At 33.4% G+C, this 46,523-nt stretch carries 35 protein-coding genes and 2 tRNA genes; 23 read left to right on the top strand and 14 right to left on the bottom strand.

Annotated elements, in window-relative coordinates:
- Together C0512_RS07220 and C0512_RS07215 are read right to left on the bottom strand one after the other, a co-directional pair.
- A partial coding sequence (locus tag C0512_RS07220) for a CotH kinase family protein (protein ID WP_290860090.1) occupies positions 1 to 3,642 on the bottom strand: 3,642 nt, incomplete at its 3' end.
- 159 nt (positions 3,643 to 3,801) lie between these two features.
- Positions 3,802 to 7,167, bottom strand: a complete 3,366-nt coding sequence (locus tag C0512_RS07215; protein ID WP_290860089.1) for a CotH kinase family protein — start codon at positions 7,165 to 7,167, stop codon at positions 3,802 to 3,804.
- A 280-nt stretch (positions 7,168 to 7,447) separates the two neighbouring features.
- On the opposite strand from C0512_RS07215, the gene gcvP reads away from it, so the two are divergent.
- The 7 genes from gcvP (at position 7,448) to C0512_RS07180 (ending at position 14,987) form a co-directional block, all read left to right on the top strand.
- Positions 7,448 to 10,291, top strand: a complete 2,844-nt coding sequence (gene gcvP / locus C0512_RS07210) for an aminomethyl-transferring glycine dehydrogenase (protein ID WP_290860088.1) — start codon at positions 7,448 to 7,450, stop codon at positions 10,289 to 10,291.
- A gap of 112 nt (positions 10,292 to 10,403) precedes the next feature.
- The gene (locus C0512_RS07205; RefSeq protein WP_290860087.1) at positions 10,404 to 10,790 is read left to right on the top strand and encodes a group III truncated hemoglobin; all 387 of its coding nucleotides are present in this window, start codon (positions 10,404 to 10,406) and stop codon (positions 10,788 to 10,790) included.
- A 120-nt stretch (positions 10,791 to 10,910) separates the two neighbouring features.
- Positions 10,911 to 11,969: a 3-oxoacyl-ACP synthase III family protein gene (locus C0512_RS07200; RefSeq protein WP_290860086.1), complete on the top strand. Its 1,059-nt coding sequence runs from the start codon at positions 10,911 to 10,913 to the stop codon at positions 11,967 to 11,969.
- A gap of 52 nt (positions 11,970 to 12,021) precedes the next feature.
- Positions 12,022 to 12,546 carry a methyltransferase gene (locus C0512_RS07195; RefSeq protein ID WP_290860085.1) on the top strand — a complete coding sequence of 175 codons (525 nt, stop codon included), beginning with the start codon at positions 12,022 to 12,024 and terminating at the stop codon, positions 12,544 to 12,546.
- Positions 12,546 to 13,394, top strand: coding sequence for a glycosyltransferase family 2 protein (locus C0512_RS07190; protein WP_290860084.1), 849 nt, complete (start codon positions 12,546 to 12,548; stop codon positions 13,392 to 13,394). The genes C0512_RS07195 and C0512_RS07190 overlap by 1 nt, the downstream gene beginning before the upstream one ends.
- Positions 13,395 to 13,479: 85 nt before the next feature.
- Entirely contained in the window at positions 13,480 to 14,223 is a 744-nt protein-coding gene (locus tag C0512_RS07185; protein WP_290860083.1) for an ABC transporter permease, read from the top strand.
- A complete protein-coding gene (locus C0512_RS07180; protein ID WP_290860082.1) occupies positions 14,220 to 14,987 on the top strand; it encodes an ABC transporter ATP-binding protein in 768 nt (255 codons plus the stop codon). Before C0512_RS07185 ends, C0512_RS07180 begins: the two co-directional genes overlap by 4 nt.
- A 1-nt stretch (position 14,988) precedes the next feature.
- Here the strand turns inward: C0512_RS07180 and C0512_RS07175 are convergent, their stop codons facing one another.
- From C0512_RS07175 to C0512_RS07135, 9 genes are all read right to left on the bottom strand, one after another.
- Complete coding sequence (locus C0512_RS07175; RefSeq protein ID WP_290860081.1) at positions 14,989 to 17,355, bottom strand: cation:proton antiporter; 2,367 nt, start codon at positions 17,353 to 17,355, stop codon at positions 14,989 to 14,991.
- A 22-nt stretch (positions 17,356 to 17,377) separates the two neighbouring features.
- Entirely contained in the window at positions 17,378 to 18,436 is a 1,059-nt protein-coding gene (locus tag C0512_RS07170; protein ID WP_290860080.1) for a mannose-1-phosphate guanylyltransferase, read from the bottom strand.
- Positions 18,437 to 18,499: 63 nt separating this feature from the next.
- Positions 18,500 to 19,102: a SprT-like domain-containing protein gene (locus C0512_RS07165; protein ID WP_290860079.1), complete on the bottom strand. Its 603-nt coding sequence runs from the start codon at positions 19,100 to 19,102 to the stop codon at positions 18,500 to 18,502.
- Between the two features lie 14 nt (positions 19,103 to 19,116).
- Positions 19,117 to 19,794 carry an SDR family oxidoreductase gene (locus tag C0512_RS07160; protein ID WP_290860078.1) on the bottom strand — a complete coding sequence of 226 codons (678 nt, stop codon included), beginning with the start codon at positions 19,792 to 19,794 and terminating at the stop codon, positions 19,117 to 19,119.
- Between the two features lie 46 nt (positions 19,795 to 19,840).
- Positions 19,841 to 20,479 carry a hypothetical protein gene (locus tag C0512_RS07155; RefSeq protein WP_290860077.1) on the bottom strand — a complete coding sequence of 213 codons (639 nt, stop codon included), beginning with the start codon at positions 20,477 to 20,479 and terminating at the stop codon, positions 19,841 to 19,843.
- Positions 20,479 to 21,513: a D-alanine--D-alanine ligase gene (locus C0512_RS07150; protein ID WP_290860076.1), complete on the bottom strand. Its 1,035-nt coding sequence runs from the start codon at positions 21,511 to 21,513 to the stop codon at positions 20,479 to 20,481. Before C0512_RS07150 ends, C0512_RS07155 begins: the two co-directional genes overlap by 1 nt.
- 1 nt (position 21,514) lies before the next feature.
- On the bottom strand, positions 21,515 to 22,225 hold the full coding sequence (locus C0512_RS07145) for an NRDE family protein (RefSeq protein ID WP_290860075.1): 711 nt from the start codon (positions 22,223 to 22,225) through the stop codon (positions 21,515 to 21,517).
- Positions 22,213 to 22,701: a DinB family protein gene (locus tag C0512_RS07140; RefSeq protein WP_290860074.1), complete on the bottom strand. Its 489-nt coding sequence runs from the start codon at positions 22,699 to 22,701 to the stop codon at positions 22,213 to 22,215. Before C0512_RS07140 ends, C0512_RS07145 begins: the two co-directional genes overlap by 13 nt.
- Positions 22,702 to 22,784: 83 nt before the next feature.
- Positions 22,785 to 23,924 carry an acyl-CoA dehydrogenase family protein gene (locus C0512_RS07135; RefSeq protein WP_290860073.1) on the bottom strand — a complete coding sequence of 380 codons (1,140 nt, stop codon included), beginning with the start codon at positions 23,922 to 23,924 and terminating at the stop codon, positions 22,785 to 22,787.
- A gap of 92 nt (positions 23,925 to 24,016) precedes the next feature.
- Here C0512_RS07135 and C0512_RS07130 point away from each other — a divergent pair, with 92 nt between their 5' ends.
- From C0512_RS07130 to C0512_RS07085, 10 genes are all read left to right on the top strand, one after another.
- The gene (locus C0512_RS07130) at positions 24,017 to 25,081 is read left to right on the top strand and encodes an anhydro-N-acetylmuramic acid kinase (RefSeq protein WP_290860072.1); all 1,065 of its coding nucleotides are present in this window, start codon (positions 24,017 to 24,019) and stop codon (positions 25,079 to 25,081) included.
- A gap of 121 nt (positions 25,082 to 25,202) precedes the next feature.
- Positions 25,203 to 26,462: a cellulase family glycosylhydrolase gene (locus C0512_RS07125; protein ID WP_290860071.1), complete on the top strand. Its 1,260-nt coding sequence runs from the start codon at positions 25,203 to 25,205 to the stop codon at positions 26,460 to 26,462.
- Between the two features lie 176 nt (positions 26,463 to 26,638).
- Entirely contained in the window at positions 26,639 to 27,865 is a 1,227-nt protein-coding gene (locus C0512_RS07120) for a Glu/Leu/Phe/Val dehydrogenase dimerization domain-containing protein (protein ID WP_290860069.1), read from the top strand.
- 10 nt (positions 27,866 to 27,875) lie between these two features.
- Entirely contained in the window at positions 27,876 to 29,249 is a 1,374-nt protein-coding gene (gene nhaD, locus C0512_RS07115; RefSeq protein WP_290860067.1) for a sodium:proton antiporter NhaD, read from the top strand.
- A gap of 47 nt (positions 29,250 to 29,296) precedes the next feature.
- A complete protein-coding gene (locus C0512_RS07110) occupies positions 29,297 to 29,992 on the top strand; it encodes a MotA/TolQ/ExbB proton channel family protein (protein ID WP_290860065.1) in 696 nt (231 codons plus the stop codon).
- Position 29,993: 1 nt separating this feature from the next.
- Complete coding sequence (locus C0512_RS07105; protein ID WP_290860063.1) at positions 29,994 to 30,386, top strand: biopolymer transporter ExbD; 393 nt, start codon at positions 29,994 to 29,996, stop codon at positions 30,384 to 30,386.
- 8 nt (positions 30,387 to 30,394) lie between these two features.
- Complete coding sequence (locus C0512_RS07100; RefSeq protein ID WP_290860061.1) at positions 30,395 to 31,231, top strand: energy transducer TonB; 837 nt, start codon at positions 30,395 to 30,397, stop codon at positions 31,229 to 31,231.
- A gap of 59 nt (positions 31,232 to 31,290) precedes the next feature.
- A complete protein-coding gene (locus C0512_RS07095; protein ID WP_290860059.1) occupies positions 31,291 to 32,511 on the top strand; it encodes a folylpolyglutamate synthase/dihydrofolate synthase family protein in 1,221 nt (406 codons plus the stop codon).
- Between the two features lie 69 nt (positions 32,512 to 32,580).
- A tRNA-Val gene (locus tag C0512_RS07090) sits at positions 32,581 to 32,655 on the top strand.
- Between the two features lie 40 nt (positions 32,656 to 32,695).
- Positions 32,696 to 32,770 (top strand) — tRNA-Val (locus C0512_RS07085).
- A gap of 5 nt (positions 32,771 to 32,775) precedes the next feature.
- On the opposite strand, the gene murF is transcribed toward C0512_RS07085, so the two are convergent.
- Both murF and gldJ read right to left on the bottom strand, forming a co-directional pair.
- Positions 32,776 to 34,059 (bottom strand): UDP-N-acetylmuramoyl-tripeptide--D-alanyl-D-alanine ligase, encoded by a 1,284-nt coding sequence (gene murF, locus C0512_RS07080; RefSeq protein WP_290860057.1) that lies wholly within the window; start codon positions 34,057 to 34,059, stop codon positions 32,776 to 32,778.
- A gap of 65 nt (positions 34,060 to 34,124) precedes the next feature.
- Complete coding sequence (gene gldJ / locus C0512_RS07075) at positions 34,125 to 35,837, bottom strand: gliding motility lipoprotein GldJ (protein WP_290860055.1); 1,713 nt, start codon at positions 35,835 to 35,837, stop codon at positions 34,125 to 34,127.
- Positions 35,838 to 36,042: 205 nt separating this feature from the next.
- Between gldJ and porU the strand changes: the two genes are divergently transcribed.
- From porU to C0512_RS07050, 5 genes are all read left to right on the top strand, one after another.
- Positions 36,043 to 39,882 (top strand): type IX secretion system sortase PorU, encoded by a 3,840-nt coding sequence (gene porU, locus C0512_RS07070; RefSeq protein ID WP_290860053.1) that lies wholly within the window; start codon positions 36,043 to 36,045, stop codon positions 39,880 to 39,882.
- A 39-nt stretch (positions 39,883 to 39,921) separates the two neighbouring features.
- Positions 39,922 to 41,094, top strand: a complete 1,173-nt coding sequence (gene porV / locus C0512_RS07065) for a type IX secretion system outer membrane channel protein PorV (RefSeq protein WP_290860052.1) — start codon at positions 39,922 to 39,924, stop codon at positions 41,092 to 41,094.
- A gap of 70 nt (positions 41,095 to 41,164) precedes the next feature.
- Positions 41,165 to 41,647 carry a cytidine deaminase gene (cdd, locus tag C0512_RS07060; protein WP_290860050.1) on the top strand — a complete coding sequence of 161 codons (483 nt, stop codon included), beginning with the start codon at positions 41,165 to 41,167 and terminating at the stop codon, positions 41,645 to 41,647.
- A gap of 175 nt (positions 41,648 to 41,822) precedes the next feature.
- Complete coding sequence (gene pdhA, locus C0512_RS07055; protein WP_290860048.1) at positions 41,823 to 42,821, top strand: pyruvate dehydrogenase (acetyl-transferring) E1 component subunit alpha; 999 nt, start codon at positions 41,823 to 41,825, stop codon at positions 42,819 to 42,821.
- A 5-nt stretch (positions 42,822 to 42,826) separates the two neighbouring features.
- Positions 42,827 to 44,446, top strand: a complete 1,620-nt coding sequence (locus C0512_RS07050; protein WP_290860046.1) for a pyruvate dehydrogenase complex dihydrolipoamide acetyltransferase — start codon at positions 42,827 to 42,829, stop codon at positions 44,444 to 44,446.
- A gap of 49 nt (positions 44,447 to 44,495) precedes the next feature.
- On the opposite strand, the gene C0512_RS07045 is transcribed toward C0512_RS07050, so the two are convergent.
- The gene (locus C0512_RS07045; RefSeq protein WP_290860044.1) at positions 44,496 to 45,716 is read right to left on the bottom strand and encodes a glycosyltransferase family 4 protein; all 1,221 of its coding nucleotides are present in this window, start codon (positions 45,714 to 45,716) and stop codon (positions 44,496 to 44,498) included.
- Between the two features lie 75 nt (positions 45,717 to 45,791).
- On the opposite strand from C0512_RS07045, the gene C0512_RS07040 reads away from it, so the two are divergent.
- On the top strand, positions 45,792 to 46,373 hold the full coding sequence (locus tag C0512_RS07040; protein ID WP_290860042.1) for a tRNA-(ms[2]io[6]A)-hydroxylase: 582 nt from the start codon (positions 45,792 to 45,794) through the stop codon (positions 46,371 to 46,373).
- The last annotated feature ends 150 nt before the right edge of the window (positions 46,374 to 46,523 follow it).

The raw sequence follows: 46,523 nt of genomic DNA, 5'->3' as shown, positions 1-46,523 counted from the left end.
TCGCGGAGTCGAATACGTTAAACTCATTGGAGCTTGGTCTATCACTGCAATCGACAACACAAAACTTGTGCTTCCACCGGAATTACTTGCCGTTACTGTGTAATTCGTGGCCGCTGATAATTCTGTCGGTGTGCCGGAGATAATTCCCGATGCGGTGTTGAAACTTAATCCGTTTGGTAAACTCGGTTCGATGGAATAATCCAAAACTGCTCCGCCGGAAATCGTTGGAATCAAATCCGTAATGGCCTCATCAATTGTGAAGATATTCGGAGTCGAATACGTTAAACTCATTGGAGCTTGGTCTATCACTGCAATCGATAGTACAAAACTTGTGCTTCCACCAGTATTACTTGCCGTTACTGTGTAATTCGTGGCCGCTGATAATTCTGTCGGTGTTCCGGAGATAATTCCCGATGCGGTGTTGAAACTTAATCCGTTTGGTAAACTCGGTTCGATGGAATAACTATCTGCTACAGATGTAACGGTAGGAATTAAAGGTAAAATTTCTGTCCCAATTGTGAATACATTCGGAGTAGGATATTGCAATGGCAACTGAACACCTTTGGCAGAAAAATTATTAAAAGTGACCCTATCACCATTATCAATTGTCATATTAGGTCCTGTAAATCGTAATCTAACTTTGAAATTAGGATTATTTGCTGCTCCCGAAATGGCTGAAAAATCAATTTCAAACAGTTGAAAATTGGATGTTAGTGCAAGAGATGTTTCAGTTAAATCGGTTGATATCCAAACCGGATTTCCTTCTGTAATCGAATAATCAACTACAATTGCATCGGCTGCATTTTCATCTTTAGCTGCAAATCCAAAAATAATATCTTTATATCCTAAGGTTGAAAAAGTAAAAATCATAGTATTTTCTAAACCCTGATATTGAAAAGGTTGCTTAATTTGTAATCCTCGCATATTTGCTGAAGCAAAAGGTATATTGTTGTTAGCTTCAGGGATATAATTAATCGTCGTTGGACTATTTCTTCTCTCCATCGATGCTTTTCTCCAGTTTGGATGAGCATTGGTAAACGGATAACCTTCTAAACAAGATTGAAAAGTAAGAACACCATCATTTAAAACCTCAAAAGTTGAATTAATTGAAACAATTGGGGTATCATTTGGCAAAGAAGAATTCATTAACCAAAAATAAATTGGTTCAACCGATTCAACTGCAAATCCTTCTGGGACAAAAATGGCCGTTACTGAAAAATTAATGGCTGAATCAACTATAATTTCTTCCTCTGTACTTGTAGAAATTCCCTCCCAATGACTAAAAACATAGCCTTCTTTTGCAATAGCTTTTAATTTTACAGGAATATTCGAAAAATAAATTCCCACCCAAGGATATGGATTTGAATTAATTCCAGGAGTTGTAGAAAGAACATCAATTGTGTTTATTTTTACAAATCCATGGTCTTGATTAGAAACATCAATAGTAACCTCAATATTTGTAGCAATACCAAATTTATCGCGGATGTGAGTTCTTTGAAATCCGGATCTTTGATTAGCAAAATCAATTTCTCTATTTAAAAAATAATTCCAATCACCAAAATCTTGAGGAGCTTTCCAACGGTCAAATTGTTTTGGCATTTCAGGTTCTAAAACGGTTTTCATTGAATTAATTTTTTCAACAATCCTATCCGAATGAAAATAAGTATTCATTAAATCCGCAAAACGATTGATAAAATCATTTTTAAAAGAATTATTTTCCAATAGCTTTCTTAATATCAACGTTGACCATTCCGGATTTGGCCATTCCGGACCATTTTCTGCAGTTGCATTTGCTAATGAATTTAGAGAAATACTTCCTCCACTAATTCCAAATGTTGAATCCATATCATGAATTGCCCAACGCCATCTTCCGTCTAATCCATAAGGAGCAGTTGGTTCATATTGAGCCGTTTTTTTTCTCCAATAAATAATATTATTCCCCGGCCAATCTACATTTTGAAAAAAAATATTAGAAATAAAATAATCCTGAAAATTTTCAGTATCCATTTGGGTTTTGATATAATTGTAGTGATTTGTAGGTGCCAAGGAATGACTTTCAAAATATTCAATCATTTCAAGATAATGTTCATTATCACCTTCCTCTTCGATGGCATTATTTTCTAAAACATCTAATTGGTCACTTTCAATTCCGTATTCTCTTTTAAAGTATTTATCATCATACTTTTCTCGTAAACTTAATATACCATAATATTCCCCATTTATGAATGTTATTGTTGGTTGATATGCTTCGGTTTCTACCCTCAAGCCTTTAATTAATTCATGATTCAAAGGGTCACGAAACATTGTGTGATAAAAATCACCACTTGAATTTTTTAAAGAAAGTCGGGTGTAACTATTATCCGTTTGGTCAGAAAAGAAAGTATAATCCAAATCCTCATCACCATATTCTGTTTTAGCATAGAAATTGAATGATTTACTTGGATAAATTCTGGAATAATTTCCACGAATTCGAATTCCAATATTTTGATTTATTACTTCTAAACCATTCACGAAATAACTAAAATTAGAGATTCTTTCAGAAGTTGCGCCTTTTCGAGCAAAATTTCCAATTTCATAATCTGCCACATCGGTTGGATTATTGATACGCCAAGTATCAAAATCTAATCCTGCAACATAAATACCATTGTTATAATCAAATAATTTATTTTCATCAATACTTAATGACACAATTGGAAGTGTAAATTCATTATTTGCTAGAGGCGAAATAAAATAATTTTTAGTTACAATAGGACTAGCTAAAGCACCTGCCTTTATAACTTTTGCCCGGACAACTGTTGATTTGAAAATTGGATTATTGGGTAAATAAGGTGGTATAAAATCATACGTAGATGAAATCATTGAAACTTTATTTGGTAACGGTGACCGATCAACAATTGGTATTGGCAAAGAATAAGCAAGGGTTTGAAAAGAGTTATATAAAAACGTGCCAAATGCCTGACCCGGAAGTTTTGGATATTGATTTTTATAACTATAAGTCGTTCCAGATAAATTATTTTCATCTGGTTCAGAGCCATCCAACGTGTAAAGTATTGTAACACCCTCATCTACAGAAGAGAGCATCAAATTAAAACCTGAAGTAAAAAAACCTGAATTTTGAGAAAATTGAGGTGGGCTAAGTGTTTCGTTATATCCAATTCCTGTGTTTTCAGCATTGGGTGTTGGAATTTGAAAATAAACAAATTCCCCAACACCATTGGGCGATCTTCCATAAGAAATATTTGCTAACATTGGAGCTGCTGGGGCAGAATTCACGACCGTTCCTAAAGGCTCTGTTAAAGATATTGTTTCCCCATCTCCACTAATTTTAAAATTAGAATGTAGCGGATTAGCGGGATCAGTTCTGTTTTTGTCTGATGCCCAAATTAAAAGATAACTCCCCGGATTAATTGTTACATTAGGGAAAACCCATTTAAATAATAGGGTTGAGTCGTCTGTCAAACCATATCCTTGTAAGTTTATGGGTGACAAACCTGTATTATACAATTCTATCCAATCCTGATAACTGGCATCTTCATCCATGTTTGTGGAAGTATTAGATGCTAAAACTTCATTAATCACAATATTTTGGCTAATAGCCGGAAAGGTATAGGCAATAGAAATCACAGCGGCGATTAGCAGCATTTTATTCATATTCAAAAATATTAGGTGGATGGAATTGTTTTTATAAAAGTAGTTTAATTAAAAACCTACTCTATCATTTTATCGATTAAAACCACATATTATCGATAAAACGAAAAGGAGGCTAATATGCCTCCTTTTTTATAAAATTATTTAAATGATTTATCTTTTGATTATTTTCTTCATATCAGATTTACCTTCTGCATTAAGTTGTAACAAATAAATTCCACTTTGAAGGCCACCAATATTAATTTGTGAAGTTTCTAATTCTCCAGATTTTATTAGTTTTCCATCTATTGTATAAAGATTATAATCCACTTTTGTATAATTGTGAGCGATATTCAACAGTTCTGTTGTTGGGTTTGGAAATACTTTGAAAACGAGTGCTGTGTTTTCTTCAACTCCAAGATTAAGTGATACTCCTCTAACACTAAAATTGTTGAAAGTAACTCTATTCCCTAAATCCTCTGCTAAATTAGCTCCGGAAAATCGAACTCTTATTTTTAAATTCTGATTATTATCAGAAAGAGGAACATTCACAAAATCAATATTAAATAATTGGTAAGCATCTGTTAATGGCAATGCAGATGAGCTCAAGCCTGTTAAAATCCAGTTTGGTGTTCCTGAAACAGTTGAGTAATCAAATATAAGTCCTTCAGCTGCTAATTCATTTTTGGCTGCAAATGCAAATTTTAAATCTCTATACCCTAAAGAGGAAACATTAAAAATTAAAGCATTTTGTTGACCATTATTTGTAAATGGTTGTTTAATTTGAATTCCTCTCATATTTGAAGTAGCAAAAGGAATATTATTATTTGCTTCCGGAATATAATTGATATCCGTTGGACTATTTCTTCTTTCCATTGATGCTTTTCTCCAATTTGGACTAGTTGCATCAAAAGGATAACCGGTTAAACAGGATTGATATTGTAAAACACCTTCCGAAGGAACTTCAAAAGTTGAATTCAAACTTGTAAGCGGTGTATCATTAGCAATTGTAGTATCTAAATTCCAAAAATAAATTGGCACTTCTGATCCAGGGCCACCTGATAGAACGAAATGAGCGGTCACACTGAAATTGTTTGCTGTAGTAATAGTAATTTCTGCATTTGTGCTCGTAGAAGCACCCGTCCAGTGACTAAAAATATATCCCGGTAATGGAATTGCTTTTAATGTAACCGGAATGTTTTGAAAATAAATTCCTGTCCAAGGATAAGGGTCTTCAGACACACCAGGTGTAGTGGATTTTATTTCAATTGTATTAATTTTAATAAAACCGTGAGTTATATCGTCTACATCTAGTGTAGCATTAATATCTCCTGTAATTCCAAATTTATTTCTAATATGTTGTCTTTGATATGTTGGTCTTGTATTCGCAAAATTAATCATTTGTTGAATACTATAATCATCCCAAACTTCGACAGTTTCCGGAGATTCCCAACGATCAATATGTTCTTGAATTTCCGGTTGAATTCTGGCTTTGAACAAGTTAATATTACTAACTACTCTAGATGGTAGAAAATAGGTGTTCAACATGTCGGCAAATCGATTAATAAAATCTAATTTAAAACCATTATTCTCTAATAATTTTCGTAAAATTAGTGTTGACCATTCCGGATTTGGGTAATCAAATATTCCGGTTGCTGTAGCAAATTCTAAAGTATTGTGACCACTTCCACTTGGATAATTTCCAAAACCATCATCTAAATCATTCATTCCGGCTCTCCATCGTCCATCTTGACCATAGGGTGCATTTGGTTCGTATGCTACAGTTCTTTTTCTCCAAAAAACAGTATTCCAACCAGGCCAATCCGTGTTTTGAGCATATATATTAGTGATGTTATAATCTCTGAAGTTTTCCGGATCTAATTGAGTTGTAATATAATTGTAATTTGCCTGATTAGCCAAAGAATTGGCTTCCATGTAGTCAGTCATCGCAAAATAGTGATCATTATCACCAGTATCCGGAGTTAAATCATCTTTCAAATAGTCTAAGTCAATTTCATCAATTCCGTAAACTCTTTTGAAATATTTATCATCATATCGTTCCCTAAGATTTAAAATACCCCAATATTCACCATTGACAAAAACAATACTTGGCTGATAAGCTTTTGTGTCCAATTTTAAGGTTTTAACTAAATCCTGTGTAAAAGCATCTCTGAATAAAGTGCTGTAAAAATCTTGTCCAGAATTTCTAAGTACTAATCTTTTATAACTGTTATAATTTTCATCTGAGAAAAAAGGATAATTAAAAGCATCTGAGCCATATTCAGAACGAGCGTACAGCCTTAGTGCTTTACTTTGAATATTTCTGGAATTTCCACCATTAATTCTAATTCCTAAATTTTGGTTTAAGACTTCATTTCCACCCACAAAATAGCTAATATTTCCTACTTGCTCGGTTAAATCTCCTGAACGCACATAATTTGCATTTGCATTGATATCATTAACTGTATTATTATCAGCGACTTCTGTTGGATTTAAAGCTCTCCAATCATCAAAATCTTTTCCGGCTACGAATATTCCATCTTCATAATCGAAAAATTTAGTTTCTGTTAAGCTAAGTGAAACGACCGGTAATGTAAATCTTGAAGTTCCTTGGGGAGATACAAAATAGGTTTTAGTTATTATCGGACTTGGTAATGCTCCAGCCTTAAACGCTCTAACTCGAACTACAGTACCTTTAAAAATATTAAAAGTGGGAACGTAAGAAGCAACATTATGATAAGTAGAAGACATTTTGGCCAAGTCATTTGGCTGAGAAGATCTATCTGTAATTGTAATTGGAGCTGAATAACTAAATGATCGGTAACTGTTTTGAAGAAGTGGACCACTTGTTTGTCCGGGTATTTCTACATAACTGTTTTTATAATTGTAATTTGTTCCGGAAACATTTGTTAATTCAGGGTCAGAACCATCTAAGGTGTAAACAATAGTTACGGTAGGATCGGGATGAGATACCGTCAAGGGAAAATTACTTGTAAAAAAACCACTGGCTGCAGAGACAGAAGGAGCAACTAAAACCTGACTGTACCCTTGTGTTGTATTGCTTTCCCAAGGTGTTGGCTGTGCAAAATAAACTAAGGTTGCAGCACCATCAGTTTGTCTACCGTAGGATATATTATTGCCAATAACAACAGCCGGATAGGTATCAGCAACTGAACCATCTGGTTTGGTTAAAGTAATTATTTCACCCCCTGAACCTATTTTAAAATTTGTGTGTAAATCGTTATTTATGTCTGTTCTATTTTTATCTGAACACCACAGTACTAAATGATCTCCCGGTTCAATCCAATATTCTGGGAAAACCCATTTGTAAGGTAAGGTTACATCATCTGAAATTCCATAACCTTCTAGATTGAAAGCAATAGCTCCGTTATAATAAATTTCAATCCAATCTTGGTATTCACCATCATCATCTGTTATGACTGCTGTATTAGTAGACATAATTTCATTTATAACCAATGTCTGACTATGTAATGTATTGATTCCTAAAAGGAAAAATACAAAAAGAGTAATTTTTTTCATCAAAGTAGGTTTTAAAATATTTATCAAAATTATGCAACATTTTACAATCTATTAATTTTTTGATAACATAATCGTTAAATAGTAATTTTATGACGACCAAATGTTAAAAAAATATTGGACTTATAAATTTTAGTCTATTAATAATTTATTATTTTGTTGATAAAATCATCATTTAGTTGAAAAATTCAAAAAATATTAGCCCTTGTTTAACGAAAAAATACATCCTTAATAATTACTTTTGTGAGCATAAAACAACACAAATTTTACCACATCAAATTAAATGAAAACAGATGCCTTTGCTTTACGCCATTTAGGTCCACGTGAGAACGACTTAAATCACATGTTCAAAACCATAGGAGTTGAAAGTTTTGACCAACTTATATTTGAAACGATTCCGGATGATATCCGACTTAAAAAAGACTTAGAATTAGACCCCGCCATGACCGAATATGAATATTTGAATCATATTCAGGAACTAGGCAACAAAAATAAAGTTTATAAATCTTACATAGGTTTAGGTTATAATCCTGCAATTGTACCAGCAGTAATTCAACGAAATATTTTTGAAAATCCAGGTTGGTATACCGCCTACACCCCTTATCAGGCAGAAATTGCACAAGGCCGTTTAGAAGCTATTTTAAATTTTCAAACCACTGTAATTGAATTAACAGGAATGGAAATTGCCAATGCTTCTCTTCTTGACGAAGGAACTGCAGCTGCTGAAGCAATGGCTCTTTTATTTGATGTTAGAACAAGAGATCAGAAGAAAAATAATTGCAACAAATTTTTTGTTTCTGAAGAAATTTTACCACAAACTCTATCGGTTTTACAAACACGTTCAACTCCGAAAGGGATTGAATTAGTAGTAGGAAATCACGAAAATTTTGACTTTTCATCCGATTTCTTTGGTGCAATTTTACAATATCCAGGAAAATTTGGTCAAGTGAATGATTATGCTAAATTCATTTCTAAAGCAAAAGAAAAAGAAATCAAAGTGACCGTAGCAGCTGATATTTTATCTTTAGTAAAATTAACTCCTCCGGGCGAATTTGGAGCTGATGTTGTTGTTGGAACCACGCAACGTTTTGGTATTCCGATGGGTTATGGCGGACCACATGCTGCCTATTTTGCCACTAAAGAAGAATACAAACGTTCAATGCCGGGAAGAATCATTGGTGTAACTATCGATGCTAACGGAAATCGTGCTTTGAGAATGGCTTTAGGAACACGCGAGCAACATATCAAACGAGAAAAAGCAACTTCTAACATTTGTACCGCTCAAGTTTTATTGGCTGTTATGGCCGGAATGTATGCTGTTTTTCACGGCCCAAAAGGGTTGGAATATATAGCCAATAAAGTTCATTCCTCTTCAGTAACGCTTGCAAATGCATTAAATAAATTAGGTGTTTATCAAACAAATTCCTCTTTTTTTGATACACTTTTAGTAAAAGCAAACGCTCAAAAAGTAAAATCAATTGCAGAAAAACATGAAGTTAATTTCTTTTATGTTGATAGTGAAACCATTTCTATTTCATTAAATGAAACAACTTCCATTAATGATATCAATCAAATCATTTCTATTTTCGCTGAAGCTACTGGAAAAGAAAGTTCATCTATAAGTCAATTAGTTAATGAATCAATGATTCCGGAAAATCTGGTTAGAAAATCTGCTTTTCTAACACATGACGTTTTTAATAACCATCATTCTGAAAGTCAATTGATGCGTTATATCAAAAAACTTGAACGCAAAGATTTATCCCTAAATCATTCCATGATTTCTCTTGGGTCGTGCACAATGAAATTAAATGCCGCAGCCGAAATGCTTCCTTTGAGCATGGCTAACTGGAACAACATACACCCTTTTGCCCCAATTGATCAAGCAGAAGGTTATCAAATCATGCTAAAAAAACTAGAGCAACAATTAAATGTAGTAACTGGTTTTGCCGGTACTACTTTACAACCAAATTCTGGTGCTCAAGGAGAATATGCCGGTTTGATGACCATTCGTGCTTATCATTTATCTCGTGGTGATAAACACCGAAATGTTTGTTTGATTCCTGCTTCTGCACACGGAACTAATCCTGCTTCAGCGGCAATGGCCGGCATGGAAATTATCGTTACAAAAACTACTGAAAATGGAAATATCGATGTAGAAGATGTAAGAGCAAAAGCTATTGAGCATGCTGCTAATTTATCTTGTTTAATGGTGACCTACCCCTCTACTCACGGTGTTTTTGAAAGTGCAATTCGTGAAATTACACAAATAATTCATGATAATGGAGGATTGGTTTACATGGATGGAGCCAATATGAATGCTCAAGTTGGATTAACAAATCCTGCTACAATTGGTGCTGATGTTTGTCATTTAAATTTGCATAAAACGTTTGCCATTCCTCATGGTGGTGGCGGTCCTGGTGTTGGTCCAATATGTGTTAATGAAAAATTAGTGCCTTTTTTACCTTCAAATCCAATTATCAGTATTGGTGGAGATCAGGCGATTACAGCAATTTCTGCAGCACCTTATGGATCTGCTTTAGTTTGTTTAATTTCCTATGGATATATTTCTATGCTTGGTGCTGAAGGATTGAAAAAAGCAACAGAATATGCTATTTTGAATGCAAATTATATGAAAGCTCGTTTAGAAGAACACTATCCCATTTTGTATTCCGGAGAATGTGGAAGAGCGGCTCACGAGATGATTTTAGATTGTCGTGCTTTCAAACAACAAGGTGTGGAAGTAACCGATATTGCTAAACGATTGATGGATTATGGATTCCACGCACCAACTGTTTCTTTCCCGGTAGCCGGAACGTTAATGATTGAACCAACTGAATCAGAAGATTTGGGAGAATTAGACCGTTTTTGTGACGCGATGATTTCTATTCGTAAAGAAATAAAAGAGGCAACCGCCGACAATCATTCAACTGTTTTACACAATGCTCCACATACATTGGCTATGCTGACTGCAGACAACTGGGATTTTCCTTATACCAGAGAACAAGCGGCATTTCCATTAGATTATATTTCAGAAAACAAATTCTGGCCAAGTGTTCGCCGAGTTGACGATGCTTATGGCGATAGAAATTTAGTTTGCAGTTGTGCTCCTATTGAAGCCTACATGTAAATTTTATTTAAAATAGTTCAAGGTTCAAAAAAGTTTAAAGTTGTTTCGTTACTTCTTTAAACTTTTTTTACTTTTACCATTTACCCATAATCATTTCCCATTTCACAATAAAATGTCCGATATACAAACCCAAGAAGATTTATATTTATTGGTTGATGAATTTTACAAAAAACTGCTGGCTGATAAAACAATCAGCTACATTTTTACCGATGTTGTTAAAATTAAATTGGAAGAGCACCTTCCCATATTAGTTACCTTTTGGTCTCAAGGGATTTTAGGAACGGGAGGTTATTCAAAAAATTTGACACAAATTCATTTAGACGTGAATGAAAAAGAATATTTATCACCGGAATTATTTAGCATTTGGTTGAATCATTTTTATAATTCAGTAGATGAAAATTTTAAAGGTGAAAAAGCAGAACGCATAAAAACACAAGCTTTAAGCATTGCTACCGTTATGCAGATAAAAATTTTGAACCAAAAAAAAGAGGAAATATGACATTCTTAATTTAAAGTCTAATTAATGATTTTTTCATAAAAACAAAAAGTTATTGAACGATTTCGAAACGTAAAACGATTATAATTAATAATTTTGTACCTTAACTGATTATATAAAGTTATGAATATAAAAATAACAGGTTCCGGATGTTACATTCCAACTGAAAAAATATCAAATTTAGATTTTGCTAAACATACGTTTTTAAATGATGATGGTACGCCATTTCCATACCCAAACGATATTGTTACGGAAAAATTTAAAGAAATAACAGGAATTGAAGAGCGAAGATATGTTACTGATGATTTATTGACCTCTGATATCGCTTTTTTTGCTGCACAAAAAGCAATTGAGAATGCTGCTATTGATCCGGAAACACTAGACTACATTATCTTTGCTCACAATTTCGGAAACGTTAAAAAAGGAACTATTCAAACTGATTTATTACCTAGTTTATCTTCAAGAGTTAAACACAATTTGAAGATAAAAAACCCAAATTGTGTAGCCTATGACATCCTATTTGGTTGTCCCGGATGGATTGAAGGCGTTATTCAAGCTTATGCATTTATTAAAGCCGGAATGGCAAAAAAATGTTTAGTGATTGGGGCGGAAACATTATCCAGAGTTGTTGATATGCACGACAGAGATTCCATGATTTATTCTGACGGTGCCGGAGCAACAATAATTGAAGCTACAGAGGAAGATGGCGGAATTCTAAGCCATTCTACTGCTACTTTTACGTATGACGAAGCTTATTATTTATTTTTTGGAAGTTCTTTTAATAAAACTCACAATCCGGATGTTCGCTACATTAAAATGCAAGGCAGAAAAATATATGAATTTGCCTTAAGTCAAGTTCCAAAAGCGATGGCTGCTTGTTTAGACAAAAGTGGTATTGCTATTTCTCAGGTTAAAAAAATCCTTATTCATCAAGCAAATGAGAAAATGGATGAAGCCATTATTCAACGATTTTACCGAATTTATAAACAAACTCCTCCTGAAGGTGTAATGCCAATGAGTATTCATGAATTAGGGAATTCAAGCGTTGCCACAGTCCCAACCTTATATGATTTAATGGCTCGAGGTAAATTAAAAAATCAAGAATTAAACAAAGGGGATGTTATACTTTTTGCTTCCGTAGGTTCAGGAATGAATATTAATGCAATTGTATATCAAATGTAATTTTAAAAAATGAATTCTATCAATTGCTTTCATCTTTTAATTAAAATTTAAAATGTACGAAAAAACATTTCCGAATAAACGATTCAAAATCACGCTTGCGTTTTTACAAAAAAACATTTCCACATCCGAAAAAATTTTGGATTTAGGAGTTGAAAATCCTTTCTCAAAAATAATGTCTGAAAATGGATATAACGTTATCAACACAAAAGGAGAAGACTTAGATGAAAATCAAAGTTCACTCATCAACGAGCATTATTCCGTAGTTACTGCTTTTGAAATTTTTGAACATTTATTAAACCCATATACTGTTTTACAAAATTGCAATGCTGATAAAATTCTTATTTCTATCCCGTTACGCCTTTGGTTTTCATCTGCCTATCGTAGTAAAACAGAAAAATGGGATCGACATTATCATGAATTTGAAGATTGGCAATTGGATTGGTTACTTGAAAAAACCGGTTGGAAAATTATTGATAAAATTAAATTCACACATCCGGTTAAAAAATTAGGTTTTCGCCCATTATTAAGATACTTCACCAATAGGTATTATTTGGTTTATGCTGAAAAAGCTACATGATGAATTACTATATTATCATTCCGGCACACAACGAAGAAGCATTTGTTGGCTTAACGCTTGAATCAATTGCCAAACAAACCCATTTACCAAAAAAAATGGTGATTGTAAATGATAATTCTACCGATAATACAGAAACAATTATTCGAGAATTTGCTAATCAACATCCTTGGGTTTCATGGACTACTATATCTTCAGATGCCTCACATCTACCGGGAAGTAAAGTAATTCAAGCATTTCAAAAAGGATTAGCATTGCTCGATAATGAATATGATTTTATTGTAAAGGCCGATGCTGATTTAATTTTTCCAATCAATTATTTTGAAACAATTCAAACGCATTTTCAAACAGATAAACGAATTGGAATGGTTGGAGGTTTTGCCTATATTGAAAAAAAAGGAGAATGGATTTTAGAAAATCTAACGGACAAAGACCATATACGAGGAGCTTTTAAAGCCTATCGGAAAGAAACTTTCAAACAAATTGGCGAACTAAAACCAGCAATGGGTTGGGATACGGTTGACGAATTACTTTGCAAATTTTATAATTGGAGAGTGGTAACAGATGCAACACTGAAAGTCAAACACTTAAAACCTACCGGAGTAAATTACAACAAAAATGCACGTTTTAAGCAAGGTGAAGCATTCTATTCTTTAGGATATGGTTTTTGGATTACTGCTATTGCTTCAGCCAAATTAGCTATTCTTAAACGAAAACCATTACTTTTTTTTGATTATATGCAAGGTTTTTGGAAAGCTAAAATGGCTAAAAACCCACTTTTAGTAACCCAAGAGCAAGCTGAATTTATTAAAAAGTATCGATGGAAAACCATGAAAGAAAAATTATTTTAGGGTTTAAAAAGAGGAAAATGTTAATTCGTTTACAAATAAAAAAAACTGCCAAACAGTAACCAAAACTTTTTGTTATTTTTGCTTTATGCTAAAAATTCTTACCCACATAGGGAAATATTTCTTAATGTTAAAAGAAGTCTTCAACAAACCACTTAAATGGAGTGCGATGAAGGTCTTGATTTTTAAAGAAATTGACGATTTAATCATTGGATCATTGGGCATCGTGGGGTTCATTTCCTTTTTTGTTGGCGGCGTGGTTTCCATTCAAACAGCACTTAATCTAACAAACCCTTTAATTCCCAGAGATTTAATTGGTTTTGCCACACGACAATCAGTTATCCTTGAATTTGCTCCTACTTTTATTTCCGTTATTATGGCAGGTAAAGTAGGTTCATTTATCACTTCCAGCATAGGAACCATGAGAGTAACAGAGCAAATAGATGCTTTAGAAGTTATGGGTGTTAATTCATTAAACTATTTAGTATTTCCCAAAATTATTGCCATGTTATTTTATCCTTTTTTAATTGGGCTGAGTATGTTTTTAGGAATTCTAGGTGGCTGGATGGCTGGAGTTTATGGCGGTTTTTCAAATAGTGAAGATTTTATTCGAGGGATACAAACCAATTTCATTCCGTTTCATATTACCTATGCATTTATCAAAACTCTTGTTTTTGCATTTCTGTTAGCCACTATTCCTTCCTACCATGGTTTTTATATGAAAGGTGGAGCGTTAGAAGTTGGAAAAGCAAGTACGGTATCATTTGTTTGGACTTCCGTTGCTATTATTCTGTTTAATTATATTTTAACTCAATTATTATTAAGCAAATGATAGAAATTAAAAATATTGAAAAATCATTTGGTGATACTCAAGTTTTAAAAGGTATTTCTACCATTTTTGAAACTGGGAAAACTAATTTGATTATTGGCCAAAGTGGATCAGGTAAAACTGTTTTATTGAAATCTTTATTAGGAATTCATACTCCTGACAAGGGCACTATTTCTTTTGATGGAAGAATTTATTCTGAATTAAATTCAAATGAAAAAAGAGCATTACGAACAGAAATTGGCATGGTATTTCAAGGCAGTGCCTTATTTGACAGCATGACTGTAGAAGAAAATGTTGGTTTTCCATTAACCATGTTTTCCAATAAAACAAAAGATGAAATTAAAGAACGTGTTGATTTTGTTTTAAAACGAGTAAACCTTATTGATGCAAATTCAAAAAAACCCTCAGAGATTTCCGGTGGAATGCAAAAACGGGTAGCTATTGCAAGAGCAATCGTAAACAATCCAAAATATTTATTTTGTGATGAGCCCAATTCCGGACTTGATCCAAAAACTGCTATTGTTATTGATAATTTAATTAAGGAAATTACAGAAGAATATAATATCACAACAGTCATCAACACGCATGACATGAATTCTGTTATGGAAATAGGCCAAAAAATTATCTTTCTAAAAGAAGGTATCCTAGCATGGGAAGGAACCAAAAAAGATATTTTCAAAACCGATAACGAAGCAATAGTGGACTTTGTTTACTCCTCTAATCTTTTCAAAAAAATCCGAAAAGCCCAAAACAAAGAAGACAAATAGTTTATTTTATTCTGAATAATTTACCGATTAATTTTCGAACATCATCTAATCGTTCAATGTTTTCAGTAAAGGTTTCTAACGCTGCTGAACTCTTTAAATCCAATTTACTTCCTGACAAAGTAGATTGCAACGGATAAACTATCAGTACATTATTTTTATCAAAATATTTATTCATGAAACCGGGAATACTACTCATCACCGAGTTATAAGAAAGATTTAATTTTCTACTCATTACAACTACTAAAGTATCGTCTTTGTTGATATGACGAGATAAAATTAAGAAATCATCCCAATCAGAAAACAAATTAAATTCAGCATCTACAGGATGTTTAGCATGGATGTCTTTTATAAAATTTATTGTCGTTTCAGAGCCATAAAAAACAATTTTAGAACTTGTGTTTTTTCCTAAATTCCAAATTTTAATGAGCCAAAACGGAAACCCAATTTCACGTTCCGCACGCTCCGGAATGACAACAATAAATCGTTTTACAGTTGACAATGGCTGAACAGATTTATAAATAAATGTAGTTGTTTTACATTTATTTAAAATTCCGTCTGTTAAAGGTCCAAATAAAGAATCTGATGCTCCAAGAGATTCTGTTTGACCTAAAATAATATCAGATATTTTATGCTCTTTAACAACACTTGAAACACCATTTAAGATGTTTAAGTCGTATCGCATAAGCATATTTAAAGAATTATCTGTTGAGGAAGCAACTACAGCTGCTCTTTTTACAATTTTTTGAGCTTTACTTTCTAAAACTGCTGTTGATGCATTATTGCTAATTACATTCAAAGCAAATAATCCGGTTTTATTTTTTTTCGATTTTATAGTTACTGCAAGGTTAATTAATTCATCAACTGAATCAACACTTTTCATTGGAATTAAGATTTTTTCATCGCTTTCAATCACTACATCATCTTCACTATCCGTTTCATCATTTTCAGCTAGAGCAATATTATAAGCCCCTTTTTGAGCCACAAATGAAGCAATGGTACAAGTAATTAGAATCATTAAAATGGTTCCATTTAACACATTTTCATTTAGTAGTCGGTTAGGTATTCTAATGTCAGCTAATTTTCCATTGACAAAACTCATTTGTGTTTTATCATTTAATTTAAAAGAGCCTTTTGCCTCAATATTATTAACAAAAGCAATACTTCCCAAAGTTGGGTATTCCCCTTTTTTCAATTCACTGAATAATATAACTTGATTATTCTCCGTTGTTAATTTATTGTTTTTAAGATGTACTTCATTATAAGAATTCACACTTTTATAATCGACAATAATATTGAACCCGACCAAAACTGCCGCTAGAGTAGCAGCTGCTTGAGCATTACTTAATCCGAATATTAATCGTCTCTCATCTCTTGTATAACCAAACAACTTTTGAGTAATATATGCGGGTAAATATTTTCCAACAATAGCTACAACCGTCATAATTCCTGCTACTTGGATTGTGTCCCAATCTTTAATAAAAGCTTTATAATCAATCAACATACCAACCCCAATCAAGAAAAATGGTATGAAAAGTGCATTTCCCACAAACTCAATACGATTCATTAAGGGTGAAGTATATGGAATCAATCGATTCAATGCTAAACCGGTTAAGAAAGCACCAATAATAGCCTCAATGCCGGCCAATTCCGCCAATGTACATCCCAAAAACACCATCGCTAACACAAAAATATATTGTGAAATATTATCATCATAGCGTTTAAAAAACCAACGCCCTATTATTGGAAAAATAAGCATCACGACCAATCCAAAAAGAATGACTGAAAAACCTAAACGAATCCAAAATTCCTGATTGATTTCACCGGTTTGCATGCCCGCAATAACTGCAAGAACTAAAAGAGCGAGTGTATCAGTAATCATCGTGCCTCCGACAGCTACAGTTACAGCTCTATTTTTGGCAACGCCCAATTTACTGATTAATGGATAAGCAATCAACGTGTGTGAAGCAAACATACTGGCAAGCAAAACAGAGGTTGCCATTGAAAAATCCAATACATAAAGACCTACAACAGTTCCCAATATCATTGGAATTGAAAAAGTAAGCATTCCAAAAATTAAACTTTTGGAACTGTTTTTCTTGAATTCAGCCAAATCAATTTCCAACCCAGCCAAAAACATAATATACTGCAAGCCAACTGTTCCAAATAAAATAATACTCATGTCACGAGCAATCAAATTCAGCCCATTCGGACCAATAATTGCTCCAGCGATAATTAAACCTATGAGATGCGGAATTCGTAGTTTGTTCAGTATAATAGGTGCAAACAGAATGATAAATAATATCAAAGAAAACAGCAAAACCGGATTCTTGAGTGGTAAAGTGAAATCAATGCCTATTAAAAATATCATACTATTCAATTGTATAATTAATTTATTCTGTCGCTTTTTTCATAATTGATTTAATCTCTTGCTCTTTGTCTTTTGGGTAAATGAGCAAAACATTCCCTTCGTCTACAATTATAAAATTATCTAAGCCGTCGATAACAATTAGTTTTTTATCATGAGCTCTGATAATATTATTTGTTGCGTTTTCCAAAATTACTTTTGAATTAACTACTGCATTATTTTGTTCGTCTTTATCGAGTTTATCATATAATGAACCCCAAGTACCTAAATCGTTCCAATCGAAAGTTGCCGGTAAAACAAAAACATTTTTGGCTTTCTCTAAAATGGCATAATCAATTGAAACATTTTCAGCTTCAGCATAATTTTGATTGATAAATTCTTTTTCTTCAGAAGTATTTAACTGACTGTAACCATTACTAAATAATTTATTCATTTGTGGCTGAAATGTTGAAAAAGCTTCAGTTATCGATTGAACCGACCAAATAAAAATACCCCCATTCCAGAGAAAATTACCGCTTTTCAAGAACGATTTTGCCGTTTCATAATCAGGCTTTTCTCTAAACTGGTTGACTTTTTTTATTGGATTGTTATCTGTTTTATCAAATTCGATGTACCCAAAACCGGTATTGGGAAAAGTGGGTTGAATACCTAAAGTCAATAACGCATTTTCTTTTTCACAGTAATCAAAACACTGTTGTAAATTAGCATTAAATGCATTTTCATCTTCAATCCAATGATCGCTTGGAGCGACAACCATCAAAGCATTCGGATTCATTTTTTGAATTTTCAAGGAAGCATATAAAATACACGGAGCGGTATTTCGCATAGCGGGTTCCAACAAAACCTGTTCTTGTTTCACCATCGGCAGCTGTTGAAACACCAAATCATTGTAACGTTCATTGGTTAATATCAAAATATTTTCAATCGGAATAAGTTTTGACAATCGTTGAAACGTTTTCTGAATCAGTGTATCGCCTGAACCCAACATGTCGTGAAACTGTTTAGGGAATTCAGTGGTACTCACCGGCCAAAAACGTGAACCTACTCCACCGGCCATTACTATTGCGTAATAATTTTTGTTCATTTTTTTAAGGTCTAATTATTCTAATGATTGACAAAAATATAGAAAATAAGTCCTTAATGTTTTCTATCCCGGAATTATTTCCACCTCAGCATTTGCATTAAACAAATACAACTTTCCGGATTTTACTTCTAAGCATTCATAGCGTTTAACCCGTAATCCTTTTTTTTGAAAAATTTTCCCGTTTTTTATTCTAAAAAAACTACCAGAAGGAACTTCATGAATAAAATGAATATCGGGTTTTCGTTCGTCAAATTGTTTTAAAACAAAGGCCAATCGTGCATCGGTATCACTACTTGCAGATGGATTTCTGAAATGATTGGCTACAAAAGGCAAAACGTGATTGGGAAAAATCTCCGGACGAATAAACGGAACCATCAACCGTTGAAAAGTCATTTTCCATTCTACTCCATGAGGTTTAATGTATCGTCCGTGTTTTTCAAAAGCAGCTAAATGAGCAATTTCATGAACCAGCGTAATCAAAAAACGGTATTTATTCAAATTGGCATTCACCGTAATTTGATGCATTCCTGAGGGATGCTTGCGATAATCACCATGACGCGTTTGACGTTCGTTCACAATTTTTAAGTGAACCGAATTGGTTTTAATCAACTCAAAAACAGGTTCAACCGCATGTTCCGGGAGATATTTTAAAAGAACTTCACTCATTAAAAAACTAAAAATTATGGTGTTGATGAACTTACCTGAATCACTCTTCCGTTAAAATATTTCGCTCCGTTTAACGAAAAACCAACAATATAATCGGCCATTTCTTTCGCAGAAAGTGGTGCTTCGTAACCTGGGAAAGCTTCTTGCAACATTTCGGTCTGAACAGCTCCAAGTGCTAAAACATTAAAAGAAATGCCTTGTTCTCGATATTCTTCTGCTAATAATTCCGATAGTGTTATCACCGCCCCTTTACTTGAAGAATAAGCCGCCAATCCAGCAAACTTCATACTCCCTTGAATGCCTCCCATCGAACTGATAGTTACGACATGACTTCCTTTTTGTAAAAACGGTAAACAAACGCGTGTCAAATTAGCAACAGCAAACACATTTACTTTGTAAACCTTTTCAAAATCTTCATGTGAGGTCTGTGAAAATGGTTTTAACAACAAACTTCCGGCGTTGTGAATAATTATATCCACTTTTTTCCAAGTTTGGGATAGAAAATCGGAAACTTTATGCAACTCCTTTTCGCTTGATAAATCAATGGAAAGACAAGTAATGTTGGAATGTTCAATTAATTCTTTGGGTGTTTTTCTTGAAATGGCTAAAACTTTATGACCAGCATTAGCAAATTGCAAAGCTAATTCAAAGCCAATTCCGCGGGAAGTTCCAGTGATGATGATATTTTTCAATTGCTATCTAATTTTCGTAAAGATAAGAAAAGAATAGAAATGAAAATTAGTGGAAATACTTCTTGTAATATTTATACCCTTGAAAAAAACCTAAAATAACAAATACACTTGGGATGATTATTTTCAGGAGGTATTTTGCGAAAAAATCGGTTTGATTTACTACAAAATCTAAAGATAAAATGAGTGCCAACATCCCGAAAAATGTACCTAACAAAGTTCCTAAAATATAAAAGTACTTTCTTGAATTTGAAATTTCAATATGTTGATTATTCAACAGAAATAAATTCCAACCCAACCAAAAAGGAATTTGGATAAAATTAAAACAACTTAAAAGTAAACCCACTAAAAAAGGTGGATTTGTAAATAAACTATCTATTACTTCGTGTTGGTCACTTTCTGATGATGCACTTGAATAAAACACATACGCAATGAGGAACATAAATAGGATTGAAAAAAAAGCTATATATTGAAGCAATTTTTTTGACTGTAACAATTGATTGGCAAAAAGTAGCGTCAAATAAATCACTACTAATTCTACTGAAATAACTCCAAGTAGGTAGTAAATTGTATCCATCAATCCAAACTTTCGATACACTTCAAATCCCACAACATTCAAATAACCCAAAGGAATTGAACCAATGAAACTGATTAAAAAACCAACGCCTATGTTCTTGAGTTTTTGCATTAAAAATGATAAATTTTTGCTTGCTGTTGCATTTGTAATTGGTATTGCTCAACGCCTTCTTTAAAGGTTAAATAAGGAAATCCGTTTTGATGGTTTTGTACACTTATTTGGAACATGTAGGAAATGTGTCGGGCTAATTCATACCAAGCAAAAAACAAGGAATGTTTTGGGTCATAAATATGCGTGGGTTCACTGCCGGCTCCGTTTAACTCCACGATTGAAAAGTTTTTTCCGTTTGCTAAATCGTCCCACGTTTCATACATCAAATCCATTCTGCCAAAATAAAACTCCGGTATTTGCTGACACATTTGATCAATTACATCTGTTAGTTTTTCTGAAATTAAATGACTCACATCTATGAATTTGGCACCTCTTGCATGGTTACCGTAAGGTACCAAATTGCGTTTCTGACCTTTGGCCAAAACCTGATCCAATTGATTTCCATACTCTTTCTGAAGTGATTTCAATTGTAACTCATATCTTGGATTAGACTTTAAAAGTGCTGTTATTGTTGAAATGCCGTCACCGGTGACTTCCAAAAATTCCTTCCCTACAATTCCTGTAATTTTACCTTTTTGTTGATTGGGAAAGCGTACATAAAAAATGCCAACTTCATTGGTATACGGAATCAAATCCTGAATCAAATAATCAAAATTTGCTTTGTTATGATAATCTTCCAATTCAATTAAATCATGAATCTTTTTTACTGCAGAACCACGTAATCCTATATCCGGTTTGGCAATAAAAGGAAAAGTAATGGAGGATTTTTCGAGAATTGAAAACACTTCTTCCTTGGTACTGTTTTCAAGAATTAAATCGGTTTTTGGATAAAATTGTTGTGGAATTAAATCATAAATCTCCTTTTTGCTTTCGGCAATAAATCCGCCATTTCTTATTCGTGGATTACACGCATTGAAAAAGAAAAGTGTACGAGATTTGATTGCATAAAAAATCCACAAAAAATAAATAGGAATATAGACAATTTGAAATGGCCAATATTCCCAATGAAAAAGTTTATGTATAAATAATTTCAAATTAACGAGTCGTATATGAATTAACAAAATGTTTTTGACTCCTTAAATCAACATGTGAAAGCACAACTTCTTTTTTAGTAATAATTGTTTGTGTGATACTCAACGTTTTCAATGCTTCATCACGATTAATTACCAAACCGAAATCTTGATTTTTTTCTTCAGTATATCGATGAAAATGAAACAATTCTGAACCATCTACTTGCTGTTTTTTATTCAAAAATTCTGAAAACCATTGAGCTCTTTTGGAACGAATCTCATTTGAATATAATGTTGACGAAGACCAAATATGATGAGTTGTTGCATCTAATTGTATCATCTCTTTTTCTACTTCATTCCATCGCAATTGATATAATTCGAAGTTTAAGAAAAGCACCAATGTAAACGGCTCAATATTCTTTAAATCGATGGAATTCCACTCTTCAATAGGAACCTCAGAACTGATGACATCTAAAAGAATTAAACCCCTGCTTTTCCGATACTTTTTTTTAATTTGATGTTTTTCTGCAGCTCCATTTAACAACACCAAAGCAGTTCCGCTTTCGGTAATTGCAAACCAAGTCCCTCCTGCTTTTGGGTCTTTGGGAAAAACAACATTCTTGCCATTAATAGAATATAATTTGGGTTCAATTGCACAGGGTCTAATCACACTCTCATCACGATTGGAAGTAATGATAACTTGGTCATTCGACACAACAAAACTTACTGTGCACATTGTTTTCTGTATTCAATTGTAGAAGGAGCTACTCCGAAACTCTCAGTAATAACAATAGAATTATTTTGCAAAACAGCTACCTTTATTAATGCCTGATGATGAATACAATGCTCTAAATTATAAAGCAATTCTCGGTAGTAATTGCTTTCGGTAGTAATTTCATACCCTTCTATCATTTGAACCAACCGAATGTATTTATTTGGTTTTTCCAATTCATTCAAACAATTTTCAATGGCTGCTTTTGCCGTATTTATATCTGTTTCAATGGACCGATCTCTTTTTCGGGAATCGTAATTAATAACACCCTCAGAATACTGAACATTTAAGCATTGAAACATTTCAATAATGTGTCGTGTATGTTGGCCAATTGACGCATTACTCAAGAACGAACAAGGATAAACATAATCATCCTTTGTAAGTTGATTTAGTAAATCGTTCAATTCATTCATTGCTTTTCGAATAGGAAATAACAGCATACACTTTCAATTTTTCTCAAAAATAACAAAAAAACCCTTTGAGAAATTTCTCAAAGGGTTTAATTTATAAAATTTAAATTTGCTTATGAAACCAATCCTCTTGAAATTACAATGCGTTGAATTTCAGATGTTCCTTCGTAAATTTGTGTAATTTTTGAATCACGCATCATACGTTCTACATGGTATTCTGCCACATATCCGTTTCCGCCGTGAATTTGAACGGCTTCATTGGCCACTTCTAAAGCAATTTCAGAAGCATATAATTTTGCCATTGCACCGGAATGTGCAATATCTTTTCCTTCATCTTTTTCACAGGCTGCTTTCATAATTAATAATTTTGCTGCTGTGATTTTCACATACATATCTGCCAATTTAAATGCGATGGCTTGGTGCTTGAAAATTTCTTTTCCAAATGCTTTTCTTTCATGCGAATATTTTAAAGCTAATTCATACGCTCCGGTTGCAATTCCTAAAGCTTGCGATGCAATTCCTATTCTTCCACCATTTAATACATTCATTGCAAAACTGAACCCAAATCCATCAACACCAATTCTGTTTTCTTTAGGAACTTTCACGTCAGTAAACATCAACGAATGGGTGTCGCTTCCGCGGATTCCCATTTTCTTTTCTTTCGGTCCGATTTCAAATCCTGCCCACCCTTTTTCAACTATAAAAGCATTGATTCCTTTATGCCCTTTTTCTACATCGGTTTGGGCAATTACTAAATATGTTGAAGCTGTTCCGCCATTGGTTATCCAGTTTTTTGTTCCGTTTAATAAATAATAATCTCCCTTGTCGATAGCCGTAGTTTTTTGAGATGTGGCATCACTTCCCGCTTCCGGTTCTGATAAACAAAAAGCTCCAATTACTTCCCCTTTTGCTAACGGAACCAAATATTTCATTTTTTGTTCTTCGCTGCAATATTTTTCCATTCCGGCACAAACTAACGAGTTATTAACCGACATAATAACGGCGGCAGAAGCATCCACTTTTGCAATTTCTGTCATCGCCAAAACGTAGGAAATACTGTCAAGGCCTGCTCCACCATATTTTGGATCAACCATCATTCCCATAAAACCTAATTCAGCCATCATTTTCACTTGCTCTGTTGGGAATTTTGAATGTTCATCTCTTTCAATGACACCCGGTAATAATTCTTGTTGAGCAAAATCACGTGCAGCTTGCTGAATCATTAAATGCTCTTCGGTAAGATTAAAATCCATAACTATAAAATATTGTTTGTTTGTTTCTTAAATTTGAAGGCAAAAGTATAATATTAAAGTCATAATTTCAAACGTTTTCGTAATTTTAGACCATGTTTAAAGAATCCTATCAAGTCATTGGAGTCATGAGCGGAACATCATTGGATGGTATCGATTTGGCTCACGTTCATTTTACTGTAAAAAACAATCTTTGGAACTACAAAATTACAGAAACAGAAACCATTCCGTACACTCAAGAATGGCTAAACAAACTTAAAAATGCAGTTGATTTTTCTGAAAATGAATTGATTTCACTAAATGAAGATTACACGGATTATTTAGGAAATACAATCAAAAAATTTATTGACAAACATAAATTACATTTGATTGATGCTGTTTGCAGTCATGGTCATACCATTTTACACCAACCTCAAAAAGGATTGACTCTTCAAATTGGAAATTTACCCAAAATAGCTGAAATTGTTGAGGAAACAGTTGTCTGTGATTTCCGAGTCCAAGATGTGGAATTAGGTGGTCAAGGAGCTCCTTTAGTACCTATTGGTGACAGATTGTTGTTCTCTAAATATGATTTTTGCTTGAATTTAGGAGGTTTTTCAAATGTTTCGTTTGAAGAAAAAGGGCAACGAATAGCATTTGATATTTCGCCGGTAAATACCGTTTTGAATTATTATGCCAATCAATTAGGTTTGGAATATGACGACAAAGGAAAAATTGCAAGTTCAGGAAAAGTAAATCTAGATTTATTAAATGAATTAAATAGTTTGGATTATTATCAAAAACCTTATCCGAAATCATTAGGGTTTGAATTTGTCAAAAAAATTATCTTGCCATTAATAGAAAACTATACTGTTTCAATTGAAGACAAAATGAATACGTTCATAGAGCACATTGCCATTCAAACCGATTTTTCACTCCCAAAAAAAGAGGGTAAATTATTGATAACCGGCGGCGGTGCATATAATGACTTTCTTGTTGAAAAAATGCAAAAATATTTACCAAAAATGCAATTAATTATTCCTGATTCCAAAACTTTAGAATACAAAGAAGCTTTGATTTTTGGATTACTTGGAGTATTGAAATTACGCAATGAAATTAACGTTTTGAGTAGTGTGACGGGAGCAAAACACAATCATTGTTCCGGAAATATTTTTAATTAATCAAATCTGATTTTATTTTAAAAACAGTACACTTTTTATACACTTTCGGATAAAATGAGACCAAAATCCTTTCTGTTGCATTTCAAAAAAAATAATTTAGCGGGATAAATTCAATATCACAATGAAAAAAACTCTCTTTACCGCTTTACTTCTTCTTTGCCCTTTGATGATTTATAGTCAAAACAAAAATGATTTTTCAGAAAATACTCCAGTATTAAAAACTAAAGGGAAGCAATTGATTGATCCGTCGGGAAGCCCAATCCTGTTAAACGGTACAAATTTGGGGAATTGGTTGGTTCCGGAAGGGTACATGTTCAAATTTGAGAAAGTAAATTCACCTAGAAAAATTGATGAATTTCTTTACGAAATGATAGGTCCTGACAGTCTAGAAGTATTTTGGGACAAATACCTTAACAATTATATTACCCATGACGACATCAAATATTTAAAACAAATTGGATGCAATCACCTTCGTATTCCCTTTCATTACAAAATGTTTACACAAGATTTATACATGGGTAAACGAAATGCCGGATTTATTTATTTAGACAAAGTTATTGAGTGGTGTAGACAAGAAAATTTATATGTATTGTTAGACATGCATTGTGCTCCGGGAGGTCAAACGGGTGACAATATTGATGATAGTTATGGATATCCTTATTTGTTTTTTAGTAAAAAATCTCAGGATTTATTGAGTGATATTTGGGTTGACATTGCGAAAAAATACAAAAATGACCCTATAGTTATTGGTTATGATCTAATTAATGAACCATTAGCACACTATTTTAAAGATGAAATTAAAGATTATAATCTTCGCTTACATTTGCTTTACAAAAGATTGGTGGCTGATATTCGAAAAATAGATAAAAAACACACCCTATTTTTAAGCGGTTCTGTTTGGGGTGGTGATTTTGGTGTTTTTGAAGAAATTTTGGACAACAATGTAGTTTATGAATTTCACAAATATTGGTTTGATGTAAATCAAGAATCTGTCCAATTTTATGTCGATTTTAGTGAAAAACATGACGTCCCTATTTATATAGGCGAAACAGGAGAAAACACGGAAGAATGGATACGGGATTTTCGAATACTTTTGGATAAAAATAAAATAAATTGGTGTTTTTGGCCATACAAAAAAATGAACAATCCCCGAGGAATTATGAATTTTGATCAACCGGAAAATTTCAATTTACTAATTGATTTTGCAAAAAGTGACAGAAGTTCATTTGAAAACATTAGAAAAAATCGCCCAAATCCCGAATTGGTTCAAAAGGCATTAAATCAATACTTAGAAAATTGTCTTTTTAATAAAGGTAATTTCGAAAATCCCGGTTATTTAGAAGGGTTGGGTTATAAAAATCATAAAATAAAAAAACGGTAATCAACACAATTCCAAAATAAATAGATAGTAAATTCTCATTAAATCAATTGGCTTTTTTATTTTAAATAGAAAAAGGCCTAATTATTAAACTTTTTGCCTAAAAACTTTAGTAAAAAAAATCATTAATTGATATTAAAAATTAAATTTGCAATGCAAAAACAAACAGACTAAACCGAATGAAAGAATTACTCAAAAAATTTGAAAATAAAGAACCTGAAATAATATTTAATTGGAAAGATGCTGAAACAGAAGCTGAAGGATGGACAGTAATTAATTCTCTTCGAGGTGGTGCCGCCGGTGGTGGAACCAGAATGCGAAAAGGATTAGATATGAATGAAGTACTTTCCTTGGCTAAAACCATGGAAGTAAAATTTTCAGTATCAGGTCCGGCTATTGGTGGAGCAAAATCAGGCATTAATTTTGACCCTAATGACCCAAGAAAGAAAGGCGTTTTGCAACGCTGGTATAAAGCAGTCTCTCCGCTTTTGAAAAGTTATTATGGAACCGGTGGTGATTTGAATGTTGATGAAATTCACGAAGTTATTCCAATTACAGAAGAATGTGGTGTTTGGCATCCGCAAGAAGGAGTTTTCAATGGCCATTTCAAACCAACAGAAGCTGATAAAATCAACCGCATAGGTCAATTACGCCAAGGTGTAATTAAAGTGATTGAAAATCCTAAATTTTCTCCGGACGTTAACAGGAAATATACTGTTGCTGATATGATTACCGGATTTGGTGTTGCCGAAGCAGTTCGTCATTATTATGATATTTACGGCGGAAGTGTTGTTGGGAAAAAAGCTGCAGTTCAAGGATTCGGCAATGTAGGTTCCGCCGCCGCCTTTTATTTGGCTGATATGGGAGCAAAAGTAGTTGGAATTATTGACCGTGAAGGTGGAATTATAAATGAAGACGGTTTCACTTTTGAAGAAATAAAACGATTGTTTTTAAACAAAGATGGTAATAAATTGGTCGCTCCAAACATGATTCCCTTTGAAGAAATTAATCAAAAAATTTGGACCATTGGTGCTGAAATTTTTGCACCCTGCGCAGCCTCAAGATTGGTGCAAAAAGGCCAAGTCGACCAAATGATTGCCTCCGGTTTAGAGGTTATTTCGAGTGGTGCCAATGTTCCTTTTGCAGATAAAGAAATTTTCTTTGGTTCTATCATGGAAGAAACAGATGCGAAAGTTAGTTTAATTCCTGATTTTATAGCCAATTGTGGAATGGCTCGCGTATTTGCTTATTTCATGGAGAAAAAAGTTCAAATGACAGATGAAGCTATCTTTTTTGACACCTCAGAAACGATTAAAAGAGCTATTGAAAAAGCTCACTCCCTTAATAATTCAAAAACAAACATAAGTGCAACTGCTTTTGAAATTGCACTAAAACAATTAACTTAATCTACATTCGATGGCACTTTTTATCATCCTATTATTTGTTGTTGGTTACTTATCGATAACACTAGAACATCCTTTAAAATTAGACAAAACTGTTCCCGCTCTTTTAATGGCCTCCGTTATGTGGGCTTTTTTGGCCATTGGATTTCACCAGGGTTGGTTTACCGTAATTGACGGTTATGGCTCCGTTTTTAATATCGCTTCCGGTGAAATTCATCAACAGGAACACGGTTTTGAAAGTTTGCTTTTGCATCATCTCGGTAAAACCGCTGAAATTTTAGTATTTCTTATCGGAGCAATGACTATTGTAGAATTAATTGATTTACATCGTGGTTTTGACGTGTTAAAAGGGATGGTAAAAACCACAAGTAAAATTAAACTTTTATGGATTACAGGAATCATTGGATTCTTACTTTCCTCTGTAATTGATAATTTAACTGCTACAATAGTATTAATATCTTTATTGCGTAAATTAATTCAAAATAGAGAAGAACGCATTTGGTATGTTTCCTTGATTATTATTGCTGCAAATGCCGGAGGTGCATGGTCACCAATCGGGGATGTTACAACAACCATGTTATGGATCGCCAAAAAAGTAACAGCTGTAGGTTTATCTGAGTATATAATTGTTCCAGCAGTTATTTGTTTTGTAGTTCCTTTTGCATTAGCCTCTCGAATGAAAATTTTTAAAGGAGACATTCAAATAGAAATAAAAAACAATGAAGAGGAACAGAAACTATTAAGTAGTAAAACTATGCTTTGGGTGGGTTTAGGTGCCATTGTTTTTGTGCCCATTTTTAAAACGCTAACCCATTTACCTCCTTATGTAGGTATGATGTTTAGTTTAGCTATTGTATGGTTAGTTTCAGAATATATTCATCCCGAAGATCATTTTGATAAAAGCAAAAAACATTTATATTCTGCTCAAAAAGCATTATCAAGAATTGAAATATCAAGTATTTTATTCTTTTTAGGGATATTAATGGCTGTTGCAGCACTAGAATCATTAGTATTCGGAACTATTCAGGGTCAGGAGGTTGGAACTTTACGCTATGCCGCAGAAAGTATTAGTAATGCCATTCCAAATATGGATGTTGTTATAATATTATTAGGAGTCTTATCAGCTGTGATTGACAATGTTCCGTTAGTAGCTGCCTCTATGGGAATGTATACTTATGAAATTGATCATTCAGCTTGGCATTTTATTGCTTATTCAGCCGGAACAGGTGGAAGTATGTTAATTATTGGCTCAGCAGCCGGTGTTGCTGCTATGGGAATGGAAAAAATCGATTTCATTTGGTATCTTAAAAAGATAACTTGGTTGGCTTTTGCCGGTTTTATTGCCGGAGCAATAGCATTTTTGTTTATTGAGCATTTTGTTCGTTAAACAATTTAAAACAGTATTTTAGCGTTACTTAATTTAAATCAAATAATATGCAAGCAATAGATAGTTTAGCAACAACACAAAATGCAGTTTTAGATCCTCAACCCATTGAAAAAACATTATCCATCTGGGAACTTGTTTCAAGTGGTGGAATTGGTGGTCAAATGATTATGATAACATTAGGATTGTTATTTTTCTTTGCTTTATACCTTTATTTTGAACGTTTGATGGCGATTAATGCTGCTTCAAAAATAGATGTGAATTTCATGAATAATATCAAAATGAATATTATGAATGGAAAAATTGATGCTGCCAAAATGCTTTGTGCACAAACCAATTCACCAGTTGCCAGACTAACCGAAAAAGGAATTTCCCGAATTGGAAAACCTTTAGAAGACATAAATACAGCCATCGAAAATGCCGGTAAATTAGAAATCTATAAATTGGAGAAAAATGTCAGTATGTTAGCTACCATTTCCGGAGCAGGGCCGATGATTGGGTTTTTAGGTACTGTAATTGGTATGATTCTTGCTTTTCATAAAATGGCTAGCGGAGGAGGACAAATTGAAGTGGGTGCTTTAGCTGAGGGTATTTACACAGCCATGACTACTACAGTAGCCGGGTTGGTTGTAGGTATCATTTCATTTATGGGTTATAATCACTTAGTAGTAAAAACAGACAAAGTGGTTCATCAAATGGAAGCCAATGCAACTGATTTCTTAGACCTTTTAAACGAACCATCATAATATGAATATTCGAGGTAGAAATAAAGTATCACCGGAATTTAATATGTCGTCGATGACGGATATTGTATTCTTGTTATTAATTTTCTTTATGCTTACATCCACCATGGTAACCACAAATGCGTTGGATTTGGTTCTGCCTAAAGCAAAAGGGAAAACAGATAGCAATAAAAATATTTCAGTAAGCATCAATAAAGATTTAGAATTTTTTATTGATAAAGACCAAGTTCAGGAAGCTGATTTAGAATCAAAATTGTTAGCATTGTTTTCAAATAAAGATGATAAAGCTATTATTTTAAGAGCTGAAGAAGGTGTGCCCATTGAAAAAGCAGTAAATGTTTTGGATATTGCCAATAGAAATCAAATCAAAGTAGTTTTAGCCGTTCGACCTAAATAAACTTAGTCATGAAGTTTTTAGAAACTGAATACGAAAAAAAATCTTTTGCATTAAGTGCTTCAATTACAATTGGATTGTTATTGTTGTTTTTTGTATTTGGGTTAACCTATATAGATCCGCCGCCGGAAAATGGTATTGCTATTAACTTTGGTAACACCGATGCTGGTTCAGGAAACACTAACACAACCGAGCCGGTAAAAACAGAACCTAGAGAAGTTCTTGAACAACCTGTAGAAGAAGCAATATCTAAACCTACTTCACCAAGTAAGGTCTCCGAAAATGTTCTTACAGCCGATAACGAAGCGGCCATTGCCATAAAAAGACAAAAAGAAATAGCTGACGCAAAAGCAAGTGCTGATGCTAAAATAAAAGCTGCTGAACAGAAAAAAAAGCAAGAGGAAGTCGATAAAAAAGCAAAACTAGATGCCTTAATTGGTGGTGTTAAAAAGTCTGATGGAAAAACTAGTGGTGGAGACGGAACAACTACTAACCCGGGAAACCAAGGAAAAATTGACGGTAGTATTTATTCAAACAGTTATTATGGCAGCGGAAAAGGAATAGGCACCGGAAATGGAAGTTGGGGATTAAACGGAAGAAAATTATCTAAACCCGGAGCCGTAAAAGCAGACTGTAATGATGAAGGAACAGTTGTTGTGGAAGTAAAAGTAAGTAAAAACGGAACTGTTACAAATGCAAAGTTCAGTCCAAGTGGTTCAAACACATCAAGTATTTGTCTACAAGAAGCTGCTATTAAATCTGCATACAAATACAAGTGGAATGATGATTCTAATGCTCCCGACAATCAAATTGGATTCATCGTATTTAACTTTAGAAACGGAGAATAAAAAAACAAAAATTACATAGCTACAAACCTCACTTTTGTGGGGTTTATTTTTTGAAAACAATGAATTATCAGGAAACCGTAAATTGGCTCTTTAACCGACTTCCAATGTATCAACAACAAGGAGCTTCTGCTTATAAAGCAGATTTAACTAACACAATACTTCTTGCAAATTATTTAGGAAATCCGGAGAAAAAACTAAAAACCATTCATGTAGCCGGAACGAATGGAAAAGGCTCAACGTCTTCCCTTCTAGCTTCAGTCCTTCAAGAAGCTGGTTATAAAGTTGGGTTGTATACTTCTCCTCATTTAAAAGATTACAGAGAAAGAATTAAAATAAACGGAAATGAAATTTCAGAAAAATTTGTAGTTGATTTTGTTTCAAAACATAAACCTTTCTTTGAATCAAATGATTTAAGTTTCTTCGAAATGACTGTTGGACTAGCTTTCGACTATTTCGTTCAGGAAAATATAGACATTGCCATTATTGAAGTTGGATTAGGAGGCAGATTGGATGCTACAAATATTATTAATCCGTTAATTTCTGTAATTACAAATATTGGTTTAGACCACACGCAATTTTTAGGCAATACAATTGAAGCAATTGCAAAAGAAAAAGCAGGAATAATTAAACCTTTATCTCCTGTAGTAATTGGAGAATATACTACTGAAACAAAACCAATTTTTGCGGCAAAAGCAAAAGAAAATAAATCTGAAATTTATTATGCCGCGGATTTAATAAAAGAGGTATATCCCACTGAATTGTTAGGAGATTATCAATTTCAAAACAGAAAAACAGTACTGCAAACAATTCAAGTTTTGCAAAATCAAAATGAATTTACCATCACAGAAAAAAACATAAAAGATGGTTTTATGAAAGTGGTTCAAAATACAGGACTGTTAGGCAGGTGGCAACAAGTAAATAAAAATCCAAAAGTAATTTGTGATACAGCTCATAATAAACATGGCTTAACAATTGTATTAAATCAAATTAAAAAAGAGAAATATCAAAACCTTCATATTGTGCTAGGAGTAGTCAATGATAAAGATTTAGATGACATTTTACCTTTATTTCCTAAAAAAGCTACCTATTATTTTTGTAGACCCAATATTTCACGTGGTTTGAACGAAAAATTATTAAAGGAAAAAGCTTTGACATTTGAATTAATCGGAAAAGTATATCTTTCTGTTTCAGAAGCTTATAATAATGCTTTAAAGAATGCCAGTCCAAATGACTTTATTTATATAGGTGGCAGTACTTTTGTTGTAGCAGAAATTTTATAATTTTTTTACATTTTTATTTGTAGAAACAAAAAACTGTTCTATATTTGCACTCGCAATCAAGCACTAATCGGGCGATTAGCTCAGCTGGTTCAGAGCACCTCGTTTACACCGAGGGGGTCGGGGGTTCGAACCCCTCATCGCCCACAAAACTCCTTAAGAAATTAGGGAGTTTTTTTATTCAAAAGGGTCATTAACTCAGTTGGTTCAGAGTGTCACGTCGACAACGTGGAAGTCATTGGTTCGAATCCAATATGACCCACTTTTTTATAAAAAATCTAATGTTCGTTCTAGAGCCATTCCTCTGGAACCTTTTATTAGGATAAAATCATTTTCAAATTTATTTTCTTTTAAAAAAATTGAAAAATCTTCAAATGAAAGGAAAAAACTAAGGTATTTATTTTCAATTTTAGAATTATAAAATTCTTTTCCGATTAAAAAACAAGTAAAATCAACTTGCGAAATTAATTTATTTACAATTGTTTGATGCTCCTTTTTACTTTCATCTCCTAGCTCAAACATATCACCTATAATTATAACTTTATTTGCTTTTTTCAATTGAATAAAATTATCCAAAGCAACGTCCATACTGCTTGGGTTAGCATTATAGGCATCTAGTATGATTTCATTTCCGTTTTTAAATATGATTTGTGATCTGTTATTTTCTGGCATATAAGATTCAATACCTCTTTCAATATCATTCAATGCAACTTCAAAATATTTTCCTACTGTGATTGCTGCAATAATATTTGTAGCATTGTACAAGCCTATTAAGTTCGATTGAATGTCTATCCCATCATAAACAATTTTAACAAAAGGATTAGCTTCAACTTTTTCAATAAAAACATCTGCTTCATGATTAACTAGACTAAAAACTATTCTGTCTATTGACGTTGTTTTTTCAAATTGAATAGCATCATCAAAATTTACAAAAGCTTTTTTATTAAACTTTTGAAGAAAATCATACATTTCGCTTTTGCCCTTAATCACTCCTTCAACCCCTCCAAAACCTTCTAAATGAGCCTTTCCGAAATTTGTAATATAACCAAAATCAGGCTTGGCTAAGTCACATAAAAAAGCAATTTCCTGTTGATGATTAGCCCCCATTTCAACAATTCCAATTTCAGTTTCTTTAGTAAATGATAACAAGGTCAAAGGTACTCCAATATGATTATTTAGATTACCAACAGTAGCTTTAGTAGTATATTTTTGAGATAAAACAGCTTGAAATAATTCCTTAGTTGTTGTTTTACCATTACTACCTGTCAATGCAATAATTGGTGTTTTTAAATAATTCCTATGGTATTTAGCTAATTCTTGGAGACAATTTAAGGAGTCTTCTACCAAAATGGTTCGTTCATCAATATAATAATCTCCGTTATCAATTACGACATAAGCAGCTCCATTTTCTAAAGCCTGCTTGGCAAAAGTATTTGCATCAAAGTTTGTTCCTTTTAATGCAACAAAAAACGAATTAGTATTTATTTTTCGGGTATCAATTGAAACTGAAGAACAAAGCAAAAAACAGGAATGAATTTTTGAAATATCCATAAACTAAAAAAAATTAAAAATAAAAAGCCCTAAAAAGGGCTTTTTAAATAAATAAACAATAAATGTTATCTTGAAGCTTTAGGTTTCCCTTTTGCCGATTTTTTATTAGATTTTGGTCCAACTTTAGACATTGCACATCTAAAACCAATATCATCTGTTGAAATTTCTTGTGGAAAGTATCTTCTTTGAGCAGGATCTAACCAATAAGCTCTATCTCTCCAAGAACCTCCTTTATAAACTCTAACATTGTCATCTATAAGAGTTGTTCTTTTCGATGATTTGTCATATTTTCTAATCATTTCAGATGATGCAGTATCAACACTAACTTGATGTTGTGGAGAATCATACATCTTTTTTGACTCAGCTACTTTTCCACCATCATCTTCTGCACCGAAGTCAAAGAAACGAGTTGATTGTTTATCTCCATCACGATAATTTCTATTATCACTTTTATCAAAATTTTGTCTCAAATAAGTCTCTTTTTCATCAACAGGTACTTGAGCAATTTGACCAGGATAATTTCTAGCAATTATTTTACCATTCGCTAATGTGTCATATTTTACACTTTCACTAGTAACAATTTCTACTTTACCATCTTCACCGATTTTATTTTTCATGTAAACGTTACCTCTATAATAGTTGAAGTCATTCGCTTCATCATCCACGATAGGGCGGTAAATATCTGCTACCCACTCATTTACATTTCCAGCCATATCATACAAACCAAAATCATTTGGCGGATATGACTTAACTACTTGCGTAATATCAGCACCATCATCAGACCAACCAGCAATTCCGCCGTAGTCACCTTTTCCTTGTTTAAAGTTTGCTAACTGATCACCTTTTACGGCTCTTTTCCCTGAACGGGTATAACTACCAGACCATGGGTATTTCTTCTTACCTTGATAAAGATTATACTCTCTATTACCAACATTTGCAACAGCGGCATATTCCCATTCTGCTTCAGTTGGAAGTCTATATTCAGGCTGAATTAATCCTGAAGTTCTCTGTGCGTAAACATTTTTTTGCTCAACTGTCTCTCCTTCACGATTGGTTGAAGGTTTAGACTTACCACCTTTACCTTTAAGAACAATTTCTTCATCACCTCCATAAGTAAGTGTAGGAGAATTAATATAAGTTTCTGTGCTAAATGATTTTTCTGCCGTAGCATCCATTAATTTAGCATCCTTTTTAAGGTATTTATTTTTCTCTAAGATGTCTTCATTGACACGGTCTGTTCTCCATTTACAAAACTCTACCGCTTGAATCCAGTTCACACCTACTACGGGATAATCCTTGTAAGCAGGATGTCTCAAGTAATTATTTGTCATAGTTTCATTATACCCAAGACGATCTCTCCAAACAAGTGTGTCAGGCAAAGCTCCAACATAAATATTCTTGTAGTTGTCTTGATTTGGATCAAAAATTCTTTTTAACCAGTCTAAATACTCCATGTACATTAGATTGGTTACTTCACTTTCGTCCATGAAAAATGACTGAACATGTTGCTGATTTGGCGAATTATTCCAATCATGCATTACATCATCTTGAACTCTTCCCATAGTAAAAGTTCCACCTTCAATTGCAATAAGACCGGGGGCAGCATCTTGTTTTTTGAAGTTAGAAGCGTACTGAAAACCACCTTTTTTGTCGTTGATTTTCCAACCGGTTGCAGTTGAAGAATTTTTAGAGTTTGACTTTTTACTACAACTAGTAAAACCAAACATAACTACTAACATTAGTAGCAGTTTTAAAGTCACATTTTTGTTTACTTTCATACTTTTAAGTAGGTAAAATTTAGTGCCGCAATATAGGAATTAACCTTTATATTACAACAGTTTTTTAAAAATATTGTCAAAAATACAAATTTAGCGTTTTTTAACAAACTTATAACGCAAAAAATATTTATTTAGTATGTGTAAAAAAACATTGAAAAAATTATACATTGTAATAAATTTGCAGACCTTACGTTTATTCCTAGATATGAAAAAGATTTTACTCCTTTATATAGCTTTTAACACCTTATTTTTTTATGCTCAGAACTCTGTAAAGCTAGATGTTTCTTGGCAAGAGAATAAAAAATTGATTTTTGACACCTATAACCTATCTATTCCTCAATTTCAATTTGCTAATTTTTATTTTAACGATGTTGACAGGTCAATTTATTTTAATTACAAACTAACCGTTACAACTCCAATCGAGGAAAAATCGTTACAGATTTCGTCTGTTATTTATGAATCTATTTCACAAAATGAACTGGGCGATTTGACAATAAAAAACATTCCAAACAGCATAAATGCCTCTATAAAGAATGGAAACGCAAGAGGTTTGAAACAAATTTTATTCTCTTTTTCACCTATAATAAAAACAAATGAGGGTTTTAAAAAAGTAAAATCATTAACTTTCAGTTATGCCAATTCTACTTCTGTAAATTTAAAAAATGAAACAACTTTTGATTTTAATTCAATTCAAAATTCAGTTTTAGCTTCCGGAGATTGGTATCGATTTTATATTGAAAAGTCAGGCGTTTATAAAATTTCCAAGAATTTCTTAAACCAATTGGGTATGAATACGAATGTTAATCCTCAAAAAATTAAAATTTATGGCAATGGAGGCCGAATGATTCCTTTATTAAATAGTGTTGAATACCCCTCTGATTTAGCAGAAAATGCAATCCAATTTATTGGAGAAGAAGACGGTGTTTTTAATAATGAGGATTACATTATATTTTATGCAGAAGGTGTTGACCAATGGAGCACTGAAAGTTTGACTAATTTAAATCTTTACGACACAAAATCATATTATTATGTAACTACACAAGGTGATAATGGTAAAAGGATACCTAATATCGTTCAGCCTGAAGGTGCTCCTACTAATGTTTTTACTACTTTTGATGATTATCAATTTTATGAAAAAGACCTTAACAACATTGGCAAAATTGGAAGAAATTGGTATGGTGAACAATTTGTTTCCCAAACACCACTAACTTTTGATTTTACTTTTCCTAATATTGACACAACCAGCCCAATATCAATTACAGTAAACTCCGCAGCGGTTTCCTTTTCCAATTCCAATTTAAAAATAAAAGCAGGAGGACAAGAACAAACTGCTACCTTTAGTGCTATCCCTTCAAATAGCGGCACTCTTTTTTCTACTGCAAACAACAACCTTAACATCACTGCAATTGAAAACATTACAGTAGAACTCACTTACAATAATAGTGGCGTGCCTAGTGCTAAAGGATATTTAAACTTTATAACCTCAAAAGCAAAGAGAAACTTAAAGGGATTTGGTAAACAATTTAGTTTTCAAAATTTGGCATCCGGTTCACAACTAGGAATTGGAGAATATCAACTTACGAATGCTTCTGCCATTTCTCAAGTCTGGGATATAACTTCAATTTATGATGTAAGTAAAATAGAAAATACTGGCTTAGCTAATTTTACCTTCAAAGCAAACTTAGGAGAAGTCAGAAAATATATTGCGATTGATCCAGCTGATTATTATACACCTTTAAAAGAATCGCAAACAAAAGTTATCAATCAAAATATTAAAGGCACTATTTTCAATAACAATCAAGGTCAGTTTGAAGATATCGATTATATCATTATTACTCCCTCAAATTTAGCTTCAGAAGCAGAAAGGTTGGCACAATTTCACAGAGTAAATTCTCAATTAAATGTAAAAGTCATCACACTTGATAAAATTTATCAGGAATTTTCAGCAGGCAAACAAGATATTGGTGCTATTAGAAACCTAATCAAATACGTTTATTATAATGCCTCATCTGCTGAAAAAAGAATAAAATACTTAAATCTTTTTGGTGATGCTTCCTATGATTACAAAAATCGAATTCCAAACAACACAAACATTGTCCCGATTTTTCACAGCCTAGTGAGTAATTCATTGTTAAGCTCAACGATGTCCGATGATTTTTATACTATGATGGACCCTAATGAAGGATTAATGACTTCAGGAGCTGATGGTTTAGACCTTGCGGTAGGAAGAATGTTGGTTTCTAATTTGCAAGACGCTAAGGAATTAGTAGATAAAGTTCTTGAATACCACGATATTAAATCTTATGGCAGATGGCGTAACTTATTTACATTAGTCTCTGACGATGTCGATGAAAGTTGGGAAAGCGTTATTCAACAACAATTGGACAACTTAGGAAATACAATCAGTATTGAAAATCCATACGTAAATGTAATGAAGTACCATTCTGATTCTTTTGTTCAAGAAGCATCAGCTGGTGGTCAACGTTATCCGAAAGTTAAACAAGAATTGAAAAATGCAATAGAACAAGGTTCATTGGTATTTAATTATTTTGGTCATGGTGGAGAAGACCAATTAGCCTCTGAACGACTTTTCGAAAAAACAGATGCTCAAAACTTAAATAATCGATACCGATACCCATTATTTGTGACCGTAACCTGTGAATTTACCAGATTCGACAATCCCTATAGACCAACAGCAGGAGAATACACCTATTGGAATCCGAAAGGTGGTGCCATTTCATTGGTTACAACAACACGGCAAATTGGCGTTCAAACAGGACAGGATATAAATAATTTTTTCTCCGCCTATTTATACGGATTTAATTCTACCGAAGAATTATCTATTGCAGAAGCACTAAGAAGAGCAAAAAACGACTACAATAGCAGTACATTGATGGTGTTTTACATTGGTGATCCGGCCATCATTTTACCCATTCCTAAACCAAAAATTGTTTTAACAAAAGTAAACGACACCCCTATTGAATCTTCTACATTCATATTCAATGCATTAAGCAAAGTTAAGCTAACCGGTGAAGTTAGAAATTTAAATGGTGATGCTCTTCTAAATGACTATAATGGCGATATTGCTATTCAGGTTTTTGATAAAAACATTAACAGAAACACCTTAGGAAATGATGGAACAACAAATGGTTCGGGATTAATTATCATGAATTTTCAAACTCTAGGAGAAACTATTTTTAGAGGAAATGCCACTGTTTCAAATGGATTATTTGAATTTGAATTCATTGTTCCTCGTGACATTAGTGTTCCTGTTGGAAATGGCAGAATCAGTTTCTATGCTAAAACGCAACAGCCAACGCTGCAAAATCAATCCGGTTATGATACTTCTATTAAAATTGGAGGTATAAATGCAAATGCTCCGGAGGATAACGTTGGGCCAACCGTTCGATTATACATGAATGACGAAACTTTTATTTCCGGTGGAATCACTAACGAAAATCCCATATTTTTAGCCTTTTTGGAAGATGAAAACGGAATCAATACAGCTAGTGGAATCGGACATGATATTGTAGCTATTTTAGATGGCGACGAAAACAAACCCTATATTTTAAATGACTACTACGAAACAGAGTTAAATAATTATAAAAAAGGAAGAGTTAGGTTTCCGTTTTTTAATTTGGCGACAGGACTTCATACAATAACTTTTAGAGCATGGGACGTTTATAATAATCCTATTTCAGCAGAAATTCAATTTATTGTTGTGGGTGAAGATTCCATCAGTCTTACAAATGTTTTGAACTATCCAAACCCTTTTGTTAATTACACACAATTCTGGTTTTCACATAATCATCCTTTTGAACCTTTAGATGTTCAAGTCCAAATTTTCACAATTACCGGAAAAGTTGTAAAAACTATCAATCAAGTCGTAAATACCGATGGTTTTCTATCAAGAGAAATTACATGGGATGGAAAAGATGATTTTGGTGACCGAATTGGCAAAGGAGTTTACATTTATAAACTAACAGTCAAATCCAGCATCACTAATAAAAAGTCCGAAAAAATTGAAAAACTTGTAATCCTTTAAGAAAACACTATATTTGTTAATTATTATCCAGCTTTTATAATGAAAAAAATAACCGTAATTTTAATTTGCATCCTTGCTTATAACAACACATTTGCTCAAGATAGAGTAATTACTACAGCAGTACCCTTTTTATTAATTGCCGCAGATGCAAGGTCTGCCAGTATGGGAGACATTGGTATAGCAACTTCTGCCGATGCTTTTTCTCAACAATGGAATCCTGCTAAATATGCCTTTGCAATTGATAAAGTTGGAGTCGGTGTAAGTTATACCCCTTATTTAACTGACCTTGTTAATGACATTTCATTAGGTCAATTAAACTACTATAACAGAATTAATGAAAGAAGTGCTTTTGCCGGAAGCCTACGTTATTTTGGTTTAGGTGATATTGAGCTTAGAGAAAATTATGACGATGTACCAATAATCGTAAGTCCAAATGAATTAGCACTTGATGTTTCTTATTCATTGCAGCTGAGCTCTAGTTTTTCTATGGCTGTTGCTGCACGATATATTCGTTCACAATTAAAAATTCCGGATGCCTCGGGTGATGCTTCAGCCGCAAGTACTTTTGCCGTTGATGTAGCCGGTTATTTTCAATCTGAAGAAGTGGCTTTTGACGATTTCAACGGTCGTTGGAGAGCTGGATTCAATTTTCAAAATATGGGTCCAAAAATGAATTATAATGCTGATGTTTCTGATTTAACCTCGAATTTTCTACCTGCGAATATGAAATTAGGAGGTGGATTTGATTTTATTTTCGACGAATACAATAAAATCACGTTGAATGCTGAAATAAACAAATTAATGGTTCCAACACCTCAAGAAGTTACAGATGTCAATGGAGATGGTGTTATAGACGGATTAGACCAAACTATTGTTAATGACGAATATAACAGTATCGGATGGGTTTCAGGAATGTTTCAATCCTTCACCGATGCTCCAGATGGATTTAGTGAAGAGTTAAAAGAAATTACTTGGGCATTAGGAACCGAATATTCCTATCAAGATGCCTTTTTATTTCGCCTTGGGTATTTTCATGAGAGTCCGGAAAAAGGAGCAAGACAATTTTTCTCTTTTGGTGCCGGATTTAAATACAATGTAGTAAAAATTGATGTATCCTATTTAATGTCTGCTTCAAATGTTAAAAACCCATTAGAAAACACGTTACGTTTTACGCTGACGTTTAATTTTGGAGATAAATATGATGAATACTAGAATGAAAAAATAATAAAAAATTAATCCAAATTTCTAACTCGAGATTTGGATTTTTTTTCCCCCTTACTTTATGAAAAAAATTACTATCACAACTGTATTTTCAGTTTTTGACAACAAAGAACAACTTCCAGAAGAAATAAAAAATCTAATGGAATTGGCTATTGAAATCAGAAAAAAAGCATATGCTCCTTACTCCAAATTCAGAGTTGGTGCTGCCATTTTACTAGACAATGGAAAAATTGTTTTAGGTTCTAATCAGGAAAATGCTGCCTACCCTTCTGGTCTTTGTGCAGAACGTGTGGCTATCTTTCAGGCAGGAGCAATTTATCCGGACGCTAAAATCTTGAAATTAGCCATAACTGCAACTGCCGATGAAAAACCGGTTAACTCACCCATTCCGCCCTGCGGCTCGTGTCGTCAATCAATTGCTGAATACGAATTTAAACAAAATACCCCAATTGAAATATTTTTCATGGGTGAATCCGGAGAAGTTTACAAATCCGATTCACTTACCAATTTATTGCCATTAGTTTTCGATAAAAACTATTTGTAAATAAAATTTCATAACGATAACGTTATCGTAAATAACTTTTTATAAAGTTTATCATTTTAATTCGATTATATTTTTACATCTACTAAGGATGTCTTATTTTTGCTATTCGCAATTTTATTATTATAATATACTTGAGAAAAAACAATTCAAACAAAAAGATTCAAGAAATAAAAAAATGAAAAAAATCACCAAAGAAGTTTACCTGCAATGGTATGAAGACATGCAGTTTTGGAGAAAATTTGAAGACAAATTAGCTGCCGTTTACATCCAACAAAAAGTTCGAGGATTTCTACATTTATATAACGGTCAAGAAGCTGTTTTGGCAGGTGCTATACATGCAATGGACTTATCTAAAGATAAAATGATTACAGCCTACAGAAACCATGTTCAACCAATTGCAATGGGTGTTGACCCGAAAAAAGTAATGGCGGAGCTTTACGGTAAAGTAACCGGAACTTCTAAAGGAATGGGTGGATCTATGCACATTTTCTCTAAAGAACATGGTTTCTTTGGCGGGCATGGAATTGTTGGAGCTCAAATACCTGTTGGAGCAGGAATGGCCTTTGCTGATAAATATTTTAACACCGGGGGTGTAACTTTAACCTATTTTGGTGATGGTGCCGCTCGTCAAGGTTCATTACACGAAGCTTTTAATATGGCCATGTTATGGAAACTTCCTGTAGTTTTTATTTGTGAAAACAATGGTTACGCTATGGGAACTTCTGTTGAAAGAACTGCAAATCACACTGATGTATGGAAACTTGGTTTAGGATATGAAATGCCGTGTGGACCAGTTGACGGAATGAATCCTGTAAAAGTAGCTGAAGCCATGCACGAAGCCATTGAAAGAGCTCGTAGAGGTGATGGACCAACTTTCTTGGAAATGAAAACATACCGATACAGAGGTCACTCAATGTCAGATGCTCAATTATACAGAAGTAAAGATGAAGTTGAAGAGTATAAAAAAATTGACCCAATAACACAAGTTTTAGATATTATCAAAGAAAACAATTATGCAACAGAAGCAGAAATTGAAGCAATTGATGAACGAGTAAAACACTTAGTTGAAGAGTGTGAAAAATTCGCTGATGAATCACCATATCCTGAAGTACAACAAATGTATGATGTGGTATATGACCAAGAAAATTATCCATTTATATCTCATAAACTATAACAGCTATGGCAGAAATTATAACAATGCCGCGTTTAAGTGACACAATGACCGAAGGAGTTGTAGCTACTTGGCTTAAAAAAGTTGGAGACACAATAAAAGAAGGTGATATTTTAGCTGAAATTGAAACAGATAAAGCGACAATGGAGTTTGAATCATTTCATTCAGGAACCTTATTACACATAGGTATTCAAGAAGGACAATCGGCTCCGGTTGATTCACTTTTAGCAATTATTGGTAAAGACGGGGAAGACATTTCAGGTTTATTGGTCGGAGGAAGTGCTCCAAAAATTGAAGAATCAAAATCAGAAACACCAAAAACTGAAGAAACTAAACCACAAGTTGCAACGGCAATTCCTGCGGGTGTTATTGTAGTTACAATGCCTCGTTTAAGTGATACGATGACTGAAGGAACTGTCGCTACTTGGTTAAAAAAGATAGGTGATGCTGTAAAAGAAGGCGATATTCTCGCCGAAATTGAAACAGACAAAGCCACCATGGAATTTGAATCTTTTAATGCCGGTACATTATTGTACATTGGTATTCAAGAAGGACAATCTGCTCCTGTTGATAGTGTTCTAGCTATTATCGGACCAGCCGGAACGGATGTTTCCGGAATTGCAGAAAACTATACCAAAGGTGGTAGTGATACTCCTAAAACTGAAAAAGTTGAAGCAACAAAAGAAACTCAGCCTGAATCAAAACAAGAAACTGAAACAACAACAAACGGTGGTAGAATTTTTGCTTCACCATTAGCTCGACAAATTGCTAAAGACAAAGGAATAAACCTTTCCCAAGTGAAAGGATCAGGAGAAAATGGCAGAATTGTAAAAAATGATGTAGAAAACTTTACGGCTTCAGCTACACCAGTAACTCCAGCTTCTACAACGGAAACTGTTACTTCAAGTACACAACCTGCTGTTCAACCATTTGTTCCTGCTGGCGAATCTTTTTCAGAAGAAGTGAAAAATTCACAGATGCGTAAAACTATTGCTCGTCGTCTTTCTGAATCTAAATTTACGGCTCCACATTACTACTTAACAATTGAAGTTGCAATGGACGAGGCTATGAAATCAAGAGCAACTATAAATTCAATTCCTGACACGAAAGTATCGTTTAATGATATGGTCGTAAAAGCTTGTGCAATGGCGTTGAAAAAACATCCAAGAGTAAATTCTCAGTGGAATGAAGAAGCAACTGTCATTAATTATCATGTAAACATTGGCGTTGCAGTAGCTGTTGAAGACGGATTAGTTGTCCCTGTTTTGAAATTCACAGACCAAATGAGTTTAACACAAATTGGTTTAGCTGTGAAAGATTTAGCAGGAAGAGCTAAAAACAAAAAACTTCAACCTGCCGAAATGGAAGGTAGTACTTTCACAGTTTCAAACTTAGGAATGTTTGGTATTACTGAATTTACCTCAATCATCAACCAACCAAATTCTGCAATTCTTTCAGTAGGTGCAATCATCGAAAAACCGGTTGTTAAAGATGGACAGATTGTTGTTGGAAATACTATGAAAGTAACTTTAGCTTGTGACCACAGAACGGTTGATGGTGCAACGGGAGCTCAATTTCTTCAGACGTTACGTACGTATTTAGAAAATCCGGTGACTATGTTGGCATAGATTTAGCCGAATATATAATTAAAAGCGAGTTCAATTTGATCTCGCTTTTTTATTGTTTATTCTTCTCCTCAATCCACTTCGCCATATACTTCGTGCTCTGCAAAAAATGATGCATCAATAATAATCCGGTAAAATTATCATTTCGATACTTTTCCAAATTTTCAAACTTATCCAATACAAATGCAAGAAAAGTATCCTCAAACAAATCTTTCGAAAAACAATGCTTTACAATTTCAAAACCATTTTGTTGAGCTTGTAACCAAATTGGTTTATTCTGATATAATTCAATTGCTTTTTCAGCAAAATCATCCGGTGAATCGGTTACAAATCCATTCCCCAAAAAATCACCATTCATTGCTTCTGCACCTATTGACGAAGTTATACTTGGTGTACCAAATTCCATCGCTTCCAATAATTTCCCTTTGATTCCGGCTCCAAAACGAATAGGAGCTAACAACACTTTTGCCTTAGAAATCATTTCAAAAGAACTTGCTGCTCTGCCATGAACATAAAAATTCATCTTCGGTTGGTGCAATGAAAATATTTTTTGCGTCGGATAAGCACCGTAAATATGCATTTTTGTTTCTGGTAATTTTTCAAATATTAACGACCAAATAACTTCCTTCAAATAAACAACCGTGTCGTGATTGGGTGCGTGTAAAAAATTACCAATAAATACAAAATCACTTCGTTCTTCAAAAGTTGGTAAATTCACGGTTTTATTTTCAACCCAAATCGGCAAATAAAATAAAAGAAACTTCGGTACTTTAAAATGCGTTTGTAACAATTCCATTTCAAATTTCGAAACTATCAACGTAATATCACATCGATAAATACTAGCAATTTCCCGCTTTGCTAAATCATTGTTCAAATCAAACGGATTGTTTTTCAAAACAGTCAATCGTCGGGCTTCACGCAAACAATGCAAATCTTCCGAATCCAGCATTCGCATGGCATTCGGACATTGTTGAGCCACACGCCACCCAAATTGTTCTTCTGTCATAAATCGATCAAACAAAACCAAATCAGGTTGCAATTCCCTCACAAAATCATCAAAAGAAGTACAATTTAATGCAATTTGCTTTCGTTCGACATCATTCAACTCTTCTGAAAATTCAGTTTCCGAAGCCGTACTTGCAAACATAATTTCCGCTCCTTTCTCCTTAAAAAAAGAAATCAACTGCATCATCCTATTTCCGGCGGCAGACGATTTCGGCTCCGGCCAAACAAAACCAATAATTAAAATCCGTTTATTTTCAAATGCATTCATCGCACTAAAATAGTAATTAATGAGCCAATTCTATTCAAATAAAAAGCATTATTTTTGTATCAAATCAAGTGAATCATGTTAGGATTAAAACTCAAAACCGACCCACGTTGGGCCAATATTGCCGAATCAAACCTCGAAGAAATTTTATCCGATCATTGCTGGTGCGAACAAAAAGCAGCTTCTAATGCACTTTACATCATCACCAACAATTCTGAAAATGTTGAATTAGTCACCGAAATGGCCAAAATTGCCATCGAAGAAATGGAACATTTTCAAATGGTACACAACATCATTCAAGAACGTGGCTTTGAATTTGGTCGAGAAGTAAAAGACGACTATGTCAACCAGCTTATTAAATTTACCAAAAAAGGCGGTACCCGAAACGATGCATTAATTGAACGTTTACTTTTTGCTGCTATGATTGAAGCCCGAAGTTGTGAACGTTTTAAAGTGCTTTCCGAAAACATCAAAGACAAAAAATTAGCAGAATTTTACCGAGAATTAATGATTAGTGAGGCTAATCACTATACAACTTTTTTAAAATTTGCCCGTAAATATTCCGAAAAAGTAAATGTAGACAAACGTTGGCAAGAATGGCTCGAATTTGAAGGAGAACTAATTACCAATTATGGGAAAAAAGAAACTGTTCATGGTTAATTATGAATTGAACTAAACAACTAGTTTCATATATTTCAAGCCTTAAAAACATTTAATTATCGTAGTTTAGAATACTTAAATTAATTACTGTGTTTTTCATTAAACCAAAGGTTTAATAGTGATTCATTTCTTCCAGACTCAATATCATTT

This window comes from Flavobacterium sp., from assembly GCF_013822155.1.
Classification (GTDB): Bacteria; Bacteroidota; Bacteroidia; order Flavobacteriales; family Flavobacteriaceae; genus Flavobacterium.
The sequence above is the reverse complement of the archived record's forward strand: the minus strand, read 5'-3'. Positions and strand labels throughout refer to the sequence as shown.

Bases quoted from the DNA above. Each gene is read 5' to 3' on its own strand.
- C0512_RS07165 (WP_290860079.1), bottom strand. From the start codon at position 19,102: ATGAGTGAAGTTCTTTTAAAATATCTCCCGGAACATGCGGTTGAACCT.
- porU (WP_290860053.1), top strand. From the start codon at position 36,043: ATGAAAAAGATTTTACTCCTTTATATAGCTTTTAACACCTTATTTTTT.
- C0512_RS07175 (WP_290860081.1), bottom strand. From the start codon at position 17,355: ATGATATTTTTAATAGGCATTGATTTCACTTTACCACTCAAGAATCCG.
- murF (WP_290860057.1), bottom strand. From the start codon at position 34,059: ATGGATATTTCAAAAATTCATTCCTGTTTTTTGCTTTGTTCTTCAGTT.
- C0512_RS07205 (WP_290860087.1), top strand. From the start codon at position 10,404: ATGTCCGATATACAAACCCAAGAAGATTTATATTTATTGGTTGATGAA.
- C0512_RS07040 (WP_290860042.1), top strand. From the start codon at position 45,792: ATGTTAGGATTAAAACTCAAAACCGACCCACGTTGGGCCAATATTGCC.
- C0512_RS07215 (WP_290860089.1), bottom strand. From the start codon at position 7,167: ATGAAAAAAATTACTCTTTTTGTATTTTTCCTTTTAGGAATCAATACA.
- C0512_RS07050 (WP_290860046.1), top strand. From the start codon at position 42,827: ATGGCAGAAATTATAACAATGCCGCGTTTAAGTGACACAATGACCGAA.
- nhaD (WP_290860067.1), top strand. From the start codon at position 27,876: ATGGCACTTTTTATCATCCTATTATTTGTTGTTGGTTACTTATCGATA.
- C0512_RS07135 (WP_290860073.1), bottom strand. From the start codon at position 23,924: ATGGATTTTAATCTTACCGAAGAGCATTTAATGATTCAGCAAGCTGCA.
- C0512_RS07095 (WP_290860059.1), top strand. From the start codon at position 31,291: ATGAATTATCAGGAAACCGTAAATTGGCTCTTTAACCGACTTCCAATG.
- C0512_RS07180 (WP_290860082.1), top strand. From the start codon at position 14,220: ATGATAGAAATTAAAAATATTGAAAAATCATTTGGTGATACTCAAGTT.
- C0512_RS07200 (WP_290860086.1), top strand. From the start codon at position 10,911: ATGAATATAAAAATAACAGGTTCCGGATGTTACATTCCAACTGAAAAA.
- porV (WP_290860052.1), top strand. From the start codon at position 39,922: ATGAAAAAAATAACCGTAATTTTAATTTGCATCCTTGCTTATAACAAC.
- pdhA (WP_290860048.1), top strand. From the start codon at position 41,823: ATGAAAAAAATCACCAAAGAAGTTTACCTGCAATGGTATGAAGACATG.
- C0512_RS07170 (WP_290860080.1), bottom strand. From the start codon at position 18,436: ATGAACAAAAATTATTACGCAATAGTAATGGCCGGTGGAGTAGGTTCA.
- gldJ (WP_290860055.1), bottom strand. From the start codon at position 35,837: ATGAAAGTAAACAAAAATGTGACTTTAAAACTGCTACTAATGTTAGTA.
- C0512_RS07130 (WP_290860072.1), top strand. From the start codon at position 24,017: ATGTTTAAAGAATCCTATCAAGTCATTGGAGTCATGAGCGGAACATCA.
- C0512_RS07185 (WP_290860083.1), top strand. From the start codon at position 13,480: ATGCTAAAAATTCTTACCCACATAGGGAAATATTTCTTAATGTTAAAA.
- C0512_RS07125 (WP_290860071.1), top strand. From the start codon at position 25,203: ATGAAAAAAACTCTCTTTACCGCTTTACTTCTTCTTTGCCCTTTGATG.
- C0512_RS07045 (WP_290860044.1), bottom strand. From the start codon at position 45,716: ATGAATGCATTTGAAAATAAACGGATTTTAATTATTGGTTTTGTTTGG.
- C0512_RS07190 (WP_290860084.1), top strand. From the start codon at position 12,546: ATGAATTACTATATTATCATTCCGGCACACAACGAAGAAGCATTTGTT.
- C0512_RS07155 (WP_290860077.1), bottom strand. From the start codon at position 20,479: ATGCAAAAACTCAAGAACATAGGCGTTGGTTTTTTAATCAGTTTCATT.
- C0512_RS07195 (WP_290860085.1), top strand. From the start codon at position 12,022: ATGTACGAAAAAACATTTCCGAATAAACGATTCAAAATCACGCTTGCG.
- C0512_RS07110 (WP_290860065.1), top strand. From the start codon at position 29,297: ATGCAAGCAATAGATAGTTTAGCAACAACACAAAATGCAGTTTTAGAT.
- C0512_RS07145 (WP_290860075.1), bottom strand. From the start codon at position 22,225: ATGTGCACAGTAAGTTTTGTTGTGTCGAATGACCAAGTTATCATTACT.
- C0512_RS07140 (WP_290860074.1), bottom strand. From the start codon at position 22,701: ATGCTGTTATTTCCTATTCGAAAAGCAATGAATGAATTGAACGATTTA.
- gcvP (WP_290860088.1), top strand. From the start codon at position 7,448: ATGAAAACAGATGCCTTTGCTTTACGCCATTTAGGTCCACGTGAGAAC.
- C0512_RS07105 (WP_290860063.1), top strand. From the start codon at position 29,994: ATGAATATTCGAGGTAGAAATAAAGTATCACCGGAATTTAATATGTCG.
- cdd (WP_290860050.1), top strand. From the start codon at position 41,165: ATGAAAAAAATTACTATCACAACTGTATTTTCAGTTTTTGACAACAAA.
- C0512_RS07100 (WP_290860061.1), top strand. From the start codon at position 30,395: ATGAAGTTTTTAGAAACTGAATACGAAAAAAAATCTTTTGCATTAAGT.
- C0512_RS07120 (WP_290860069.1), top strand. From the start codon at position 26,639: ATGAAAGAATTACTCAAAAAATTTGAAAATAAAGAACCTGAAATAATA.